Origin of the sequence: Paranoxybacillus vitaminiphilus (assembly GCF_003259935.1) — a bacterium.
Taxonomy (GTDB): domain Bacteria; phylum Bacillota; class Bacilli; order Bacillales; family Anoxybacillaceae; genus Paranoxybacillus; species Paranoxybacillus vitaminiphilus.
The window spans coordinates 1-57,671 of the sequence record NZ_QLMH01000010.1 but is presented as its reverse complement, the minus strand read 5'-3'; the positions used below and the strand labels follow the sequence as shown (position 1 = coordinate 57,671).

Here is a 57,671-nt window from a genome sequence, read left to right as displayed (position 1 = left end):
TTGAACGACTCCGTACCTACCCCTGCACATTTAGAAATTGAAGTCTTCTCACTAATTGAAAAAGGGCTGATCTAAAAGCAAAGTGTCAGACCCCGCAACTACAATATATGGTACATAATACGTTATATAGTGCGTGAGGCCGGACACTTATAAATCAGCCCTTTTTCTGTCTGTTTTACCTATTTTCCGTTGTTGATGCTGTTTAATGATATCTTGGTTCATTTACAAAGTGGAAGAATGTAGATGATTGTTCATTGCCGCTTCTTCATTAATTCTTTCTTCTTTTCTATAACGAATTTCCCTTCATTAATAATGTAGTATTTGCTCAGAAGTATATAGAACTTTCATAGCGGATTTGGGGGATAAGATTAATTCGAAAATTAATATCACGCGATCATGAACAACTTTTTTTACAGGAAGAAACCTCGTTTGCAGTTATTGACCATCTGCGCCATTTTGTGTCACTTTCCGAATGTGGTCATCTTCAAATCCAGTTGCTCTTGCTTTGTTCACCTTATCATCAACGAGTTTCTTTTGATTTACTTCATTGGATGGAGTTTGCTTTTTGTTTGCCAACGAAAAAATCCTCCTTCATATATCAATCCATTTGATGTTGCGCTCGTTTAATAAACATTTCAGGGGTTTCAATGAGCCCGCAAGCAGCACATTGAACGCGGTAGGATGGGCCACGGTATGGCATATGAAACGAATCCAGATTTCCGTCTGTATATTCCTGCTCAATTGCGCCTGTTTGAGGGTTGATTTTAACAGCTTTCGGTGTTTGCTCGATAATGTTAAAGCGAGTGCGATTTGTTTTACAATTTGGACATAACATAGGCTCCATGAAAACACCTCCGTTTATATTGTTTAGATAGAAAGCGGTGATTATACATAAAGGCAAATGAAAATTCCCCGGAAAATCCGGGGAATTTTCATTTTTATAGGTTCTTGAAAAATTTATTCCAGTGATTAGCTTGAACAATCGCTCTTTCATCTTGCAACACTTCATCAGGAGCGTTGCCTTCACCGATAATATATCCTATGTATTCAAGACCAACAAAGTTGAAAATATATTGAAATTGTTGAATGAGCGGCAATCCTTTCATATCAGGGTTGTCCCCGCCGCAAATGACAACGAACCCTTTTTTCATGCCCATCTCTTTTTTAAAATCAAATCGTTTGTCTCTTAAACTTTGTGACCAGCGATCAATAAAGTTTTTCATATATCCGCTCATGCCGTACCAATAAAGCGGTGTAGCAAAAATAAGAATGTCGTGTTCGAGTACGGATTGAATAATTTGATCGTAACCATCATCGACGGGGCTAAATCCTTCTACTGTATGGCGTTTATCGATAATTGGTTTAATGACATAATCCCTTAGATGGATATGAGCATGTGAAATATTTTCTAGCATTATAGACGTTAATCGTTCTGTATTTCCGTTTTCTCTTGAACTCCCGTTAATGACAAGAATTTTACTCATCTTTTCATTCCCCTTTTATTCATTATTAAGTTACTACGTAATTATAACACTAAACGATTGCAGTAAATAGATAACTAAATGTTAGCGAACTATTGAGTCATTTTTATAAAAATGAACGATAAAACAAAAAGTATAAATTTTTTCGGATGCTTCTGTTTTATTCACTTATTTGCTATAGAACTGGCAATAAAACTAGGGAAAACCAGTAATTGAAGTATATATTTGACATGATAAAATTCCTATTTTTATAATCAATGTAATAAATGAAAGATGATTTTTTATAAAAAATAAAAAATTGTACTATTTTTCTGAAAAGTGTGTTAATATAAAAGTAAAGGGGATTTATATGGCAGAGAAGCAGTTAAAAGAAAGAATTATAGAAACCGCGCTAAATCTTTTTGAAAAATACGGTTATCACGGTGTCACCGTTGATCGCATTGTTACGGAATGCAATACTTCAAAAGGGGGATTTTACCACAATTTCAAATCGAAAGACGAGCTCCTTTATCATATCCACGATGTGTTTATTAGTTACGTATTGAATAAAGCACAAGAAGCATATGCAAAATATCAAACTCCGACAAAGCGGCTGTGCGCCATTATACAATCGTTTGTAAAAGTATTTGATTTATACAAACCCCACATTACAGTCTTTTACCAAGAAAGCACCTATCTTAAACCAGAATATTCCGAAAAAATTAATGAAAAGCGCGAACAATATAAACAAGTCATTTTTCAAGTTATTCGTGATGGAATTGAAGCAGGAGAATTTAGGTCTGAACTTCCTGTAGAAATTACCGGTATGTCGATTATCGGGATGGTCAACTGGACATATAAATGGTATAAGCCAAATGGTTCAATGACGATTGAAGAAATAGCAAAAATTTTTACGGATTTAATTTTGCATTCCTTACTTACGGAGAGTGCTAAGCAAAAAGAGGAGATTGCGGCATTCTTTTTAAGAAATTTCTCTCATTCTTAAAAAAATGGCTCTTTCATTTATTATGATTTATTGAGATATCAGACCAACTAGTCGGTCTGATATCAAAAAGGACCGACTAGTTGGTATAAATATCATTTTTCACTCAAACAAAGGGGGAGAAAAACATGAATTTTGAATTAACAAAAGAACAGCAAATGATTAAGGAAATGGTAAGAGATTTTGCTGAAAAAGAAATTAAACCGTATGCAGCAGAATGGGATCGCACCGCAAAGTTTCCAATCGAAACGTTTAAAAAGATGGGGGAGCTAGGTCTGCTTGGGATACCATTTCCTGAAGAGTATGGCGGATCAGGCGGCGACACCATCTCATATGCCGTTGCTGTAGAGGAAATCGGTCGTGCCTGTGGAGGAACAGGGCTTAGCTATGCAGCTGCTGTCTCATTGGGGGCGAGTCCCATTTATTATTTTGGGACTGAAGAACAAAAACAAAAATGGCTTGTCCCAATGGCGAAAGGGGAAACGCTAGGAGCATTTGGTCTTACTGAGCCTAACGCAGGTTCTGATGCAGGCGGCACGCGGACAAGAGCCGTGCTCGATGGGGATGAGTATGTCATTAACGGGGAAAAATGTTGGATTACAAATGCAGGCTATGCAAGACAAGTGATTGTAACTGCGGTAACAGGAAAAGACGAGAACGGGAAAAATATTATCTCTGCCATTATCGTTCCAACGGATACTCCAGGTTTCAAAATCCATTGCAATTATGACAAAATGGGGGTTCGTGCCTCGAACACATGCGAACTTGTTCTTGAAGATGTACGTGTACCAAAAGAAAACTTATTAGGCGATCCGAAAAAAGGCTTTAAGCAGTTTTTATATACGCTTGACGGCGGACGTATTTCCATTGCTGCTCTAGCAGTCGGCATTGCCCAAGCTGCGTTTGAAAAAGCATTGCAGTATGCAAAGGAACGAACACAATTCGGTCAATCGATTTCCAAGTTCCAGGCCATTCAATTTAAATTGGCGGATATGGCGATGCAAATTGAATTGGCAAGAAACATGGTTTACAAAGCGGCATGGTTAAAAGACAACAACAAACCGTTTACAAAAGAAGCCGCTTTTGCGAAATTGTTTGCTTCTGAAATGGGATTTCAAATTTGCAATCAAGCGATTCAAATTCATGGCGGCTATGGATATATGAAGGAATATGAAGTGGAAAGACATCTTCGCGATATGAAGCTGATGGAAATCGGTGAAGGAACTTCCGAGGTGCAGCGAATCGTCATTGCCCGTCAACTAGGATGCTAAATTTCGTTGTTAAAGCATAGTTTTTTAGTATAGATTCGTAGAATTGTACTAAAAAAGGAGGAAAAACTATGGCTGATTTACTAAACATTACTGTTGGAAAATTGTTGGAGGAAAAAGCGAAATTGCATCCTGATCATGAAGCGGTCGTCTATGCCGACCGCGGGCTTCGTCTGTCGTACAAGCAGTTTGATGATTATTGTCGGGTGGTTGCCCGCGGATTGATGAAGCTTGGAATCAAGGCTGGCGAACATATTGCTGTTTGGGCAACGAATAAGCCGGAGTGGCTTGCTTGCCAGTTTGCAACGGGAAAAATGGGAGCAGTGCTTGTTACCGTCAATACAAATTACCGCACTGCCGAATTAGAATATTTGCTGAAGCAATCTGATTCGACGACGCTCATTCTCATGGAACAATACCGCGACTCCTCTTATATTGATATGATTTATGAAATCGCTCCGGAATTAAAGACATGCGAACCAGGAAAACTTCAGGCAAAACGTTTACCTTATCTGCGCAATGTCATTGTTTTAGGTGAAAACCGCTATCCAGGAACATATTCATGGAATGACCTTATTAAAATGGCAGAAGAAGTGTCGGACGAAGAATTGGATCAGCGCATGAACTCATTGGACCCGCATGATGTCATTAATATGCAGTACACTTCCGGCACGACAGGGTTTCCGAAAGGAGTCATGTTAACACATTACAACATCGTAAACAATGCCCGCAATATCGCGGAATGCATGAAGTTAACAAAAGAAGATCGTCTATGTATTCCGGTACCGTTCTTTCATTGTTTCGGTTGCGTCCTCGGTACGCTTGCCTGCGTCTCTGTCGGAGCGACAATGGTTCCGATTGAAGAGTTCAATGCGAAACGAGTGCTGCAGACGGTACAAGATGAGAAATGTACCGCATTACATGGAGTACCGACGATGTTTATTGCTGAGCTGAACGATCCGGATTTTGATAAATATGATTTATCTTCGCTTCGTACCGGCATCATGGCCGGCTCCAATTGCCCAATCGAAGTAATGAAAGCGGTCATGGAAAAAATGGGAGCAAAAGAGATTACAATCGCGTATGGACAAACGGAGTCTTCTCCGGTTATTACGCAAACGCGAACGGACGATCCAATTGAACTGCGTGTTGAAACGGTCGGGCGCGCTCTCCCAAATGTAGAAGTAAAAATTGTCGAACCGGGAACGAATAAAGAAGTTCCACGCGGTGTACAAGGTGAATTATGCACGCGCGGCTATCATGTCATGAAAGGTTACTATAATAATCCAGATGCAACACGTGAAGCGATTGATAAAGACGGATGGCTGCATACAGGAGATTTGGCGGTGATGGACGAAAACGGCTATTGCCGCATTACGGGCCGGTTAAAGGATATGATCATTCGCGGCGGAGAAAACATTTATCCGCGCGAAATTGAAGAATTTTTATACAAACATCCGAAAATTTTAGATGTGCAAGTAGTCGGAGTACCTGATGAAAAGTACGGTGAAGAAGTGATGGCATGGATTATTTTAAAAGAAGGTGAAACGGCTACGGCTGAAGAAATTCGTGAATTTTGCAAAGGGAAAATCTCGCGCCATAAAATTCCGCGCTATATTCAATTTACAAAATCTTATCCGATGACAGCGTCAGGTAAAATCCAAAAATTTAAGCTTCGTGAACAAGCGAAAGAAGTGATTGAACAATTGAAACAAAATCCAGTGTAAAGGCATGGAGGTGATTCGGATGTTTTCAAAAGTGTTAATTGCTAACCGCGGTGAAATTGCTGTAAGGGTGATTCGCACATGCAAAAAATTAGGCATTCAAACAGTCGCAGTATATTCAGAAGCGGATGCAGAGTCGCTGCACGTTCAATTGGCAGATGAAGCTTATTTAATCGGAAAGCCGCGCGTCAATGAAAGCTATTTGAACATTGAAAAAATGATAGAAGTGGCGAAAGAAACAAAAGCAGAAGCGATTCATCCCGGGTACGGCTTGTTATCAGAAAATCCTGCTTTTGCCCGCCGTTGTGAAGAAGAAGGCATCATCTTTATTGGTCCAAAAGGGGATGTAATCGCGCGAATGGGAAGCAAAATTGAATCGCGGAAAACAATGGAAGAAGCGGGAGTTCCTGTTGTACCGGGAATCTCTTTTCCTCTGGCTGATGTGGAAGAAGCAGCAAAAACGGCGCTGGAAATTGGTTACCCGATTATGCTAAAAGCGTCTGCCGGCGGTGGAGGCATCGGCATGCAAGTCGTCCGTAACGAAGAAGAATTGAGAAAGGCGTTTGAAGGGAATCAAAAGCGCGCCGCCTCTTTCTTCGGTGATGGTGCGATGTATATGGAAAAATATATTGAAAATCCAAGGCATATTGAAATTCAAATTCTCGCCGACCAACACGGAAATTACTTGTATTTATGGGAGAGAGAATGCTCGATTCAACGCCGTCACCAGAAAGTCATTGAAGAAGCTCCATCTCCGTTTTTGGATGAACAAACCCGCCGAAAAATGGGGGAAACCGCTGTGAAGGCGGCAAAGCATATTGGCTATACAAACGCGGGTACGATCGAATTTCTTGTTGATGAGCAAAAAAATTTCTATTTTCTTGAAATGAACACAAGACTTCAAGTGGAGCACCCCGTCACAGAGGAAATTACCGGTCTGGATTTAGTTGAAGAGCAATTGCGGGTTGCCGCAGGAAAAACGCTGCCTTATACACAAGAACAAATAAAACAAGATGGTCATGCAATTGAGGTGCGTATTTATGCCGAAGATCCAAAAACATTTTTCCCGTCTCCTGGAAAAATTACTGTTTTTGAAACGCCAAACGGCGAACATATCCGCAATGAAACAGCGGTTACGAGCGGCTCAACCGTAACGCCGTTTTATGACCCGATGATTGCCAAGTTAATCGTGAAAGGGCAAAGCCGCCAAGAAGCGATTGAACGTATGCTGCAGGCGCTTGAAAACTATAAAGTAGAAGGAATTAAGACGAATATTCCAATGCTGAAAGAAGTTCTTTCACATCCTCAATTTCAAAAAGGAAATACAACAACAAATTTTGTAAATATATATCTAAATAAAACAACAGTTAAATGATAGAAACAGGAAATGGAGGAATTGATGATGAGTCAAGTAGTTGCAACAATGGCAGGTAATGTATGGAAAATTGTCGTGAGTATTGGTGAACAAGTTACAGAAGGTCAGGATGTGGTCATTTTAGAATCGATGAAGATGGAAATTCCGATTGCCGCAGAGACGTCCGGTACAGTGAAAGAAATTAAGGTACAAGAAGGCGACTTTGTCAACGAGGGCGATGTATTAATTGAGCTTGAGTAAAGGTGGGATGAAGATGAGCAAATGGCCCAAGCAAGTCACGATTAAAGAAGTGGGCCCCCGTGACGGATTGCAAAATGAAAAGGCTTTTATTTCTACGAAAGACAAAATTGCTTGGATTAATCAACTGTCAAAAACGGGATTAACTTATATTGAAATTACTTCTTTTGTTCATCCGAAATGGATTCCGCAGTTAGCCGACGCGGCTGAGGTGGCAGCAAACATTGAGAAAATACAAGGAGTCACTTATGCCGCTCTTGTACCGAATTTAAAAGGTTTAGAAAGGGCGCTGGCGGCTGGCGTAGACGAAGTCTCCGTTTTTATGTCTGCAAGCGAAACGCATAATCGAAAAAACATTAATAAATCCATTGCTGAAACATTTCCTGTTTTGCAGGAAGTCGTGATTCAAGCAAAGAAAGTCGGAAAAACGGTGCGGGGCTATGTCTCGACCGTTTTCGGCTGCCCATACGAAGGTTCGATCGATGTGGAGCAGACAATCAAAGTAGCTGACAAACTATTTGAAATGGGAATTGATGAACTTTCATTAGGCGATACGATTGGCGTGGCAAATCCGCGTCAAGTACAAGAGGTGCTCGAACAATTTCTGAAGAGATTTCCAAAAGAAAAGCTGGCCATGCATTTTCATAACACTCGCGGTACAGCATTGGCGAACGTTCTTGCCTCGCTTGAGATGGGAATCACGACGTTCGACAGCGCGCTTGGGGGATTAGGAGGATGTCCGTATGCCCCGGGCGCTTCGGGCAACTTAGCGACCGATGATTTGTTATATATGCTCGACGGGATGGGCATTGCCACAGGAGTTCAAATGGAGCTGTTAGTAAAAGCAGCGCTTTTTATCCAAGAAAAAATAGGCCGAAAACTAAACAGTCATTATTTGCAGACATTAAATGAATCGGAATGCCAACTTAGCTGAGGAGGAATTTATACATGTCCACATCGGTACTCTATTCCGCGTTAGATAATGGTGTCGCCATTCTTACATTAAACCGTCCTGAAGCGGCCAATGCACTGTCCTTAACAATGCTTAATGAGATAAGGGAGATACAACAGCAGTTAAAATTTAATCGAAATGTACGTTGTGTCATTGTCACAGGAGCTGGAGAAAAAGCATTTTGCGCTGGAGCCGATTTAAAAGAGCGGGCGCAAATGAATGAAACAGAAGTGCGGCAAACCGTATCGCTTATACGGGAAACGATTCATGCATTTGAACAACTGCCGCAGCCGGTTATTTGCGCCATGAATGGAGCCGCATTCGGCGGTGGTTTAGAATTGGCTCTTGCTTGTGACATTCGTATTGCTGCTGATACAGCAAAAATGGGGTTAACAGAAACATCGCTTGGCATTATTCCGGGCGCCGGTGGAACGCAGCGTCTGCCGCGGCTTATCGGAACAGGACGGGCAAAAGAGTTAATCTATACTGCAAAACGGATTACTGCGGCGGAAGCGGAACGGATTGGATTAGTGGAATATGTTGTTCCACTGCCGCAACTGCTGGAAAACGCCCACGAGATTGCCAATCAGATTGTGGAAAACGCCCCGATTGCCGTCGCTCAAGCGAAATTAGCAATTAACCGGGGCTTGGAAGTGGACTTATATTCTGGATTAAAACTTGAACAAATGGCCTATGAAATTACCATCCCTACAAAAGATCGTCTTGAAGGCTTGCAGGCGTTCAAGGAAAAAAGAAAGCCAGTGTATAAAGGGGAATAGGAGGGACTTCAGCGTGAGTACAAACGACGTAATCAAACAAACATTGACAGAAAAATTGGAAGAGCAAATCAAGAAAATCAAACAAGGCGGAGCGGCGAAATATCATCAAAAAAATGCGGAACAAGGGAAATTGTTTGTTCGCGACCGTTTAAAACTATTATTTGACGATGGACTTGAGTTCGAGGATGCGTTTTTTGCGAACTGTTTAGCTGATGGTTTGCCTGCAGACGGAGTTGTCACAGGAGTCGGCAAAATGAACGGACAAACCGTTTGTGTGATGGCAAATGATTCAACGGTAAAAGCAGGTTCTTGGGGAGCAAGAACGGTTGAAAAAATTATCCGCATTCAAGAGACGGCGGAAAAACTGCGTTGTCCGATTCTTTATTTAGTGGACTCTGCCGGTGCAAGAATTACCGATCAAATTGAGATGTTCCCTGGCCGCCGCGGTGCAGGCCGCATCTTCTATAATCAAGTAAAACTTTCCGGAAAAGTGCCGCAAATTTGTCTGTTATTCGGTCCATCGGCAGCAGGCGGCGCCTATATTCCGGCATTTTGCGACATCGTTATCATGGTCGAAGGGAACGCATCGATGTACCTTGGTTCCCCAAGGATGGCGGAAATGGTCATTGGCGAAAAAGTAACGCTTGAAGAAATGGGCGGTGCGCGCATGCATTGTACCGTTTCCGGCTGCGGCGATGTTCTTGTTAAGACAGAAGAAGAAGCGATTGCTTTTGCGCGAAAATATTTATCGTACTTCCCAGCTAACTATAGTGAAAAACCGCCGGTAGCAGAACCAAAATTGCCGAAATCTTTCGAAAAAACAATTGAAGAGATTATTCCGCTAAATCAAAATGCGCCGTTTAATATGTATGATCTGATTGAGCGATTGATCGACGAAGATTCTTTCTGTGAAATTAAGAAGCTGTTTGCCCCTGAACTCATTACCGGCCTTGCCCGTTTAAATGGACAGCCGATTGGCATTATTGCCAACCAGCCGCGTATGAAAGGCGGAGTGCTGTTTCATGATTCGGCAGATAAAGCGGCAAAGTTTATCACTCTTTGCGATGCGTTCAATATTCCGCTTTTGTTCTTAGCGGATATTCCAGGCTTTATGATTGGGACAAAAGTTGAGCGCGCGGGAATCATCCGTCACGGGGCAAAAATGATCTCTGCTATGTCAGAAGCAACTGTTCCAAAAATTTCCGTGATTGTCCGCAAAGCATATGGTGCCGGTCTTTACGCGATGGCCGGTCCAGCATTTGAACCTGATTGCTGTTTAGCGTTTCCACATGCACAAATTGCTGTCATGGGTCCGGAAGCAGCAGTGAATGCAGTGTATGCCAATAAAATTGCTGAGCTGCCGGAAGAGGAGAGAGCGGCATTTATTGAACAAAAGCGGGAAGAGTACCGAAAAGACATCGATATTTACCGGCTCGCTTCAGAAATGGTCATTGACGGTATTATTGCCCCAAATGCGCTTCGTGATGAACTAATTAAACGGTTTAGTGCATACATGTCTAAATATACGACATTTTCTGAACGGAAACACGGTGTATATCCTGTTTAATGCAAAAACTTCAAGAAACTTACAATAAACCTTTAAACCTTTTCCATACTGATACAATGAATCTAAAGTAGATGAGTGATCAGTATGGAAAAGCAACATTTATCAAGGTGATCTTAAGTCTTAATGATCATCATATGGGGGAGTAGGAATGGCTTTAGAAAAGGTGGAAGGAAAGTTATTGTGGGAGCCTTCGCCACAATTGCAAGAAAAGTCCAATGTGAAACAATTCATGACATGGTTGGAAGAAACGCGGGGACTATCCTTTCAAACATACCACCAATTATGGGAATGGTCTGTATCAGATCTGGAAGGATTTTGGGCGTCACTATGGGATTTCTTTCATATCCAAGCGAAAACACCTTATGATGAGGTTCTAGAGGAAAGAAAAATGCCGGGGGCGCGGTGGTTTTCAGGAGCAACCTTAAACTATGCCGAGCATATATTCCGGCACGACCTTTCAGAAGAGATTGCCGTTATATATGAAACGGAGATACGCCCTCAAGGGAATGTAACCTGGGATGAGCTGAGAAAGAATACGGCTGCCGTTGCCGAATATTTAAAGTCGTTGGGGGTCAAACGCGGCGATCGTATCGTAGCGTATGCTTCCAACATTCACGAAACATTGACGGCATTTTTGGCGTGTGCAAGCATTGGCGCCATTTGGTCAAGCTGCGCACCGGAATTCGGAATCATGAGTGTTGTTGACCGTTTTAAACAAATTGAACCGAAAGTATTGTTTGCTGTTGATGGATACCGCTACGGCGGCAAGGATTATGAGCGGCTAGAGTTAGTGAAAATGATCCAAGAAGAGCTTCCGTCATTACAGAAAACGATTATTATTCCTTACTTACATGAACACCCTAATGTAGATGAATTAAAAAATGCTGCATTGTGGAATGATCTTATAACGAAATATAAGGGAGCTACATTAACATTTGAGCCTGTTCCTTTTGATCATCCTCTTTGGATTTTATATTCATCTGGAACAACTGGCAAGCCAAAAGCGATTGTTCATAGCCAAGGCGGTATTTTACTTGAACATTTAAAGCTTCTGAGCCTCCAAATGGATTTAAAAAAAGGCGACCGCTTTTTCTGGTATACAACGACTGGATGGATGATGTGGAATGTTGTTGTTAGCGGGTTGTTAACGGGATCAACGATTTTATTATATGACGGAAATCCAGGACATCCAAATTATAATGTATTATGGAAATTTGCAGAGTCAACGAAAATGACCGTGTTCGGAACGAGTGCAAGTTTTTTAACGGCGTGTATGAAAGCGGAAGTAAAACCGAAAGAACATTTCGACCTCTCTCATTTAAAAAGTATCGGTTCAACGGGTTCGCCGCTTCCTCCGAGTGGGTTTGAATGGGTGTATGAAAATGTAAAAGAAGACGTATGGCTGTTTTCTACGAGCGGTGGAACCGACTTATGTACAGCATTTGTTGGCGGAACACCGTTATTGCCTGTTCATGCAGGTGAATTACAGGCATGTGCGCTGGGAGCTTCTGTTAAAGCGTATAATGATCAAGGAGAAGAAATCATTGATGAGATCGGTGAACTCGTCATTACAGAACCAATGCCATCGATGCCCATCTATTTTTGGAACGATGAAAATGGAAGACGGTACAAAGAGAGTTATTTTGATGTATATCCTGGAATTTGGCGGCATGGTGACTTTATTAAAATGACGTCAAGAGGAAGCTGTATTATATATGGACGTTCAGATGCGACGATTAATCGCGGCGGAATTAGAATGGGAACGAGCGAAATATACAATGCCCTTGAAAGCATTCCAGAAGTGGTCGATAGTTTAGTAGTGGACCTCCCTATAACAAGTGAACAATCATATATGCCGTTATTCGTCGTTTTAAAAGAAGGTGCACAACTTTCTGATGAATTAAAAACACGTATAAAACAAGCGATCCGTGAAAACTGTTCACCGCGTTATGTTCCAAATGACATTTTTCGCGTTGAAGAACTGCCAAAAACGCTGAACGGCAAGAAGTTGGAAATACCAATTAAGAAAATATTAATGGGAACGCCTGTCGATAAAGCGGTAAACCTAGGTTCATTATTAAATCCGAAGGCGTTACAATACTTTGTAGAGTTTAAGAAGAATATGGACGGCAGTTGAAGTTGCTGAAAGGTATACAATCGGAGGCGTGCAAGCGACAACCGATCGATGAACATGTAAAATGAAACGCATATTCATTGGTTAAGAAAGCGGTGTTTTTCAACATCGCTTTCTTTTATTGTCTTAATTCGTTCATAAAAAGACGAATTTTAACTCAAATTAATCATAACGTTCCATTAAGGAGGAGTGTAGGAATGAATAGTAAAATGAAAAATAATCATGAAAACTTAAAGGTTGCCGGAAAGCATTATGATCCATCTGACTATAAGAGCCATTCTGTTTTATCGTCTGGTCTCGCGGTGACCCATGAACAAGTAAGCGATGCTTATGTTGAAGGGACAGTAGATGCAGTCATCGACAATCCGGAAATATCGAAAGAAGACAATAAGAATAAATAACGACATTTTTCTCTTGAATAAATAGTAAAAAAGGTATATGATAATACTTGCCCGCTGCGTTGTGCGTTAATGAATGAAGTTTCAACCGTTGACTGTAAATAGGGAGTTCTATATCGGAATAGGAATGTCATGCCTCTTTTTAGACATGGATGAGGACGACAGGAATATTCCTGCGAACACCCACTTGGTGGAGTGTGGTTCGAAAACTCCATTCGAAAACGGCAATCGCGGCATATCGAATCATAAAATAAAAAAGCCGGATTCTTGAATAAAATCCGGCTTTTTTATTTTTACAAGTTGAAGTAAATTACCAATAATTTATTTGTTTAATTTTCGCAAAATTGTTCATGATAGAAATATACATAATTAGGGGGTGATAACGATGAAATCATTTACAGTTGATTTTCATAGCGAAGATCAAATGGAAAGCATAACCGTTCAGAAGTTAAATGAGGATGATTATCATAAGGCAACTGAAGGCGGAACGAGGCATTTGTTTGATTTGGACACAAACATTGGCTTTTTTATATTTTTTGATGCGGAAGATGTGAATGGTGCCGAATCCTATCTTGTTCTTCATTATGAAGATGACAACGAAGATCCAAGCGGATGCTATTCTTTTGAGCTAAAAGATTTTTACGAATTCGCTGCACTTTATTTAAACGACTTGGAATTTAGCGAGGAAGCAGATGAGGAAGAAGAGGAATACGGTCCAATTCATCACTTAGCTCACCTTATGTATCACATTGTCGAAGAAGGAAAAGCGGTAGAGGTGTAATGGGCAAATGGTAAAACGGGTCTGACCCATATAAGTGTCTGATCTCGCACGCAATCCATAATATATCGTGTTTTATATTGATTATATTATAGCTGTGAGGTCTGACACTTTGCTTTTGAGCCAGACTAGTCAGTTTGTGTACGATAATAGGGACGGATTCTTCATCCAATGTGCTTCTTCTGTTCTTTTTGACTGCTATGCCTCCTTCTCGGTGACATGTTAAATCAATTATTACTTCATTGAATAGAATACATCTTCCGTTTCAACGCGAGTAATTCTCCCAGCCTCATACCACACACGGCTTCCGGATATGGTTTGATTTCCTGTTTCACTCGTTTGAACAGTTCAAAAAACGCTTGATTGTCGTGAACGTTCGCTGCCGTCGCGTAAGGCTGTAAAATCTACCTGTTACGCTCACACGAATAAGCAAACACTCGCCTTGCTTACTTTTGTTTCACCGTGGTTTCGGTATAGCGTCTATTTTCTTCTTGGAGCGGTCGAAGCATTGTTCTTTCCTTCCATTCTCCTTCATCCTGCCTTCATAATAAAACAGCTTGTCGACAAAGTCGACAAGCTGGAAGGAAGAAATTTTATATTTCTTCCCTGCTCCTATTCTCCAAGTTTCTAGCAATCTCTTTTAGAATTTGGTTTTTCTCTTTTAGTGTTTTTATTAAACTTACTGCGAACCACACAAAAAAGACCATCAGAACAAGATAAATAATAAACGGAATAAAAGCAAATAACGCAAAAAAGCTTTCAGCAGTATCCATGTTAGACCTCCAAAGTATTTTTGGATAATTATACCACAAAAGGTGAATAACAATGACTCAAATTTATAGTTTTTTAGAATCTTTGACAGCCAATAATGTATAGGCGTGGCATACAAGAAACAAAAATTGTATGACGTATGAGACTATCTAAATGGAAGGAAAATCGGTGGTAACACGTATGCATGGAATGAAAAAGAAGCGATCAAGAAGGTTTTAAAATGGCATCCCGGAAGCCAATCTTGTTGGATATAAGATTAAATATCGGGTGGTGAGCACGTATCAAATGTTAGGTGGCACTTTCATTTTAAAGGAATTCTCCATGCACAAGGGCTATTTTTTTTATCTAGCACCACAGGTAAAATAACTATAGGTGTGCCAATAGAAAATTAGGCTAGTTTTCATAAACATTTTTTAAGCCGCAAGCAAAAAATTTAGTTTTTTAGCGGAATTTCACAAGTTTTTCAGGTAAAATAATAATATCATACTACGCTTCAAAAGGAGAGAGAGATGATGATTCATCATACTTGGCTGGAACGTCCAACGATTAAAAAAGTAAAATGTGTTCATACAAATGCGGAAAAGTACATAGTGAATCATGTTTTAACACCTGGAAAAACATACGAAGTGAAAAACGAAACAGAAGATTTTTATTTCATTATCGATAATACAGGAAAAGTAGGCGGATTTTACAAAGATTATTTTGAAGCAGTCGAGGCGGAGTAATATCCGCCTTCTTTTTTCGTGTGATAGGAGGAGAACGCTTGGGAATACTACTATAGGGTGATTGAACATGATGTGCAAATCAGCTGAAGAATTGCAACGATTTGTAGATGAAGCGAAAGACTATGCGAAATTCGGGAAAGTAGCCGGTTACATCCCTGCGCTTGGAAAAGCGGATCCAAATGATTTATCTGTTGCTATTTATTATCCGGATGGTACTGTCGTTTGCGCCGGTGACAGCAAACGAAAAGTCACGCTGCAAAGCATTTCGAAAATTATCAGTTTAGCCCTTGTTTTAATGGAATATGGTGAAAAAGTTGTTTTCCAAAAAGTGGGGATGGAACCGACGGGAGACCCATTCAATTCAATTGCTAAGCTTGAAGAAACCGCACCGGTAAAACCATTAAATCCGATGATTAACGCTGGTGCATTGGCAGTAACTCATATGATTGACGGCCATTCAACAATTGAACGTTTAAATAAATTATTAACGTTTATACGTCGCCTAGCAGGAAATCCGACCATTAGCTATTCAAAAGAAGTAGCTCAGTCGGAGTTTGAAACAGCCTTTTTAAATCGGTCATTGTGTTATTTTTTAAAACAACACGGAATTATTGACGAAGATGTTGAAGAATTGATGGATTTGTATACAAAACAATGTGCAATTGAAATGACATGTTTAGATTTAGCAAGAATCGGGCTTGTTTTTGCGATGGATGGGTTAGACCCGCTGACAGGCGATCGAATGATGCCGCTTCACATCGCCAGGATTTGTAAAACGTTTATGGTCACTTGCGGAATGTATAATGCATCTGGAGAATTTGCGATCAAGATTGGTATACCGGCTAAAAGCGGTGTTTCTGGCGGAATTTTAGGGGCTGTTCCCGGACGGTTTGGTATCGGCATTTTTGGACCGGCATTAGATGAAAAAGGGAATAGTGTTACAGGCATTAAACTTCTGGAGTTATTATCAAAAACATATTCCCTAAGCATATTTTAAAGTAATGAATGAGAGCTTCTTTTCTACATCATTTCCTTTCATTTTTTGGATATCATTAACAAGGATACACGGTTGGAAAACAAGAGAAAGCCAACGTTAATGAAGCGAAAAAAATGAACGGCGTCTGGACCATAAACCGAAGAAGCATGACTCAGCCGTCTCGCTCGAACCGTTGGCTTGCGGACAAAACGATCATTTAGTAAGGAGTTTTTCTTAGTACACAACATGTATTCATAATGTTGTGACAGAAAACGCTCGGCAATCAAGATGGTTGCCGAGCGTATTTGTGCGCTTGTTTTAAGGCCTCGTCTTTCGACAGTGTTCATGTAAACAGACGAAGCAAACATTTAGACGATATCGGTCAGCTACGATTTAAATTTCTGTTTTCCAGATGTGTCAATGGAAATTTTTACTTTAATATTTTTTAAAATTTCGTCTGTTAATGGAATCTTGCCGTTTTCGGCAAACTTCTTCCAATCTTCTGGCTTTTTGCGATACATTGCTTCAGAGAGGTTAAAGATATCAATATCGTATTTTATCCCTAACTTGTAGAGGCTTCTTATTTCATCTTCCACTGTTTTTTCTGCTAAGCGGATTAATTCTTTTTCTGTTAATTTTTCCTGTAGCTCAATCACACTTCCTTTACTGGATACCTCAATGTGAAACACTGGAATATTATCTTTCATTTTGTAGAAAATTTTTGACTTTGGATTAAGAACGGAGATAGATGCAACTACTTTGTTTCCTTTTTTTACGTAAATGGGAGTTCTGCTTATATCTTTTTCAAACCACCTAATTCCTAGCAACTTAGAGCGATCGATACATTTTTGAAGTTCATAACGGTCAACGAAGCAAATTCCTTGTAAATTTAACATCGGTTTTTCTTTTTTATCTTCCTCCCAATTACGCTTAGTAATGCTGAGATAAGGGAGCCGTACAGTTTTTGAATCTTCATTCATATCAGCGATAAAGCGATTTAAGCGAATCGACCGAATAAATGAACTTTGGTTAAAAATTTCTTCCGGATGTGTTAATAAAGAATAGTATGGAGTTGTATGCAAAAATGGCGTTGTTCCAAAAAGTTTTTTTAATGGCTCATCTGTCGCATAAACCCATATGGAAGGCTTAATTTCGTTATATCGGGCTATAACATCTAAGACGTCTTGAATAACCACCTTCTTAAGCGCTCTTTTTGTAAACACTACACTTTTCACATGTCCCCATGATACCATTCGTTGAATAGAAGAATACAACTGGTCGGTTGCCATATTAAACGTTTCGCCTATGGCTCTTCCAATGGCAACGGTGGCTTTTTCTTGGGTACCTCCCGTCTCGACTTTTGCTAATCCGGTGAAGCTCATGAGCTGCACATAAACGATAAACTGATCATCCTTATAATCAACACCTATGGCATCAATATAAGCAAGATGATCAATATTTTGTGCTCCCCAGCACCCTGTCAACAAGAATATAGAGATGATAAAGGGAAAGACGGTTTTCAACTTCAATTCGTTTCCCCCTTTGGTGTATCGTCCTGCGGTTTTACCAACCCTGCTCTCTTTCTAAATATTTTCCAGCCATTCGGGATTAACGGTTTGAAAATATCCATGGTTGGAGGAGAGAGCGGAGTAAGATAAGGAATTCCAAATATGGTTAAATTGGCTATATATGTTAAAAGTAAAAATAAAGAAGCGATAAACCCAAATAACCCTAGTACAGTAGAAGCGGCTAAGACAATAAAACGAAGCAATGTCACGACTCCCGACAAGTTTTGATTGACTAATGTAAACGTCGCAATCACGGAAATGGCCGCAACAACAAGGCTTCCCGGTGTGGATAAGCCAGCGTTGACAGCCGATTGCCCAATAATCAATCCGCCGACAACCGATAACGTTTGCCCGATCGCTAGCGGCAAACGCATGCCCGCTTCTTTAAAGATTTCGAACAACCCCACCATGATAAACATTTCTAGTGGAACAGGCAGCGGTACTCCCTGCCTTGAAAGTACAATGGTTGCTAAGAGAGTGAATGGTACTTGATCTTCATGAAACGATAATAAGGAAACCCAAAATCCGGGTAAATAAATAGACACGGAAATTCCCATTAAGCGAAGGAGTCTCTGAAAAATGACGAAGACAGGTGATGTAACATTATCTTCGGACGTATTTAGTAAAAACAATAAGTTTCCTGGACCGATAATGACGGTAGGAGCACCGTCTATTAACAGGATAAATCTTCCGTTTAATAAACAATTCGCTGCAAAATCTGGGCGTCCTGTGTATTGAAATAATGGAAAGAGTGAGAACTGTCTGTCGCCAATAAGCTCTTCTAACTGATTGGTACTCGTCATGGAATCAATATTTATATTTAAAATTCTTTTTTTAACTTCATTAATCATGTCGCGATTTGCGATGTCATCGATGTACATTAAGCCCACTTTTGTTTGACTTCTCGTTCCGACGATAAATTGTTCATAAAAGAGCTTATGAGATTTAATCCGCTTGCGGATGAGCGCTACGTTTTTCGAAATTTCCTCAATAAAACCGTCTTTTGGACCGCGGATGGACACTTCCGTGTTCGGCTCTTCCGGATTGCGGTTCGGCGGATTGGCAAGCGTTAGGGAGTATAAAACATCCGCTTCTTGAAAGTAGACTAATAAATCGCCGTTAAAGAGAAGATAGTTCAGATCATCAATCAGCACTTCTTTTCCGAGCAGTTCCATAGGCATCAGTTTGTTCGTTTCTATTTCCTCAACCGACTGGCAAGGATAGTCGCGGCACATTTCGCGAAACATTGGGAAGATGACCTGTTTCATCAGCTGGGTGTCACACAGCTCCTCACAATAGACGAACACTAAAGTAAGTGTACCGTTTGCCGTTTTTGCCGGTTGAATCGTCGAGGTAAGGATTGCGACATCTTTACAATAAGAAAAATGATCGCGCAACGTTTGCTCGGAAATGATGAGCGTTTCCTGTCCGCTATGATCATTTTTATTATTTCTGATTTGTGGTGCTCTTGAAGGAATTGGCATGGTTAAGCTCTCCTCTTTTTTAAATATGAAATGAATGACAATACCCCAATGAACAAAGAGAGAGATAAAATGAATAGTAGCGAAAGCGGTAGAACAAACCTATATAGCAAATCTAAAAATTGGTCGTCGCTGATTGGAATCAATGATAATAAAAAAATGGTGATATAAATCACAATCAGAATCCATAATCGTGCTTGTTTATCCGTTACATGAAACAGTTCTGGTATAAGCGCAGTAACTAAGGAAATGCGGATAAACGCTCCAGACATCCACTGATAAATAGAAAGAAAATCAAGATATTCAATGTACGTTCCTAATTTGATTAATTGCCATTGCTCAAAGGCCGGGTAACGTAAATCCGTTGCATGTTTCGGTCCAAATTCAATAATTGCACCAATCGTTGGACCAATGGTTAAGCTTGCGGCAAGAAAGCTAATGATGAAAAGTGCTTTAAACGAAAAACGTGCTTGAAGATGATGTTGCATGAATAAAATAATAAAAATTTCAACATATCCGGCAGCGGCGTAGATTATCCCTTTTAAAACGGGAGTAAAGCCATTCTCCATCATTGGCTTTAACAATGAATAATCTTTATGCGGTGTAGTTGCGATCATCACTAAAATCCCAAAAATAACGACAAACGGTAAAATAATGACCGCTGTCTTTGCGATCGATGGTATACCATAATAGGCGTTATAAAAGCATATCGCTATAATGGTTAGCAATACGGCCCAATCGGGTGTATATGTTAAGTAGGTAGTAGTAGTAAACGTAACTGTGTCATTAAGCGTAACATAGCCTATAACAAGTAATAATAGACTTCCAAGAATAGCGACAAAATAGGCAATGGCACTGTTAAATTCAGTTTTTAACCATAAGAATAAATTCGTTTGCTTGGATTGCTTCATGACAAAGTACAAAAGCGGAAGCCATAATGGCAATGCAACAAGGGTGATGATTGCCGAAATCCATGCATCACGACTGGCTGCTTGTAACAGCAACGGGATCACAATGACATGATTCATTAGCCCGATTGATAACATAAATACGCAAGCCAGTTGTACGGCACTTAACGAATGATAATTCACAGCAGACACCTTTCTTTGGGTGAATTACTAACTATGCTGCTATTTTTTCCAAAAACAGCAACGCCTATTCTTTTTCACAACATACATGGAATAATATTCAAAAATAGTAATGTGTATTTGACGATCATTTGATACAATGAAACAAAATGGAATGATATAGAAAAAGGGTGGGAACGATGAGAATTTATTTCTATTTATTAGAAAAATATCGACCTGCTGTTTGCTTTTAAGACGGGGGAGCATCTAAATAACCCCGCCTTGTCTTAATTCCCTGTGAAGACGGAGGGTTATTTGAATGAGAAATACATTTTTCGGCGCTTTCTGTTTATCTCTGGCAGCCAGCATTTGGGGCGGAATGTATGTTGTCAGCAAATATGTACTAGACTTCGTTCCTCCCATTACATTAGTGTGGCTTCGTTATGTGATTGCCTTTATTGTTTTGTTTGCGATTTTGAGAATCAATCATCTTAAACATGAAGCGCACACGACTTTTCGGAAAAAGGATTGGCTTTTGTTAGGGTGGATTGGTTTTATCGGTTATTTTGTCTCCATATCGTTGCAGTTCATCGGAACCAAATTGTCCGATGCGCATACGGGAGCATTAATTACATCAGCTACACCGGCATTTATTGTTTTATTCGCGAAACTTGTGTTAAAAGAAACTTTGACAATAAGAAAAATAACAGCTCTCCTGCTAGCAACCATTGGAGTAGTTATTGTCATTGGCTTCGATGGAAATGCAGGAAAATCTTTTTGGGGGAATATTGCTTTATTAGGGGCAGCGGTTACATGGGCATTATTGTCTGTATATGTGAAAGCCGCCTCCTCCCGCTTTTCTATATTAACCATTACGACGTACGCGATTTTTTTTGCTATCTTATTCACCACACCTTTTATGATTTGGGAACTTCAATCAACTGACATGATGCTTAATCACTCTTACGTCATCCTAGGAATCCTTTATCTCGGTATTGTTTCCACTGCCGGTGCATTTTTCCTTTGGAATAAAGGGATGGAAATGATCGACGCTGGAATTGGTTCGTTATTTTTCTTTTTTCAGCCGCTTGTTGGTTCCTTTTTGGGATGGCTATTATTAAACGAACATTTAAATGAAAGCTTTTTTATTGGCGGACTGCTTATTTTAGCTGGAGCGTTGATAGTTATAATAAATAAGGAACAATAACAGTGCCTAAAAACGAAGGCAAAAAGTCTGTCTGCCTTGCCTTCTGCTTTTAGAGGAAATTAGGCATTGTTAAGGAATGCTTCGATTAATTGAGCCGCATTTTAAAGAAACATTTACATAATTACAGAAAAAATCATCACATAAGAGTAGAGAGGGATACAGAAATGGAATTAGCACATAAAATGCCCAACCGGGTCAAGGGGCTCATGATGGTCATCAGCGGGGCTGCACTTTGGGGATTGTCGGGCACGGCTGCTCAAGTACTCTTTCAAGAAAAACACATTACCGCTGAATGGCTTGTTGTTGTCAGAATGATGATTTCAGGTATCGGTTTGTTGATCGTGAGCGCATGGAAAGGATTAAAACCGCAATCCATATGGGCGGATAAAAAACATCGAATTCATTTACTTGTTTTTGGCATCGTTGGCATGCTTGGTGTTCAGTATACGTATTTTGCTTCCATCGCTGCGGGAAATGCTGCGACTGCAACTTTATTACAATATTTAGCGCCCGTTTATATTGTTCTTTATACGATGCTTAAAGAACAGACAAAGCCGTCCAAAGAAGTTTGGCTGGCTGTTTTATTGGCACTGCTCGGCACGTTTTTATTAATTACGAACGGTTCAATAGCAGGGCTGAAAGTCTCGCTTGTCTCGATTGTATGGGGGATATTATCAGGTATTGCTTTAGCGTTTTATACCCTCTCATCGGCCTGGCTTTTAAAAAAGTGGCATTCAATGGTTGTGGTTGGATGGGGGATGCTGATTGGCGGTGCCAGTATGACTTTTATTGCCTTCCCGTCTACTGTTTCAACCATTGTATGGGGAATAGATACATGGCTGTTAATTTTATTTGTCGTCTTTTTTGGTACACTATTGGCTTTCTGGTTATTTGTTGAGAGCATTCGTCATTTATCGCCGACTGAATCGAGCCTGCTATCGAGTGTTGAACCGTTATCTGCCGTGCTCGCTTCGATTGTATTTCTGAATGTTTCGTTTGGCATATTTCAAGCAATCGGGGGAATATGTATCATCATTACAGTATTTATTTTATCAGTCAAAAAGAAAAAAAGCGTCTCGTTTAACGATAGTTATAATGTTTAAACCTAGTCCAAAAATGCTGTATAGTAGCTTTCTTTATGTTATGATATATGTAGTAGTACACAATTCCTATTTTATACATCTGTTGCAATAGGAATCATCTGTATAACTGCTATATGAGTTAGGGGAAAACAAGGGGGGAATTATGATGTTGCGGATAAATGCATTAAAAAATTACAGTTATGTTACTTCATCCTATGTCGATATTGAAACGGCGGAACGCTTAAAAGAAAAGATTGAATTTTTAAAAATTACATCCGATCGTAGAGAAACGGTAAAAAAGTTAAAATACATTTATTTAGATGACAAAGATGAGATTCTTGATTCGTTTTTGCAACGTATATTACCACATGAAATGCTTGGTAATCGCATATTAAAACACGCATCGACCGAAGAGATAAAACAGTCTTGTCATCACTATTTGATGAGTTTGTTTGAAGACGAGCTAGACCTTTATTACGTATTCAAACGCCGGATGGCAGCTGAGCTTTTTGCGAGGTACGGAATTTCCCCTGAATGGATTTTAGCGTCTTTTAGCGTTTGGAATCAGACGTTTATTCCTTTTATTTACAAAAAACTTGCAAAAAAACCAAAAGTGTTTTTAGATACTCTTTTAGCTTATGAAAGCATGATGAAATTAGATCAGGAGATTATTACGGAAACATATATTGAACTTGAAACAAAAACATTAATTACGAATTTAGCGGAAATTATTTCATATAACGCCAATATTGACGAAATTAAAACACTGCTGCATTTTCAACATCGTCAGCAAGAAGCAACCTCCTCCATCAGTGCCGCCATGCATCAATTGAGCGCCGGAATACAAGAACTGGCATCTTCGATTGTGGAAATGTCTGAAACATCGAAAGGAGAGCTTACAAAATTATTTGACCATATTCATAAGCTTGAAAATGTCATTCATTTTTTGAAAGAGGTTGACGAGCAGCAAAAGCAAGTGAATACATATGTACAGCAACTAACGGAACGAGTAAAAAGCACGGAAAAAATTATGAAATTTATTCAAGAGATTGCTGATCAGACGAACTTGCTTGCATTAAACGCCTCCATTGAAGCAGCACGCGCCGGGGAACATGGAAAAGGATTCACCATTGTAGCTGAGGAAGTAAGGAAGCTCGCCGATCATACAAAAACCTCTGTTATGTCCATCCAACAAGATATGAGTGAACTAACTTCCATCACGAAACAAATGACGGAAACGGTGAACTCCTCTACAACTAAACTTCATCAAGGGGTAGAAGACGCTCAGTATGTATCGGAGCATTTATCATCTTTGACAGAAGCATTCCATCATTTGGGGGAACGTTTAGAAGAGTTCTCAACGGTCATTGAAGAACAAGCCGCAACGGCCGATGATATTTCGATGCAAAATCAGACGATCGCCGAATTAACTTCCGAGGGGGTAACCATTGCGGAAAATACGGGAAGAGAGATATACGAATTAAGCAAAATGATTGATCAGCATCGAAACTCCTCTATATCACAAAATATAAAAATCAGCCAGGAGGATATTGTTCAGCTGGCAATTACTGACCATTTATTATGGCGCTGGCGGGTATACAACTTAATCCTCGGTTTTGAAAAAATGTCTGAGGAACAAGTTGCTTCCTACCGGGATTGCCGTTTAGGCAAATGGTATTATAGTATAGGAAAAACATTTTTTGGAAACGATCCGGCATATATTGCACTTGAAGAGCCGCACAAGCAACTGCATGAGACGGCGATGAAAGCCGTGCAGGCAGTCAACTCTGGAAACAAAGAGAAAGCAGAAGAATTGCTCGAACAGATGAAACATATATCGGAGGAAGTCATACATTATCTTAATCAATTAAGAGATAAAATCATTAATCAAAAGAACCATTACAAACAAAGTGTATGGAAATAATGGTGATTATCGTATTGATTGCAAGAGGCTGTCTCATAAGGGGCTGACCTCACACGTGTTTCACAATATATCGTTCATTTATCCGACATGATGTCCTATATATTATATTGTGTTCCGGGGCTGACCCTGGGCTTTTGAGACAGCCTATCATGATTACACAATATATCGTTTATTTACCCATGTGTCTTATATATTGTGTTGCAGGGACTGACATTGGTCAGCCTTATTTTTTTGCAACTTCATCATCTCATCAAAATTCCTTCATATTTTTCACACATGTTGTTGGTAATGTAATAGTGGGAAAATTATAACGGAGGGAGTCAGTCATGAAGAAATTCATGTATGCAGCACTTATTGGTGTCAGCAGTATCGGGATTCTCACAGCTTGCGGGGGACAGGATGAGGCTCAATCAACGGACAGAAAAGGGGAAATAACCGCAGCGAAAGAAGCAAACGACAGCACGGCAGTTCAGCACGAGGAACCAAATGAAAACACAGTATGTGCGTTCTGTAATATGAAAGTATATACGAAAGAAGAAGAGATGGGGAAGTTTACTGCTAAATTAGTGAAAGCGGATGGGGAAACATTGTTTTTTGATGATATCGGCTGTATGTTAAACTATGAACGTGATATGGAAGTAAAAAACAATAAGAAATATGTACGCGATTACAAAACGTACGATTGGGTGGAAATGAACGAGGCAACGGTTGTTAAAGCCGATATTCAAACACCGATGAAGTATGGTTTTGCTTTCTTCAAAGATAAAACGGAAGCAGAATCTTATGTAAAGGAAAACACGAATCTTCATGCCGCTCTATCTAATTGGGAGCAAGTCGAAAAAATGGCGTTAGAGCGTTACAACATGAAAAAAATGAAACAAGACGCGGATGGTAACGATGGCCACACTCATGGAAATAATCATATGAATTAAAAAAGGACAGCCCCGTAAGTGTTTGATGTCACGTACATTTCACAATATCTCGTTCATTATATTGTGTTATGAAATCTGACACTTTGCTTTAGGGGCTGCCTCTCTTTTCTATTGGAGAAAAGGTTCCTTTCCGAAGAAAAGTTGATATTATAAGCCTCTCCCACCTGCACTCTGTTTAGAGGTGGAAGATGAATCGGTGAACATGTTAAAAAATACACGTTCCAGCGATTTATTTTGTTGTCGTAAGTCGGCAACCGAATCGCAAACGAACATGTTACCGCGATGAATAAATGCTGCTTGATCGGCGATTTCCTCAATAATGGATAAAATGTGCGTTGAAAATAAAATGGTCGTTCCATTTCGTTTCTGCTCCATCATCATTTCTTTAAATCGGTATACCCAATAAGGATCAAGTCCGTTTGTCGGTTCATCTAAAATGAGAATAGGAGCGTTCGGCAGCAGTGCATGTGCTAAAGCAAGCCGTTGCTGCATCCCTTTTGAATAATATTTCATTTTTTTATGACGCTCTTCATACAATCCGACCGCTTTCAACAGTTCATCCACTTTTTCTTTTTCGATGTTTCGCAATTCAGCAAAAAATAACAGTACTTCATATCCTGTCAGCATATTTGAAAAGAGAAGATGGTCAGGCATAAATGAGAACTGCTTTTTGTATTCGTTGTCTTTGCCAACTTTACAGCCATTCAAAATAACTTCCCCGGACGTTGGTTTCATTATGCCAGTTATCATTTTAATAATCGTGCTTTTTCCTGTGCCGTTTTCACCGCAAAGGGCGAAGCATTTCCCTTTTTTTACGGTAAATGAAATGTTTTCGATTCGGTTATATTTGTTAAATATTTTCGTTAATTCATGAACATGGATCATAATTATTAAACCCCTTTTTTCATCAATAGATAGGCGATAAAGAGCGGGACAATCATCCATATAATCGTTGCCGCAATAAACATGATTTGTCCGTAAACTCCTTCTGCCCATATCGTAAAGTCATAAAGACTAGGACCGAAAATCGTACCGCTTTTTAAGGAAATAATGGTCCAAACACGCACTAATTCTACCGGATTCAAAAAGACAGATGTACTGATAATCGGTAAAACCATTGTTTTATGGACAAAAGAAGTAATCGCGATGACAATAAATTCATAAAACAACACACTTAATGCCCAAGAAAGTAAACTTAATCCTAAAGCTTGAAAACGGGTTGTTGACATCATTCCGATGACAAGTGAAACGGATAGAAACATCAGCATTAATAATAGACTAAAAGCGAAAAATAAAAATAAATGTGTTGAAGCTTGTCGAAACAATGCGGCGACAATGATTCCTATCGTTCCGTATCCTAAAGAAATGACGGATAGAAGTGCTAGTAAAATGCCAATATATTTTCCAAATATAATGGAAAAAGGGGAGATGGGAGCGCTTAACAATAGCATAAATCTCCCATCTTCGCGCTCACCGGCTAAAAACATACTTCCTGTTAATAAGGTTAGAAGGGGAATTAAAAAGAGTGACAAATTTAACAAACTGGCCGTCATCCGATTAAAACCGGAAAATCCGCTTTGGTCATTCGTGCTGCCAAAATAAACGGTAATGCACGCTAATGATGTAAACAAAAGGGCAAAACTCACAATCCATTTGCTGCGCATTATTATTTTTAGTTCCTGTTTCGCAATCGTCCATGCTTTCATCATTCAAAACCCCATTTATGGTTTAAAAGCTGATTAAAATCGAAAACTTCTCCTTTGCCTTATTCAGCGACAAACTTTTCTGCATCTTCTTTCTTCGCAAAGCTTACAACTCCATAAGCCATTGGTGTCCAAAATTCTTTATGATAAGCATAATAGGCATCTTCTAATTTTATCCATTTACCCGAGTTCACATCTCTCACATATTTAGCGGCAATGGACTCTTTCTCTTCGCCGTGCTTATGCATATATTCCATCATGCAGCCAATGTCATCAAACTTATAAATTTCGCCATCTTTCATAATCATTTCTGTCGCATAATTTTTTTCGGTGATACTCATGTTGCATACAACGCAAACATCAATATCAGGATTGATTTCTTCTGGTTCGATTGATACTTCGCGACTGCAAGCAGTTAAAAACAATAGCGAAATCATCCATATCGCTTTCTTCATTTTGTTGTCACCTTTCCTATGCGGAGTATGAAGAAACTGGTTATACAAAGAAGAACGCTTATCATTACGACATAAACATTTTTATTTCCATCATTGTTGTTTGCAACTTTTTGCCCTGAAAATGGAGTAATCTTTGGAAAACGGTCGATGTTGTCTGATTTGCGAATAGATGGCAATATTTTTTCAGTCGCACTCCATAGCTTCATCGCCGGGCTTTCAAAAAAGAAAGGCAAATAAGTCACTTCTCTTTTTACATTTTTATAAATTGTATAAGGTTCATATGGTATCTCCCCAATCCCGTCATTTGTTAAATCATAAGAAGAATAATCATCCCAGTAGTTGCCGTATTGTCCGTCATCTAATTTCACGCTATTTTGTCCGGGCTGAAATTGTACTAAGTTGCCAACAACATTGTTAGCACTTATGACAGAATGTTGGTTTTTTCCCGTCATTTGTATTCCGATGTAGTTGCCTGCTATGAGGTTATTTTTTATTGAAACATTTTCTGTCTCCTCTAATGCGAATCCGGTATGGTTGCTTATAAATTCATTGTTTGTAACATCAACCGAACTTGAATGATAAATAAGCGCTCCATAGCCGCGGTAGTCAAGATGTTTCTTCACTTCATTATTTTTGAATTGTAAACCGCTGCTTTCCATTACCATCAATCCGGTCATATTACTGCTTAAATGGTTTTGAGCAACGGCCGCCGCTTGTGAAAACATAAAGTGCATTCCGTAGCGGGATTGGGTAATGGAATTTTTCGAAATGTGCTGCTTCTTAGAATGATCAAAGTAAATTCCGTCTTGAATATTTTGAATAGTATTATCTTTAATTGCGATATCTTCTGTATAAAATAAATGGATTCCGTTCCCGCGCCGAGAAAAATGAATGGGGAAACTGCTAATTTGATTGTTGTGAATCTGATGGCCTTTGCCTTTCTCAACATAAATTCCGTATTTAACGTTTTTAATCCGATTCATTTCAATCACACTGTTTGTTGTATGATCCAAAAAAACCCCGGCATTATTTTCTATATTGCCGCTATGTTGAATCGTAAGACCTTTAATCGTGACATTTGGAGCTGTCACTGTAATAACGTTTTTTTGTTTGCCTCCGTCGACAACCGCTCCGTTTTCTCCAATCACCGTTAATGTTTTTGTAATGGTCAAATTTTCTTTATATATTCCTGGGGAAACGAGAATCGTTGATCCATCTTTCGCTTTGTTGATCGTTTGTTGGATGGACATTCCTTTTTCGACTTTGTATGTTTCAGCATATGTCGGAGTATTGAGCAAAAATAGGCATGTTCCTAATGCGATTACACAAGTTGAGAACCACATGTTTTTCATTGCATTTCATCCTTTTTCCGTTTCATGATGTATTAGTGTAAGCAAGAAATGTGAGAAAATCGTGAAATAAATTTTATAGAATTTTGAAAGCGACTTTATGTATATTCATTAAAATTACAAAACACGATTGAAATTTTTGTAAAATTCGATATAATTATAACTGTATCAAATAAAATAATACAGTTAATACAGATCATACAGGTATTCATATCCATAAAAAGGAGGGAAACGATGCTTGACTTAGACGTTCGCAGCCGTAAGCCGATTTATGAGCAGTTGGTGGAAAAGCTGAAAGAGTTAATTATTCATGAAGTATTGAAAGCGGATGAACAGCTTCCATCTGTCCGCGCGCTCGCAAAAGAATTAACCATCAATCCAAACACGATTCAAAAGGCATATCGTGAGCTTGAGCATCAAGGTTATATTTACTCCGTTCCGGGGAAGGGGAGCTTTGTTGCCCCGCAGGCGATAACGATGAACAAAGAAAAGGTGGAAAAAATGAAAAATGACTTAATTAAACTCATTTCCGAGGCGCTCTATTTAGGAATGAAAAAAGAGGACATTTTGTCATTGATTGAAATCGCGGAACAGTCTGTTAAAGGGGGGACAAGTGATGATCAAAATCAGTAATGTCCGCAAAGAGTTTGAAGATTTAGAGGTGATAAAAGGGCTTAACCTTCATATACAAAAAGGTTCGATTTACGGATTACTTGGTTCAAACGGTGCCGGAAAAACGACGCTTTTAAAACTGATTGCGGGAATTTATAAACAAGATGCCGGTGACATTCTCATCAACGATGAGCCGGTTTTTGAAAATGTCAACGTGAAGAAAAAACTCATTTTTATGCCGGATGCTTTATATTTTTTTCCGCACACTTCAATCCAACAAATGGCACACTTTTATAAACATATATATCCGTCCTGGAATGAAGAACGATTTCAAAAGCTAAAAGAAGTATTCCAAATCGACGTTCATAAAAAAATCCATCGTCTATCGAAAGGGATGCAGAGGCAGGTGGCGTTTTGGCTCGCATTTTCGGCGATGCCCGATGTATTTGTTTTAGACGAGCCGCTCGATGGGTTAGATGCGGTGATGCGGCAAAAGGTGAAAAACTTGCTTGTGCAAGATGTGGCGGAAAGGGAAATGACGGTTGTTATTTCTTCTCATAATCTAAGGGAAGTTGAAGATCTTTGCGATTCGATTGGGATTATGCATAAAGGTGAACTCATCATTGAAAAAGCATTGGATGATTTGAAATCGGACGTTCATAAAATTCAAGTTGCGTTTAAAGGAAATGTCCCTTTGCGCTTTTTGGAAGGATTAAACGTTTTATATAAAGAACAGCGTGGAAGCGTTCTTTTAAGCATCGTCCGCGGAAAGGAAGAACATGTTGTATCACATGTGAAAAAATTCGAACCTGCCATCTTTGATCTGCTGCCGCTTACATTGGAAGAAATCTTTATTTATGAAATGGGGGATGTCGGTTATGCCATCGAAAACATTATCGTTTAATCGCGGAATCTTCGTGCAAAATATGAGAAATGTCGGCTGGATTGGGCTTGTCCATCTTCTTGTTTTATGTTTTGCCTTGCCTTTGCAAATTTTAATGGTTTACACAAACGAGCGCCGGCCGTATTATGAGACTTATTGGAAAAATGTCTTTTCCATTTCACAAGAATTTCAAGTGTTGATTATGTTTACGATTCCTGTTTTATTAGCGATTTTTATTTTTCGCTATTTGCATGTCAAACTCTCTGCTGATTATATTCATAGTTTGCCGTTTCGGCGTCCATCCTTGTTTTATTATCACTTATGTTTTTCACTGCTCGTATTATTCCTCCCGATTGTCATAACGGCAGCGATTCTGTTATTCTTGCAAAGCGCTTTGGACCTTGACTACTTTTTATCTGTTTATAAAATTGCCCGCTGGATCGGGACGACATTTTTAATCGAATTGCTTGTTTTCTTTGCCAGTGTGTTTATCGGAATGGTTACGGGAATGTCAGTTCTGCAGGGAGTTTTGTTTTATATTATGCTCATATTTCCGGCCGGCATTACCGTATTAGTAGTAATGAATGTAAAATATTTCTTATACGGCTTTTCCGCGGAATATTATTTAAATCAAAATATTGAAAGAATTGTCCCGCTGTTTCGTGCGTTTGAACTGGCACATCGGCCGTTAACGTGGACAGAAATTGCTGCTTATCTTGTCCTCATTGTCGTATTTTTTGCGTTATCTTTATGGGGGTATAAAAAGCGTAATATCGAAGCAGCCGGCCAAGCCATTGCCTTTCGCTCGCTTCGCCCGATTTTTAAATACGGAGCGGCGTTTTGCTTTATGCTTGTTGGCGGGTTATATTTTGGCGAAACACAAAATCATTTCGCGTGGGTTTTGTTTGGTTATACGACAGCCTCAGCGCTCGGTTATTTTGTAGCGGAAATGATCTTAGAAAAAACGTGGCGCGTCTTTCATAAATGGAAAGGATATCTATATTTTGTGATTAGTATGCTGGTCATTGGTATTTTTTTAAAGATTGACATGATAGGATATGAAAAGCGCCTTCCTTCGCTAGCTGAAATTGAACGAATTTATTTTAGCGAAGAGATTTACTATCTTGCTGAGGAAAAAATGGTTGTTACATACAACGAGCGTTCTGGATATGCTTTTCCTAAACCGTTTTTTGCGACAAAGGAAAATATGAAAAACATTTATTTGCTTCATCAGCAAATCATTAAAGATAAAGAGTTAGTGAAGGAGACAACATTTAATAGTCGTCCGGTTGTATTTGGCTATGAGTTAAAGGACGGCAGCAAAATGGTCCGCTCATATGTCATTCCGTTTGAAAAATATAAATCTTTCTATAAACCGATTATTGAATCAAAAGAATATAAGCAAATTCACTATCCATTGCTAAAGAAACAAGATGTATCAGGCCTTGATAAAATTACGATTCAACCGCACAGCGGATGGACGGCAACGACGTATATCACAAATAAAGAGCAGATGAAAGAGTTCGTTGCCATCTTGAGATCAGAATTAGAGAGTGAAACAGCGGAGCAAATATTTGATGAACGTTATCCGTGGGGAGATATCGAATTAGTTTGGGACAATAACGAACGAATGAACGTTACTTGGAAAAAATCGTACGCTCGCCTCGATGAATGGCTGAAGGAAAATGGGTTTGCCAAAGCAAGAGAGACGGCTGATGATTTCACGCATGCCGTTATTATAAAAAACACGGAAGGCAATCGATATGGAGAAATCAATTTCGAACAAGCCGCTCAACATCAAGACGCATTGCGTATTCACAATTCCCAGCAGCTTGAGGAATGTTTACAGCAAGTTGGTTCTAACGATGAAATACCGGAGTATATCATTGGGTTTTATTATAAGGGAACTTCTAACATAAAAATTGAACCAATCGATAAACAGTACGCACCTGAGTTTATTCGTAAACATTTTGCAAAATAAGCATCTTTAATAGCAAAAGGGATGTCTCACAACTTGAGATATCCCTTTTTGCATAAGGAATAGCATTAGAAATTCATGAAAATTCACTATAAATGGAAAAAATAATCTAATAATCATTTGAATATATAATTGACAATGAAAAGAAAAAACATATACAATAATATTAAAATGAATATTTGAATGTTGAAGGTGATAGGATGGCAAAAGAAACGGTAAAACAAGGGGATACATGTGAAATCTTTTGTTTTGATGAGCAAAAAGTCAATGCATTAAAACAGCGCATTGACGAGGTGGATGGGGTCGAACTGCTGTTTAAAGCGTTATCGGATGCGACACGCTTAAAAATTGCTTATGCATTGACGCTGGAAGAGGAACTATGCGTCTGTGATGTAGCGAACATTATCGGTTCGACAACGGCCACCGCTTCCCACCACTTACGTTTTCTGCGCAACATGGGGCTAGCCAAATACCGCAAAGAAGGAAAATTAGTGTTTTATTCGCTGAAGGACGACCATGTTCGTCAGTTAGTATCGATCGCTTTGTTGCATGCAAGGGAGATGGACTAAAATGGAGGCAAAAAAACAAGTATACCGTCTTCAAGGATTATCTTGCACGAATTGCGCGGCACAATTTGAAAGAAACGTAAAAGAGATTGAAACGGTTGTCGATGCCCAAATTAATTTTGGTGCTTCGAAAATAACGGTTTTTGGCGAAGCGACGATTGAGCAGCTTGAGAAAGCGGGAGCATTTGACGGAATAAAAGTGATACCAGTCAAGCAGCGTGCAGAGGAACAACAAATACCATTTTGGAAGAAACGTACAAACATCACAACCGCTATCTCTGCTTTATTTGTTTTGTTAGGTTATAGTGCACAGTTTACCGCTGGTGAAAACAGCGTTTTGTCGATAGGCTTGTTCGCTCTTTCCATCATGATCGGTGGTTATGAATTATTTAAAGCCGGGATTTTAAATCTTATCCGTCTCCGATTTGATATGAAAACGTTAATGACCGTAGCGATTATCGGCGCTGCTCTTATTGGTGAATGGGGCGAAGGAGCGGTTGTCGTCTTCCTGTTCGCGTTAAGTGAAGCGCTTGAGAGATATTCAATGGATAAAGCGCGGCAATCGATTCGTAGCTTGATGGATATTGCCCCGAAAAAAGCGATCATTCGTAAAGCGGGTAAAGAGTATGAAGTGGATGTCGAGGATATTCAAATAGATGATATTATGATTATCAAGCCGGGACAAAAAATCGCTATGGACGGAATTGTTGTGAAAGGGCAATCTTCTGTGAATCAGGCTGCGATTACCGGGGAGTCCATCCCTGTTCATAAACAAGCGGGAGACGAAGTGTTTGCCGGAACATTGAATGAAGAAGGTTCATTAGAAGTGCGCGTTACGAAACGGGTGGAGGATACAACGATTGCCAAAATCATTCACCTTGTCGAAGAAGCTCAAGGCGAACGGGCACCGTCGCAGCAATTTGTCGACCGCTTTGCGAAATATTATACCCCGGCTATTATGCTCATTGCGTTATGTTTGGCTGTATTGCCGCCGTTATTATGGAACGGTGATTGGTCAGAATGGATTTATCGCGGATTAGCGGTCTTAGTTGTAGGCTGTCCATGCGCCCTTGTCATTAGCACTCCGGTTGCCATCGTAACAGCTATTGGCCATGCCGCACGCAAAGGAGTTTTAATTAAGGGCGGCATTCATTTAGAGGAAACAGGGCGTTTAAAAGCGATTGCTTTCGATAAAACCGGGACGTTAACGAAAGGAACGCCAGAAGTAACGAATATGGAGTTAATTCAAAAAGATATAGACGAAGTAGAACTGTTGGGAATCGCCGCCGCGATTGAAAGACATTCGCAACATCCGCTTGCTTCCGCGATTCTTCGTGAAGCGGAAAGAAAAGCGGTTGATATCGAAAAATGGCAAGCAGTCGATTTCTGTTCTATTACAGGAAAAGGTGCGAAAGCAAATGTAAACGGCAATGTTTACTATATCGGCAGCCCAGCGTTATTTGCCGAGTTTCTCACTTTACCAGTTCATGTACAAGAACGAATTTCCTGTTTACAAGCTGAGGGGAAAACCGTGATGCTGCTTGGCACAAATAAGGAATTGCTCGGCCTCTTCGTTGTCGCTGATCAAATACGTGAAAGTGCCAAAGCGGTTATTCAAGCGCTGCACAAACTTGGGATTCATAAAACGATCATGCTGACAGGGGATAACGATAAAACAGCAACAGCCATTGGCAATGAGCTGAAGTTGTCAGAAGTAAAGGCGGATTTGCTGCCGCAAGATAAACTAACGACGATTAAAAAGGTGCGCGAAGAGTTTGGCAGCGTTGCGATGGTAGGTGACGGCGTAAACGATGCACCGGCATTGGCGGCTGCAACAGTAGGCATCGCCATGGGGGGTGCAGGCACGGATGCCGCTTTAGAGACGGCTGATATCGCCTTAATGGCAGATGATCTAACCAAATTGCCGTACACGATTCGCTTAAGCCGAAAAACGTTGCGAATTATTAAAGAAAATATTGCATTCGCCTTAGGGCTTAAAATGTTAGCGCTCATTTTAATCGTCCCGGGCTGGCTCACATTATGGCTTGCCATTTTTGCCGATATGGGAGCAACGCTCATTGTCATTATCAATTCGTTGCGCTTAATGAAAGTAAAAGAATAAAGCGCAACTTCATCAGTGGAGGGCTTCATTCCCCACTGATGTTAGTTGAACTTATCTAAAGCTGTTCCTCAACGCGAGGAGCAGCTTTTTTATATAGTAAGGCAATTATTTTTATTTATAAAATAAAACTATGTTCTAAATCATCAATAAAAATCAATCCAAAAAAGGGTTTCATAGATCTAGTACCGAAAATATATCATTATCCATTTTTTATGTACATAGCATTTTTAATAAGTACTTTTCATGAGAAGAGGGTTATGAAACAATGAAATTTATGAGTGGAATTTTTATGATTGCTTTATTCACGTTTTTATGTGCCTGCAGCACAATGACCAATAAAACTGAAGACCTTCGTACACAAACAACAGTCGACAAAACGACGAAAGAATCTTCACGAAACGAACCCGAAGAAAACAAAGAACGAGAAAAGGAACAATTACAACGAGAAGAACCGAGTGTTAAGGAAACAAGTATCACATTGAGCGCTGCGGGTGACGTAACGCTAGGTCGTGATGGAAATTACGAATATACAAACTCCTTTGATCATGAAGCAGAAAAAAACGGTATTCACTTTTTTACGAAAAATATAGAGCCGATTTTTAAAAGTGATGATTTTACAACAGCTAACCTAGAAACAACTTTAACAGCATCCACACAAAAAGCGGTGAAAAAATTTCGTTTTCGAGGCGACCCGGCATATGCAAAAATTTTGACATTAGCAGGAATTGAAGCAGTCAATTTGGCTAATAACCATACACATGACTATTTACAAAAAGGGTATGAAGACACGATTGCAAGCCTTAAAAGAGAGAATATCGGTTATTTTGGTTACGAACATAAACTGTTAACGACTATAAAAGGAGTGAAAATCGGCGCGCTCGGTTACGAAGGATGGAATGATGATGATATGATTCGCACGCAAATTTCCAATGATATTCGCTTATTGAGGGAGGAAGGGGCGAATATCGTTCTCGTTCATTTTCATTGGGGCGAGGAAAGAAGCTACGTTCCTAATGAGGCGCAAAAGTCATTAGGCCGTTTTACGATCGATAGCGGAGCGGATTTAGTTGTCGGCCATCATCCCCATGTCATTCAAGGGATCGAAGAATATAAAGGGAAGTTTATTGTTTACAGCTTGGGGAACTTTATGTTTGGCGGAAATAAAAATCCAAGTGATAAAGATACTTTTATCTTCCAGCAAACTTTTTATTTTCAAAACGGTCAACTAACCAATCAAAAAGAGATTCATATTATTCCATTTCGCATTTCCTCTGTTACAACAAGAAACAACTATCAGCCAACTCCGTTAGCAGGAGAAGATGCGCAAAGAGTAAAAACAAAAATTGTCAATTTGTCAGCAAAAATTAACAAACCTACATGGGTCGCTTATGAAATGAAACATTAACATAGGGACAGCCGGTTCGTTTTGGCTGTGTTTTTTTAGCTTTTTTGAGCATGGAGCATGCACTGCATTGTTATATTTACAAGAATATTATTATGTCAACTTATGCTAAATGTACGAATTCCTCAATTGGAAAGCCGCATATAGGCCTATTCTTATTTTTTATCAAGAGACAAGTTCTTTTTATTTAGGACATACATATTAAGTAGAAACAATGCCGCATAAATTAGGGAGAGAAAAAATGATGAAAAAAGCCATGGCGATTATTGCAGGGAGTATTTTGTTAGGACTCGGAATTAATGTATTTTTAGTTCCGTATGAGTTGCTGGATGGGGGAATGATTGGCATTAGTTTAATCATTAAATACATATGGAATGTAAAAGTCGGGCTGACGATTATTTTGCTGAGCATCCCGCTTTATGTCATTGCATGGATTTATTATCGGCCGTATTTTTATAACAGTTTGCACGGTATGTTATTTTCGTCGTTTATGATCGATGTCCTCTCTCCATTAAGGGGAAGTCTCAAACTCCCTATTCTTTTCAGCTCCATCATCGGCGGAGTACTCGTTGGGGCAGGAATTGGTCTTATGCTGCGCCATGAAACGAGCACAGGCGGAACGGATTTATTAGCACAGTTCATCTCTAAACTCACAAACTATAATGTCGGCATTCTCATTTTTATTATCGACGGCATTGTCCTTTTTTGCGGAAGCTGGATTGTCGGACTTGATATTTTTCTATATTCGCTAGTAGTAGTCACTGTCGTTGGAGTGGTAACAACCATATTTACTTCCATCAATCGAAAAGCAGGAGGAATCTTCACTTTCTGACAAGTATCATGTTTGCCGTTAAAATACGTAAGGTTAGCGGTAAATAACAAAGAAAGAATGAAAAAACAGCGCGATTAATCGCGCTGTTTTTTCATAAGATTGCAAATGTAAAAATTATAAAATGGTAATGTATTAATATGCGTATTAACGATGTGGTTTATATAAGGAACATCGCTTTAAAGGATAATGAAATGGTTTTAAAATAACATAGTTATGATGCAGATATACGAAAACGCTTTCGGTTGAAAAGTTATAAAAATACAGAAAAATTTATAGAAAATATATTGTCAAAGATGAAGTGTTTCAATATAATAGAGTCATGTAAAAAAAATAGACGCAAGAATGTGAGGTTACGTAACATGACGAAAGCAACTCTTTCTCAAGTAAACAATGATACGGCGATTCTTGAACAAATTAAAGAAACGATCAAACAAAAAAATGTTGAGCTTCTTCATTTGCAATTTGTTGACATCGAAGGGATTTTAAAGCATGTGACAGTGACAGCCGAGCAGTTAGAAGACGTAGTTGAAGGGAAAATCATGTTCGACGGTTCTTCAATCAAAGGATTTTCTCCAATAAATAAATCAGACCTCTACCTTCTTCCTGATTTAAATACGTTTGCTGTGTTGCCTTGGACAGTGGAAGATGGATATGCTGAAGCTCGTTTCCTTTGCTCTGTTACCAATCCTGATGGAACATTATTTGAAGGCGACCCGCGTAACGTGCTAAAAAAGACGGTTAAACGTGCAGCCGAAAAAGGGTTTACAATCTCTGTCGGTCCAGAGTTAGAGTTCTTCTTATTTAAAGCAGACGAAAACGGTAACCCAACAACAGAATTACATGATAGCGGCGGGTACTTCGAGCCGTCTCCAAAAGATCTTGGTGAGCGTGTTCGTTTAGAAATTTACCGTGCATTAAAAGCAATGGGCTTTACGATTGAAGCTTCTCACCATGAAGTAGCGGAAGGGCAGCATGAAATCAATTTCAAATACGCCGATGCATTGCGTTCTGCAGATAATGCAACAACGTATAAATGGGTAGTCAAAACGATTGCAAGCCAATTTGGTTTACGTGCAACATTTATGCCGAAGCCGGTGTTTGGAATTAACGGTTCTGGTATGCACGTTAACATGTCTTTCTTTAAAGGAAGTGAAAATGCGTTCTTTGATCCGGCCGATGAAAACCAACTTTCTGAAACAGCTTACCAATTTATCGCCGGATTAATTGAAAACGTCAAAAGCTTTGCGGCTATCACTAATCCATTAGTGAACTCGTACAAACGTCTTGTGCCGGGATATGAAGCGCCTTGTTATATCGCTTGGTCCGCTTCAAACCGTTCAGCGTTAATTCGTATTCCAGCGAAAAAAGGTTTAGCAACTCGCGTAGAGCTTCGCTGTCCAGACCCATCGGCAAACCCGTACTTAGCATTTGCCGTCATTGCGGTAGCAGGTCTTGATGGTATTGAAAGAGAATTACAGGCACCGGCGCCAATTGACGAAGATATTTTCCACATGACAGAAGAGCGTCGTCAAGAGCTCGGAATCGAAAATTTACCTGGCAGCTTAGGAGCAGCGATTCAAGAATTGGAAAACGGTACAATCGGCCGTGAAACCCTAGGTGAACATGTATTCAGTGAATATGTAGCGATGAAAAAAGCCGAGTGGGACAGCTATCGCACAGCTGTACACACATGGGAAATCAAAAACTATCAGGCTAAGTTTTAAATGCGAAGTACATTTATACAAAAAACGAGTCACTCATTGAGCGGCTCGTTTTTTTTTGCTTTCATGCAGTTTGTAAGATGATGCACATCAATTTTATAATCAAGTTTATACTTGAGGTGAAGCACACTTAGTAAATGCTTTATCAGTGCCGATGATGTATGATGAAACTAAATGAGATAACGCTATAGCATGAAAGGATGGTTCTGTGAAAGTGAATGTGGTGAAAATAATCGCCGCTCTCGCAATTTTTTCAAGTGGATTATGGATGGCAGGGCTTGGACTTGCGATAAAAGATCAATTTTTTTATGAAGCATCATCACCAGTGAAAAAAATTTCGTTAGAAAACGTTGCTGAAGAAAAAGAGGATGGCTTCCATATCGTAGCCCTTGGAGATTCGTTAACCCGGGGAACGGGGGATGAAAGCGGAAAAGGGTATGTCGGTTATGTAGCAGATGAGCTGCAAACAAAGACAAAACAAACGATCCGCGTGAAAAACTTAGCCATTAAAGGACAACGTTCCGCTGGTTTAGTTTCTCAGCTTCAACAAATCGAAGTACAACGACAAATCAAGCAGGCCGATATTATTCTAATGACGATTGGTGGAAATGACTTGTTTCAAAGCGGAGAAGCACTAAGTAACTTTTCGCTTGAACGAATGAATCAAGCAAAAGCTGATTATTTGCGAAATCTCCATACCATTTTCAAAACGATTCGCCACTTAAATCCGGATGCGGTTGTGTTTTACATAAGCCTTTATAATCCGTTTAACGACCTTACGGATGCAAAAACAACCTCGGCTGTGGTGCGTGAATGGAATTTTCAGTCAGCAGAAGCTGCCGCAAACTATCCGAATATCATTGCGGTTCCAACCTTTGATTTGTTTGAACTGAATGTAAATGACTATTTGTATAGCGATAAATTCCACCCGAACAAAGAAGGATACAAGCTGATTGGTGAACGTGTGGCATCATTGATTACGTTCACGGAAGGGGATGAGAAAAATGACTAACGGAAATGCGACTCTTGTCGTGAAAGACTTAAGAAAAAAGATTGGAAAAAAAGAAATCATTAAAGGCCTTTCGTTTGAGTTGAAAAAAGGTGAAGTATTCGGCTTTTTAGGCCCAAACGGAGCAGGAAAAACGACAACCATCCGCATGCTTGTCGGACTTGTCAAGCCGACTTCGGGACAAATCCTGCTATGCGGTTATGATTTGCACCGGGAATTTTCCAAAGCGGTTCGGCAAATTGGCTGTATCGTAGAAAATCCTGAATTATACCCGTATTTGACCGGATGGGAAAATCTCGAACATTTTGTGCGGATGGTCCCCGATATTCCTAAAAATCGTATCAAAGAGGTCGTAGAATTAGTCGGACTGCAAAACCGTATTCATGATCGCGTCAGCACTTATTCATTAGGAATGCGTCAGCGTCTTGGGATCGCGCAGGCGCTGTTAGGTAAGCCGAAAATCCTGATTTTAGATGAGCCAACCAACGGATTAGACCCTGTCGGTATTCGCGAGATGCGGGAATTCATACGCTTTTTAGCAGAAAAAGAAGGCCTCACTGTACTTGTTTCCTCTCATTTGTTAAGTGAAATTCAGCTTATGTGTGACCGTGTAGCGATTATGGCAAAAGGGGAAATTATCCGAATTGATACAGTGGAATATCTCCTTGCAGAACAGGAACGCGTTATTTGGAAAGTGGAGCCGCTCGAAAAAGCAAAAGCTCTTTTAGAGGAAGAAACGGTGATCATAGGGGAAGAAGACGGTACGTTGATCACGCACTACGATGCGGAAAAAGTTTCATTATGGAACGAAAAGTTAGTGAAAGCAGGAATCAAAGTGAGTGAAATCCATACAAAACTTCCAACGCTTGAAGATTTATTTATCGAGCTGACGGAGGGCGAGACGATTGATTAATTTAGTTTATAACGAAATGATAAAAATTGTTCGCAAAAAACGTTTGTTGATTATTGCAGCGATTATTGCCGTTCTCGTTGCTCTTTTTACATACGCTCAATTGAAACGTGTTCAATCCATACAAGAGCAATTAGGAACAACCGATTGGCGTGCGCAGCTCCAGCAGCAAATCATTGATACGCAAAACCGGCTAAATTCGAGCGGTTTATCGGAAGAATGGCGAAAGTTTTTACAAATCCGCCTGCAGCAGCAACAATATTATCTCGATCATGATATTAATCCATCTGCCCCGGGAGCACCGACGTTTATGCGAATGTTTGCCGAAAATTCGATTGACCTTTTCATCCCGCTCATGGTGATGGTCATTGCCGCAGATTTAGTTTCCTCGGAGGCAAGTGGCGGGACGATTAAATTATTATTAACTAGACCTGTAAAAAGATGGAAAATATTATTGAGTAAATATATCGCTATGATTTTATCGGTTTCATTTATTTTATTGTCTTTAGGAGCGCTCTCTTATCTTATTTCTGGAGTTGTATTTGGATTCAGCGGGTGGACATTGCCGCTATTGACCGGCTTCTCTGTACATGGAGAAGAATTAGATACAGCAAACGTCCACTTAATTTCGCAATGGAAATATTTATTAATGGAATTCGGACTTGTTTGGTTCGTATCGCTCGTTGTCGGAACATTGACGTTTATGCTTTCCGTTCTGATGAGAAGCACAGCTGCTGTTATGGGGATTATGTTAGCGGCACTCATTTCCGGAGCGATTTTGTCCACTATGGTATCATCTTGGGAATCAGCAAAATACCTGTTTATGGTGAACTTACGGCTAACCGATTATGTGAGTGGCATGGCGCCGCCAATCAATGGCATGACACTTGGATTTTCCATGACCGTTCTTGCCGTTTGGGGACTGGCTGCTCTTATCATCTCATTTATCGTCTTTACGAAACGCGATGTGTATTAATGAGGGGAAGAAACGAATTCTTCCTCTATTTTTTTAAGTGTATGTTAATGAATATTGTTCATTTTCATCTATCAAAAAAAGAGAGTTGCGTTTTACGTCCACTCTCTTCCATTCATTGTAAGATGATGATCTGTTTGAATTTCAGGATTTTGGTTTAATAGTTGACGAATAAACTCATCTTTATTCCTCGGAGAGATAGTAATTCATTTCAATTTTATCCATAGATAAAGCAGGTGCTGTAAATGGATTTTTCGTTGTCCTTACACTGTTTATTTCTTTGATATTTATTGTCTTCTGAAAAGGTCCATATTTAACTTTAATAATGGAATCTTCTATTTTGTATCCCGTTCCAAACCAAATCCATCATACAGAAAAGCTTAGTTAAACAAGGAATTTTGATGGATTTGTAGAATATTTTATACAGTAAACAAATCGTAAAGGTACTGAATTTGAAAAGGATTCAAGTATTTATTATATTCTGCAACATTTTTCATAAAACCTTCATTTGCTAGAATTGGTATCCAAAATAATTTATAGGAGGAAAAAATATGAAAAAACCGATTGATTTAGGGAATGGGGTTTCATTAATTGATGTTTATGATTTAGGAGTCGCCCAACGAACAGGTACATACGTATTTCATGAAGAAGAATTAACGATTATCGAAACGAGTGCAAGTCCGTCGATTCCGTATTTACTAAAAGGATTAGAAGCATTAGGGCTTGAGGCAAAAAACATCAAAAACATTATTGTCACCCATATTCATCTTGACCATGCGGGCGGGGTCGGTCTTTTACTTGAGCAATGTCCGAATGCCAACGTCTTCGTCCATCCAAAAGGGAAACGGCATTTAGCCGATCCGTCAAGGCTAATTCAAGGTGCGAAAGCTGTTTACCGTGAGAAATTTGATGAATTGTTCAATCCGATCTTGCCTGTTCCAGAAGAACGTTTATTTGCCATGGAAGATGGCGATACATTACAGATTGGCGAAAACCGCACGTTGACATTCCTTCATACACCGGGGCATGCCAACCACCATTTTTCCATTTATGATTCCCGTAGTAACGGCGTTTTCACCGGCGATACCGTTGGGGTATTTTACCCGCAATTGCTTGAGTATGGACTAGAATTTTATTTACCTTCGACCTCACCGAATCAATTTAATCCGGAAGCGATGTTCCATTCTGCTGCACGTCTCGAGAACTTAAATATTGACCGCGTTTACTTTGGACATTTCGGTATGTCGGAAAATCCGCATGCTGTCTTTGAACAGCTGAAACAGTGGCTGCCGAAGTTTGTCGAAGTGGGAGAAAGAATGGTGAATGAACAGCCAAACTCCTCTTTTGAAGAAAAGACAAATGCGGTCTTTAACGGGCTTTTTGCCATGGTTTGCGCCTTTTTGGACGAACAGCGTATACCGCGCGAAGCAGACGTTTATGAAATTATCCGCTTAGATTTAAACGTTTGTGCGATGGGAATTGTCGATTATTTACAAAAAAGATAGCATCACGAACAAGCCGTACAGGAGCGGGGATGTCTGTTTTCAAACGATTTCCCGCTTCTTGATTTTTCGAATCAAAAGCAAAAATCTGTAAAAAACAATCATAAACAGTTAAAATAAAATGAACAGTAACTTTTGTTTGGGGGTTTTACATGTTTGGGGTGCTATCGTATTTAAAACCATATACGAAATGGATGATATTGGCATGGGGGCTTATGCTCATTGAGTTAGCCGTTGAGCTATGGCATCCGTTGCTGATGGCAAAAATCATTGACGACGGAATACTGCAGCACGATTTTTCTGTCGTGTGGAAGTGGGGTGCCGTCATGATGGGCACGTCCCTTATTGCTTTTATGGCTGGAATTGCCAATTCTTTTGCAGCTGCCCACGTTGGTCAAAATTACGGATTTGCGTTGAGAAACCGTTTATTCGAAAAAGTTCAGTCGTTTTCGTTTGCCAATTTCAATCAATTCCCGACTTCTTCTTTAATTACACGGATGACAAACGATGTCACGCAAATCCAAAACACCGTATTTATGAGTTTGCGTATTATGCTGCGGGCGCCGCTGTTAGTGTTGTTCGGTACGGTGATGGCGCTCTATGTTCATTTCAAGCTCGCGCTTATTTTCGTTTTCACGGTTCCGATTTTATTATTGTTTCTTATATGGATGATGAATAAAGGGATGGCATTATTTAAAATGGTGCAGCAAAAACTCGATGAAGTCAATGAAGTCATGCGGGAAAATTTAGCGGGAATGAAACTCATTAAAGCATTGATGAGAGGGGAACATGAACAGCGGCGCTTTATAAAAGCGAATGAAGATTTGATGAACCGCACCGTTCAATCATTGCAAGTCATGGAACTCTCAATGCCTGTGCTGTTATTCGTTATGAACGCTGGGATTATCGTCATTCTTTCGTTTGGGAATATGAGCATCCAAATCGGCAGCGCAAAAGCGGGAGAGGTGGTAGCAATTGTCAACTATGCTACACGCATTACCTCGGCTTTATCGATTTTTACGTTGATTCTCATCGTTTTTTCACGGGCGAAAGCATCGGCACAGCGTATTTCAGAAGTTCTGGCAGTAAACAGCGATCTGTCGGATCGTGAAGAAATCAATCATAAAACAACAGTCAAAGAAGGTAAAGTCGTATTTGAAAATGTTTACTTCCAATATCCAAATACTCATGCACCTGTTTTAAAAAATATTTCGTTTATTGCCCATCCGGGGGAAACAATTGCCATTTTAGGAGCGACCGGATCGGGAAAATCTTCTTTATTGCAACTAATTCCGCGGTTGTATGATGTGAATAAAGGCCGGGTTTTGCTTGACGGCATTGATGTTCGCGACATGAATCAAGAAATGCTGCGGAAAGAAATCGGCTTTGTTCCGCAAGAAGTTTTATTGTTTTCCGGAACGGTAAAAGAAAATATTGCTTTTGGAAAAGAAGACGCTTCGATGGAAGAAATAATGGAAGCAGCAAAACATGCGCAAATTCATGAAACGATTATGAAACTGCCAAACGGATATGATACGATCGTTGGCCAAAAAGGGGTCAACCTCTCCGGCGGGCAAAAACAGCGGCTTTCCATCGCAAGAGCGCTTATACGAAAGCCAAAAATTTTACTGCTGGATGACAGTACAAGTGCACTCGATTTAAAAACAGAAGCGGAGTTATTCAAAGCTTTGAAATCATATACATGTACAACGTTCATTGTCACCCAAAAGGTAAGCACGGCAATGAAGGCGGATACGATTTTACTTCTCGATGACGGGGGTTTATTAGCAAAAGGGAATCATGAGTGTTTATGGAAAAGCTGTGCTCTTTATCAAAAAATTGTGCAATCACAGCTTGGCAGTGAGGAGATATACATATGTTGAAGCCGCAGCATCATTGGAAAAAAACAGCGGAACAAAAAACAAACAATTGGTTTCGAACATTAAAGAGAGTAGCAACGCTCCTTTCAAAGCAGAAAGGAATGTTAGTACTTGTTTTTCTTATGGTTATTTTCAGCTCTTTTTTAAGTCTGTTTGGCCCGTATTTCATCGGGAAAATCATTGATGAACATATTGTCACAAAAAAGCAAGACGGGCTCATTCAGTCGTTAATCATACTGGGTGGAGTGTATCTTTTTCTTTCTCTGTCTCTTTTTCTGCAAAACTATTGGATGATTGCAATTGCCCAAAAGACGGTTTATTCGTTGCGAAAACAGCTTTTTGAGAAGCTTCATAAACTCCCAATCCGCTTTTTCGAAAAGCGGCAGCATGGAGAGCTCATGAGCCGAATTACAAACGATATCGAAAATGTGAGCCAAACATTAAATAGTTCGATGATTCAATTGTTCTCAAGCACTCTTACGCTTGTTGGCGCGGTTTTTGTCATGGTTTCGCTTAGTCCGCTGCTGACGGTTTTGACGTTAACGATCGTTCCAATGATGTACTTCGGCATGAAGTGGATTACAAACCGTACGCGGATGTTATTTAAAGAACAGCAGCGCAATTTAGGAGAGCTCAACGGTTTTATTGAAGAATCCATTTCTGGTCAAAAAATCATCAAAATGTTTTCGCAAGAAAGAAAGATCATTTCTGAATTTCAACGAAAAAATGAAAAACTGAAACAATCCGGTTTTTGGGCGCAGACGTATTCCGGTTTTATTCCAAAGCTGATGAACGTATTAAATAACATTAGCTTTGCCATCATTGCCGGGATAGGAGGAGTGTTCGCGTTAAAAGGTCTCATTTCGATTGGGGTCATCGTTATTTTTGCGGAATATTCACGGCAGTTTACTCGGCCTCTTAACGACCTTGCCAACCAATTTAATATGCTGCTGTCGGCGATGGCCGGGGCGGAACGAGTTTTTGAAATCATCGATATGGAAGAGGAAGAAGACGAAAAAGAGGCCGTTCATTTACCAAACGTAAAAGGAGAAGTGGAGTTTCATCACGTCTCGTTTTCATATGAAAAAAGTCGGGAGACGATTCAAGATATTCATTTTCGCGTTTCTCCTGGTGAAACGGTGGCATTAGTCGGTCCGACAGGGGCAGGGAAAACAACGATTATAAATCTTCTTTCCCGCTTTTATGACCCGGATAGCGGACAGGTGTTCATTGACGGCTACGATATCAAACATATTAAAAGAGCAAGTCTTAGACAGCATATGGCGTTCGTTTTACAAGATACGTTTCTTTTTCAAGGAACAATTCGGGAAAATATTCGTTACGGCAGGCTTGATGCCAGTGACAAAGAAGTGGAAGAAGCAGCCAAACTAGCAAATGCCCATTCGTTTATTATGAAGCTTCCAAACGGCTACGATACCGTTTTAAACGAAGAAGGAAGCGGCATCAGCCAAGGACAAAAACAGCTTTTGGCGATTGCAAGAGCGATTTTAGCCAACCCGTCTATCTTAATTTTAGACGAAGCAACAAGCAGCATTGATACGATAACAGAGCTGAAAATACAAGAAGCGCTGCACCGGCTCATGCAAGGGAGAACAAGCTTTGTTATCGCCCATCGTTTAAATACGATTCGAAATGCTGATCAAATCCTTGTGCTTCATGAGGGGCGCATTGTTGAAAAAGGCACCCATCATTCCCTATTAAAAGCAAAAGGTTTTTATTATGAATTGTATCATGCCGGTACGGATCCATATAACATTTCGGTAGGAAGATAAATCGTTTTCTGTAAACAGCGAATAGGGAATCCGCTGTTGCCATTCGTTTTCAAACGTGATGAAAAGCATTTGCATGTGACGATGCTTTATTCGGCAATGAAGGAGCCTATATTCTTGATTACGATACATATATTAAGTATGAAGGTGAAGTAGGAAATGAGGGGAAAACGATGAAATATAAAACAATTATTGACAAATTAAGCAATCGAACACCGACTTTGTTAGGACATGATCAGTTCAGTAAATGCTCAGTACTTTTACCGTTAATCGAAAAAGACGATGAGCTTCACGTCTTGTTTGAAGTCAGAGCGTTTCATTTAAACAGGCAGCCTGGAGAAATTTGCTTTCCCGGTGGAAAAATGGATCCAAATGACAAAAACGCCCAAGAAGCAGCCATTCGGGAGACAGTCGAAGAATTAGGGATCGAAAAAACGAACATCACTGACGTTTTTCCGTTAGACTACATCGTGTCTCCTTTTGACACGATCATTTATCCGTTTGTTGCGACGATTCGTCATCCTCACAAAATGAAACCAAATAAAGAGGAGGTCGCTGAAATATTTACTGTTCCGCTGTCTTTCTTTCAACAAACGGAGCCGGAAGTTTATTACGTCCACTTTAAAGCAGAACCTGAACCAAATTTTCCATTTGATAAGATTCCGAACGGAGAAAATTATCATTGGCGCCCCCGGAAAATGGATGAGCACTTTTATTATTATAAAAATAAAGTTATTTGGGGATTAACGGCAAGGATTATTTACCATTTTATTGAATTGATTCAGAAAGATTGAAAGAGTTAATCGAAACATATTGAATTCAAATCTAAACAACATCAACTGAAAACAGGAGGAGAGGCCTTTATGAAAAAACAAAGTGTTATTTTTAAGTTCAGCGGACGGAGCTTCCGAGAGTGAAATTAAAATTACTGCCAAAGAAAAACTCCGCGTTCTTCTGTATGCAGGCGAGCCAATAAATGAACCTGTTGTCGCATACGGACCGTTTGTCATGAATACAAAAGAGGAGATTCGAAAGGCCATTATTGATTATCAAACAGGGAAGTTCGATGAATGACTATTAAAAGATGGTGATCATGTTTGGATAAACGATACAGAAATATGGCCATTCCGTCTGGCAGAAGATTATGTTTATGCATTTTTATTAAAAACAAACGATAAAAAAGTCTTAATCGCTCTTGATGAACTGAATAACTGGAAACCTGCTCAACAATTGCAAAGTGTTGATCTTGCCATTTTGCCTATCGGGATTTTTGAATATCATCCATTTACAGGGGAAAGATTAATCACTTCAGAGCATCCTGTATTAAAAGAAGAAGCCACTTTTGTTGAAACATTAGAAATTATTAAAGCACTTAATCCTAAGAAAACGATATTAATACACATTGAGGAAATGAATGGGCTAAGTTTTGATGAGCTGAAAGAGATGGAAAAACAGTTAAACGAAGAAGGTCTAAATATTGAGATGGCATATGATACGCTTGTTGTGGATGTATAATGTTACAAAGTGTTAATATATGTAAGTATTAGACGTTTAAAAAGACTGCAGCCGCTCGAAGCAGCAAGCAGTTTTATTAACAAATTTGTTCGGATTTCAGTCCGAATGTTCACGGGCAGCGGAAACTATTGTGATTAGATTAGAGGTGTGGGAATGTATTTGGAAGCCGAAGTATACGGAATGCTCAATTGGGGATTTGCGATCGTAATGACGATTGAACTCGTTGTTCTAATCGTCCTTTGGTTTCATTATAAATTCAACAGAAGAGCTTTCAGCTGGTTCATCGGACACATGGTTTTCTTTGCTTTTGCAGGGTACAAGCTTTTAGAAGCCATAAATACCTTTGAACATCAACATCCGATGGGATCGGAAAACGCATCATTGAGTATGGGAATTTCCGGAATTTTATGGGCCATTAGTGTAGCCTGCTTATTGATTGGCCTTGCCCGACTTCTTTCCCATCAAGCTGCAAACAGACAGTAGGGAGAGTATTTAGGCGATGAAATGAGAAATGTAATTAACTAATAATAGGAGAGATGAGTATGACAGCCGCTTTCATTAAAGAACTGCAGACGGATCAAGAAATTTTACAGGCATTTCCCGTGATGAGGCATTTAAGAACACATCTTGAGGAACATTCATATCTTGCATTAGTTCATGAGGCCCGGGAAAAAGAGGGATATCGATTATTCGCCTTTTATGATCATAACAAAATCGTTGCCGTTGTCGGTTTTATGCCGATGATCACTTTGTACAACGGGCGGTTTATTTGGGTTTGCGACTTAGTGACAGAACCAAGCGAACGTTCAAAAGGATACGGTGAAAAACTCTTATCATACGTACATCAGTGGTCTAAAGAAAATGGTTATAAGATCGTTTCATTATCATCCGGATTACAGCGTGTTGACGCGCATCGTTTTTACGAAGAAAAAATGCATTACGATAAAGTGAGCTATGTATTTCTTAAACGACTGTCATAAAAGCGGGGATACTTTTGCTCTGCAAAATATCGCACATCTTAACATTTCCGTTGATGGTAGTTCATTTTATGATTCTTTATTTTTGGATATTTGACTGGAAGAAGTTGGTTGAAGAATTGGGTTTGCCATCCTTGGTTTAGCTCCGATGGTTTTAGGCGTTTTCTTTTATTTATTATATCCGGATAAATAAAAAGCTGAATCTAAAATCATTTTTTATTTATTAGAAAAATATTGTTTAACTCTGCTTTCATAACTGTTATATTGAGTTTACTTGTCATAGCTGTTGAAGCAATTACCAATTCAATACCATAAAAATAGCGAAAACGGGGCTTTTGTTGTCAAGAATTATTGTAAATGTTAACATTTTAGACAAATCTTCTCGACAACTTTTTGAATTTGTTCTACTGCGGCTTTATATAACAAAATAGAATAGCATATAATATTTTACGAAAGGATTCCTTTTTTAAGTACATGGGAGGGAACAGATATGAAAGCTGCAGTAGTTGAGCAATTTAAGGATCCATTAAAAATAAAAGAAGTGGAGAAGCCAACCATCTCATATGGCGAAGTATTAGTCCGCATTAAAGCATGCGGTGTTTGCCATACTGACTTGCATGCCGCGCACGGCGATTGGCCGGTCAAACCAAAACTTCCTTTAATCCCTGGACATGAAGGGGTTGGAATTGTTGAAGAAGTAGGTCCGGGTGTAACCCATTTAAAAGTGGGCGATCGAGTTGGTATTCCTTGGCTGTATTCTGCCTGCGGCCATTGTGAATATTGTTTAAGCGGACAAGAGACATTATGTGAACAGCAGCAAAATGCAGGTTACTCAGTCGATGGGGGATATGCAGAATACTGCAGAGCTGCTGCGGACTATGTTGTTAAAATTCCTGATAACTTATCGTTTGAAGAAGCGGCGCCTATTTTCTGCGCCGGAGTTACAACATATAAAGCTTTAAAAGTAACAGGGGCAAAACCAGGAGAATGGGTAGCGATTTATGGTATCGGCGGCCTTGGACACGTTGCCGTGCAATATGCGAAAGCGATGGGGCTTAATGTCGTTGCGGTTGATTTAGGTGACGAGAAGCTTGAACTTGCAAAAGAGCTTGGTGCCGACCTTGTTGTGAACCCTATGAAAGAAGATGCAGCACAATTTATGAAAGATAAAGTTGGCGGGGTACACGCAGCGGTTGTAACAGCTGTATCGAAACCAGCTTTTCAATCTGCATACAAATCGATTCGCCGAGGCGGAGCGTGCGTTCTTGTCGGCTTGCCGCCGGAAGAAATGCCGATTCCGATTTTTGATACCGTATTAAACGGAATTAAAATTATCGGTTCCATTGTCGGTACACGAAAAGATTTACAAGAAGCGCTTCAATTCGCAGCAGAAGGTAAAGTAAAAACGATTATTGAAGTGCAGCCTCTTGAAAAAATTAATGAAGTATTTGACAGAATGTTAAAAGGTCAAATCAACGGCCGTGTCGTTTTAACATTAGAAGATAAATAAAAGATTGAATACCATTTTTCCGCATCAACAGTGAATAGCGATGTTATGAGACTGTCTCGTATGAGATAGTCTCTTTTTATTTGTGTTCCTATATACAAGGGCAATGGAACAGAACTTTCATCGTTTTTCACAATCAGATGATACAAAGAAATGTAGGATTTGCTAAAGAAATATAGAAAAAGTTAATTTATTAGACGTTCATTTTCATTAAAACATAAGCGATGTATAGTCATGTTTCTTGTCAATGTTGTATTTTTTCCTTAAAAAGTTCTGAAAAGGAAGGGTGTTTCATTTGCAGGAAATTCATAATACTGCACTATTGGCGATATTGTTGTTCATTTTTGTGCCGATTTTCGTTTCGTATAAACAAACATTAAAATTAGAAAAAGACATCCTTTGGTCGTCATTAAGAGGGTTTGTCCAGTTATTATTGTTAGGTTATTTTATTTCCTATATTTTTTCTTTTGAGCGATAGTACGTTATTTTAGGTTATGTGTTGATCATGGTAGTCGCTGCTTCTATGAGCGTCTCTAAAAGAGGAATCGAGTTCAAACGGACATTTTGGTTCGTGTTTTTAGGGATAACGGTATCTGTAAGCTCATCCATATGTTTGTGGCTTATATTTCATGTTATCCCGTTTCAAGCGCAATATATTATACCGGTTGCGGGGATGTTTTCCGGAACGGCAATGGTCGCTTCTGGAGTGGTATTAGAGTCGATGAAAAAACAAGAAGGCAAGGATGAAAAAGAAATAAAAAGAAATGCGATCAAAATCGCGATGATCCCAACTATTGATACATTAAAAACAATGGGACTTGTACAAATTCCTGGCACGATGACGGGAATGATATTAGCTGGTGCAGAACCTATAGCGGCTGTTAAATATCAAATATTTATTGTTTTTACACTCCTTGTCGTTGCGTCAATCTCATCGATGATTGTTTGTATATTGAATTATCGAGCCTTTTATAAAGCAAATTTTATCGAGCAAACTTATCAAAACAAGCTATCAATTTAATCACAATTATTCTTGACTTTTCATTTTTTATTGGTTATGATAATATAAATACCATTTAGTTCGTTATATCATGGATCCGCTATAAGTCGTACCTCATTTGAAGTGTAGGCGATCTTATAAGGCCTGCAGTTCATGAGTGTGCGGCTTTTTAATTTTGAATAATGAAGTAATGGAACAATGGTAAATATTTTTCATTTTTAGGAGGAACTTACATGAATACTGGTAAAGTAAAATGGTTTAATTCAGAAAAAGGATTTGGATTTATTGAAGTGGATGGAGGCAATGATGTATTTGTTCATTTTTCGGCAATACAAGGCGAAGGATTTAAAACGTTAGAAGAGGGACAAACAGTGACTTTAGATATTGTCGAAGGCAGCCGCGGTCCTCAAGCAATCAACGTACGAAAAAGCTAAAACAGAGTAATTGCTGAACACAAAAGGTGATGCTGCTTTGGTGGCATCACCTTTTCTGTTGAACAGGAAGTATTGAAAAGCTGAAATCACACTGGCGCGGTCTCGGAACTGCAAGGATGGAAGAGAGGAAGGGCTTTCATTGTTTTAAGTTTTTCAATACTTTTTTCAAACTCCGCAAGTCCTCATCAATGAACCTCTCTCCCCCTACACTTTGCTTAGAGGTGGGAAACTTCTCGGTGAACATGTTAAAGAAATGGGATTTAGTTTGCAAGAAATCAAAAGCATTCTCGCTCACCCTAACTTTGATCAAAATGAAGCGATGCACATTTACTGTGATCGTCATGAGAATGAATAATGGTCGTAAAAATCGATAGCAAAAGCAAACTACTCATAGAAGGCTGTTTTTTATTTTTAAAACCTACTTGACAAATAGGATTAGTTAATATTAATGTAGAAGTTGATAAAATTATTCAAAAAATTCGAATATCCAGATGCTGATCAGACAAACTGAAGGCACTGAGTCGTTACATGCTAACGAATCAGTGCTTTTTTTAATGAAAGGAGGAAACATGAATTATATCGCTTTTGAGAAGCGTGGGCTTTAGATGACACATCTCAAAATACTTTGTACGTTTAGATGTTATTTATGAATTCCTTCTAGTTCATTCATTACAAAAAAATAAAATGACATTGGAGGTGTTGAAAACATGAAAAAGTTGATTGTTTTTGTAATCATTGGATTTGTTGCTCAACTGATTGATGGATCGCTTGGGATGGCTTATGGGGTGACTTCGACGACATTGTTACTTACCTTTGGCATTGCACCAGCAGTAGCTTCGGCCTCTGTTCATTTAGCAGAAGTCGTGACAACAGCAGCTTCCGGTGTATCTCATTTGAAGTTTGGAAATGTTGACCGTCAGATGATGTTAAGACTCATTCTTCCCGGTTCCATCGGGGCGTTTTTTGGAGCATGTTTTTTAAGCAATCTTCCTGGCGACCTTATTAAGCCATATGTTTCACTTTTTCTTTTAGTGCTTGGTTTTTATATCATGTATCGCTTTCTCTTCCTTCGTTCACCACAAGAACAGACAAACCATAAAAAGCTGCCAAACAAACAGCTCATTCCATTAGGTTTACTAGCAGGCTTTCTTGATTCGACCGGCGGAGGAGGATGGGGACCTATTACGACCCCGATTCTTCTTGCAAAAAGAGGAATTGAAACACGTAAAGTGATTGGTACAGTAGATACTGCCGAGTTCGCTGTTGCTGTTTCTGCTACGCTTGGATTCTTTATTTCATTAGGCTGGGAAGAAGTCAACTGGTTTTGGGTCGGAACGCTGATGCTGGGAGGATTAGTGGCCGCACCGATTGCCGCATGGATCGTTAAAATTATGCCATCCCATTTACTTGGTGTTCTCGTTGGGGGACTCATTATTTTAACTAATGTGCGTACATTGTTACATTCTTGGGGGATTTCTGAAGATTTGCATACATCCGTATATGTAGCAATCTTATTCGGATGGAGTGTCTCTTTATGGTGGGCGATTCGAAATCACCGAAAAACACAATTATCTAATGAGATATCCTCGTAATAGACTCATTCTGAATTCTACACTAGAAAAGAAAATGATTAATGCTACAAAGGGCAATGCACTCTTCATGTTAGAGGCTTGCCCTTTTTTAACGTGATTTCGAAAGAAGTATCCCGCTTCAAATTTACGTTAGCTAATTAAATAGTAAGTTAAATTAAAAATCGAATATTTAAACCCTTTGATACGCAATATAAGCAAGAATCTTATCGTTTGCTTACGAAGGGAGATAATGGTACATTTCAAGATAGTTAACCGAAAAATTTGTTTAGGAGTTGATTATATGAAAGTGCTAACGATTGTCTCACATCCTAGAAGAAAGTCTCTTACTTTTGCAATTGCCGAACGTTTTGTCCAAGGACTAAAAGATGCTGGCCATGAAGTTGAAGTTTTGGATTTGTATGGTGAGGAATTTAATCCGCTTGTTTACGAACAAGATGAACCTGATTGGGATAACCCTAATAAAACGTATTCTCCGCGTGTTCATGCAGAAATGGAAAGATTGAGAAGAAACGATGGATTAGCCTTCATCTTCCCGCTATGGTGGTATTCATTACCGGCGATGGTAAAAGGATATATAGACCGGACATGGAACTATGGTTTTGCTTATGGAGAAGCACGTCTTCCGCACAAAAAGGTATTGTGGATTCCTCTTGTTGGAGAGACAGAAGAAAGCCTTAAAAAAAGAAATTTCGATACGATGATTTCTCATTATTTGAATGTTGGTTTAGCTGGCTATACAGGCATTTCTCAGTCTGAAGTGGCCTTTCTGTATAATACATTAGCAGAAGATATCGAAAATGAAGATGAAGTCAAAAAGCATTACGCAAGTCTCTTTAATCGAGCGTATGAGCTGGGGAATACATATAGTCATTCATTAACGGAAAAATAGTGTGTCAACCAGATAAGAGTTTTCCGGCTTATTACATTGAACTCATAGTCCAATACAGTCCAATTGTATAGGGCCTTTCAGTAAAGTGAGCATCCCCGCAAAAAGCTCGTTTCTTGACGCGGCTGTGGAACTGTCGGTAACAAAATAACAGATGAGGATATAGCACCATTTGTTAGATTTAGAAAGGTGTCTCCCATTGGTAGAGGCATTGCGATTTTCGTAATGTCTCTTTTTTTATTTTTCGAGCAGATGGCAGCAAGATGACTGCCAATCTAAAAACCATGTTAAATTTGATTATCGGTATTTTCGTTTTCTGAAAAAAGCGGGACTTTCCCATCATTCATGTTTTTTGGAACAATCTTCAGGATAAAATAATAAGTCGAATTATGAGTAAATTTGTGAAACATGTTTTATCTGATTTTTATAAATTAAAATAATTATAATTTAATATTGACTTTAATAATAAAATATTTATAATTAATTATAAAAAAGGAGCTAGTCTTAGAGAATGGTGGATTTCCTTTTTTACACATTGAGTGATGGGAATGAAAACAGCTGAAGAGCTGTATAAATTAATAGAGGTAAAATTACCTACAGTTAGTCTCGCCACGATTTATAATAATTTAAAACTTTTTCTAAAACATGGAATAGTTAAAGATCTTCCTTACGAGAATGGATTAACAAAATATGAGTGGAATTCAGAAAAAGAACATTACCATGTTACATGTACAATTTGTGGTAAAATGAAGGACTTTTATTATCCTGTTATAAAAGAGGTTGAATTTTTGGCTGAATCCATATCTAAATATAAAGTTCACAAACATCATTTGCAATTTTTTGGTATATGTAATGACTGTGCTGAACAAGAGGTGAAACGTTATGAAAAAACATAAAATGGGCTTATTAGTAATGGCTTACGGAACCCCTTACAAAGATGAGGACTTAATTCCTTACTATACTCATATTAGGAACGGCAAAGCACCATCAGAAGAAATGGTAGCGGAGCTAAAAGAAAAGTATGACTATATTGGCGGTGTTTCTCCTTTAGCGGAAATAACATTAAAGCAGGCGAATCTTCTGGAAAAGCATCTAAATGAGATTCAAGATATTTTTGAATTTGAAGTTTATTTAGGATTAAAACATATTCATCCATTTATCGAAGACGCGGTAGAAAAAATGAAGGAAAACGGAATAAACGAAGCGGTAAGTATTGTTTTAGCGCCTCATTATTCTACTTATAGTATAGAAATTTATAATAAGAGAGCAATGGGGCATTCGCAAAAAATAAACGGTCCTATGATTTACCCAATAAACAGCTGGTACGATGAGCCGAGTTTTATTGAATACTGGACGATGAAAATAAACGACATTCTTAGCCAAATGACAGTAAGTGAAAAAGAAAAGACAATGATTATTTTTTCTGCCCACAGCCTTCCGGAAAAAATACTTCAGTATCATGATCCATATCCATCGCAGCTGCAGCATTCTGCTGATTTAATTGCTGGAGAATTGGGGTTTGCTCAATATACGATAGCTTGGCAGAGCAAGGGAAATACACCTGAATCATGGTTAGAGCCGGATGTATTAGATTTGACAGCAGAATTGCATAAAAGTGGATTTACATCTTTTATATATGCGCCAATTGGTTTTGTATCTGACCATTTAGAGGTGCTTTATGATAATGATTATGAATGTTTCGCCTTAACTAAGCAATTAAATGCAAAATATTATAGACCTCCTATGCCAAATACACATCCTTTGTTTATTAGCTCTCTTGCAAACAGTGTTCTCAATGAAATATGTAAACAGAAAAAGGTGGCAATATAAATGAAACAAACAGTATGCTTTAGATGTCACAAACCGGTTCGTCGTCTGAAACATTCTATAATATGTAATTGTGGAACGAAAATACTGCTTTCTGATTAGTAAGAGAATTTAGTGCCTGTGCACAGCCTGAAATTTGTCGGAACTGAAAATTCGACATTTTCAAGAATAGGGGAATGACCTATGACCTTGAAAGGAGACAGTTATTTTGATAACATCAGCCGCACCAGTTTATAGTCACAACTGGTTGCTGCCAATACTAAAGTTTAGTTTTAACCATCCAATACAAGCTTTTTAAGTAGTAACTTTAAATACGGAAAATGATCGGCGCGGAACAATTGGGAGGTTATAACAATTGAATCTAGAACTTTGAAACCGGTTTTCCTTATACCTGCTACGCAATTCATGAACCTCTCCCACCTACACGTTGTTTAGAGGTGGGAGATGAATCGGTGAACATGTTAAATAAACCTTTGTTCAGTGAAATAAATTCCTTGATTTTGCTTTTTAGAGAGGAATAGGGGAAAGGAAGAAATGAGGAATAGCAAGGCTTCAAGTACAGGATTGTTTTTAGGTATAAAAACGAAAACTCCTTATAATTAGGGAGGTTCTGACCAAATCCCTAATTATAAGGAAACCTTAATGTTGGACAAGTCTATCAGATTATGCGACGCTACTGTTTAACAATATATCTTTTTGTAACTCCCTCTAAAACTTTTTGCCATTTTTTGAAGTATGTTCGCTGATGTATCTAAATGTCGGGCTGTATTTACTTGTTCCTCAACAGCCGCACTTAACTCTTGGGTGCCAGCGGAAATTTGTTGGGCAGAACTTGCGA

53 protein-coding genes, 1 other RNA gene and 2 pseudogenes are annotated in these 57,671 nt (G+C 39.2%); 44 read left to right on the top strand and 12 right to left on the bottom strand.

Annotation, left to right across the window (positions count from 1 at the left end; translation table 11 throughout):
• Positions 1-435: 435 nt before the first annotated feature.
• From B0I26_RS18315 to B0I26_RS11955, 3 genes are all read right to left on the bottom strand, one after another.
• Positions 436-576, bottom strand: coding sequence for a hypothetical protein (locus tag B0I26_RS18315; protein ID WP_181502869.1), 141 nt, complete (start codon positions 574-576; stop codon positions 436-438).
• 22 nt (positions 577-598) lie between these two features.
• Complete coding sequence (locus tag B0I26_RS11960) at positions 599-844, bottom strand: DNA alkylation repair protein (protein ID WP_111645665.1); 246 nt, start codon at positions 842-844, stop codon at positions 599-601.
• Positions 845-938: 94 nt separating this feature from the next.
• Positions 939-1,475 carry a flavodoxin family protein gene (locus B0I26_RS11955; protein WP_181502887.1) on the bottom strand — a complete coding sequence of 179 codons (537 nt, stop codon included), beginning with the start codon at positions 1,473-1,475 and terminating at the stop codon, positions 939-941.
• A gap of 355 nt (positions 1,476-1,830) precedes the next feature.
• On the opposite strand from B0I26_RS11955, the gene B0I26_RS11950 reads away from it, so the two are divergent.
• The 12 genes from B0I26_RS11950 to B0I26_RS11895 all read left to right on the top strand — a co-directional run bounded on the left by B0I26_RS11950 (position 1,831) and on the right by B0I26_RS11895 (position 13,678).
• Complete coding sequence (locus B0I26_RS11950) at positions 1,831-2,466, top strand: TetR/AcrR family transcriptional regulator (protein ID WP_111645663.1); 636 nt, start codon at positions 1,831-1,833, stop codon at positions 2,464-2,466.
• Between the two features lie 125 nt (positions 2,467-2,591).
• Positions 2,592-3,734: an acyl-CoA dehydrogenase gene (locus B0I26_RS11945; protein ID WP_111645662.1), complete on the top strand. Its 1,143-nt coding sequence runs from the start codon at positions 2,592-2,594 to the stop codon at positions 3,732-3,734.
• Positions 3,735-3,802: 68 nt separating this feature from the next.
• On the top strand, positions 3,803-5,458 hold the full coding sequence (locus tag B0I26_RS11940; protein ID WP_111645661.1) for an AMP-binding protein: 1,656 nt from the start codon (positions 3,803-3,805) through the stop codon (positions 5,456-5,458).
• A 19-nt stretch (positions 5,459-5,477) separates the two neighbouring features.
• Positions 5,478-6,830, top strand: a complete 1,353-nt coding sequence (gene accC / locus B0I26_RS11935; RefSeq protein WP_111645660.1) for an acetyl-CoA carboxylase biotin carboxylase subunit — start codon at positions 5,478-5,480, stop codon at positions 6,828-6,830.
• A gap of 27 nt (positions 6,831-6,857) precedes the next feature.
• Positions 6,858-7,070 carry an acetyl-CoA carboxylase biotin carboxyl carrier protein subunit gene (locus tag B0I26_RS18630; RefSeq protein ID WP_111645659.1) on the top strand — a complete coding sequence of 71 codons (213 nt, stop codon included), beginning with the start codon at positions 6,858-6,860 and terminating at the stop codon, positions 7,068-7,070.
• A 13-nt stretch (positions 7,071-7,083) separates the two neighbouring features.
• A complete protein-coding gene (locus B0I26_RS11925; protein ID WP_111645658.1) occupies positions 7,084-8,001 on the top strand; it encodes a hydroxymethylglutaryl-CoA lyase in 918 nt (305 codons plus the stop codon).
• A gap of 14 nt (positions 8,002-8,015) precedes the next feature.
• Positions 8,016-8,798: an enoyl-CoA hydratase gene (locus B0I26_RS11920; protein ID WP_111645657.1), complete on the top strand. Its 783-nt coding sequence runs from the start codon at positions 8,016-8,018 to the stop codon at positions 8,796-8,798.
• Between the two features lie 31 nt (positions 8,799-8,829).
• Positions 8,830-10,365 (top strand): acyl-CoA carboxylase subunit beta, encoded by a 1,536-nt coding sequence (locus tag B0I26_RS11915; protein ID WP_409991432.1) that lies wholly within the window; start codon positions 8,830-8,832, stop codon positions 10,363-10,365.
• 148 nt (positions 10,366-10,513) lie between these two features.
• Entirely contained in the window at positions 10,514-12,502 is a 1,989-nt protein-coding gene (locus tag B0I26_RS11910; protein ID WP_111645655.1) for an acetoacetate--CoA ligase, read from the top strand.
• 194 nt (positions 12,503-12,696) lie between these two features.
• Positions 12,697-12,900 carry a YozQ family protein gene (locus B0I26_RS11905; RefSeq protein WP_245934775.1) on the top strand — a complete coding sequence of 68 codons (204 nt, stop codon included), beginning with the start codon at positions 12,697-12,699 and terminating at the stop codon, positions 12,898-12,900.
• A 48-nt stretch (positions 12,901-12,948) separates the two neighbouring features.
• Positions 12,949-13,138, top strand: a non-coding RNA gene (ssrS, locus tag B0I26_RS11900) — 6S RNA.
• A 144-nt stretch (positions 13,139-13,282) separates the two neighbouring features.
• Positions 13,283-13,678: a cytosolic protein gene (locus B0I26_RS11895; protein WP_111645654.1), complete on the top strand. Its 396-nt coding sequence runs from the start codon at positions 13,283-13,285 to the stop codon at positions 13,676-13,678.
• A gap of 590 nt (positions 13,679-14,268) precedes the next feature.
• Here the strand turns inward: B0I26_RS11895 and B0I26_RS11890 are convergent.
• Positions 14,269-14,448: a hypothetical protein gene (locus B0I26_RS11890; RefSeq protein WP_111645653.1), complete on the bottom strand. Its 180-nt coding sequence runs from the start codon at positions 14,446-14,448 to the stop codon at positions 14,269-14,271.
• A gap of 510 nt (positions 14,449-14,958) precedes the next feature.
• Between B0I26_RS11890 and B0I26_RS11885 the strand changes: the two genes are divergently transcribed.
• Positions 14,959-15,171 carry a DUF6501 family protein gene (locus B0I26_RS11885; protein WP_111645652.1) on the top strand — a complete coding sequence of 71 codons (213 nt, stop codon included), beginning with the start codon at positions 14,959-14,961 and terminating at the stop codon, positions 15,169-15,171.
• A 67-nt stretch (positions 15,172-15,238) separates the two neighbouring features.
• A complete protein-coding gene (gene glsA / locus B0I26_RS11880; protein ID WP_111645651.1) occupies positions 15,239-16,168 on the top strand; it encodes a glutaminase A in 930 nt (309 codons plus the stop codon).
• Between the two features lie 365 nt (positions 16,169-16,533).
• Here the strand turns inward: glsA and B0I26_RS11875 are convergent, their stop codons facing one another.
• Genes B0I26_RS11875 through B0I26_RS11865 form a run of 3 tightly spaced genes read right to left on the bottom strand, consistent with a single transcriptional unit; the run spans position 16,534 to position 20,287 of the window.
• Entirely contained in the window at positions 16,534-17,676 is a 1,143-nt protein-coding gene (locus B0I26_RS11875; protein ID WP_111645650.1) for a Ger(x)C family spore germination protein, read from the bottom strand.
• Positions 17,673-19,199, bottom strand: a complete 1,527-nt coding sequence (locus tag B0I26_RS11870; RefSeq protein WP_111645649.1) for a spore germination protein — start codon at positions 19,197-19,199, stop codon at positions 17,673-17,675. Before B0I26_RS11870 ends, B0I26_RS11875 begins: the two co-directional genes overlap by 4 nt.
• A 2-nt stretch (positions 19,200-19,201) precedes the next feature.
• On the bottom strand, positions 19,202-20,287 hold the full coding sequence (locus tag B0I26_RS11865) for an endospore germination permease (RefSeq protein ID WP_111645648.1): 1,086 nt from the start codon (positions 20,285-20,287) through the stop codon (positions 19,202-19,204).
• A gap of 295 nt (positions 20,288-20,582) precedes the next feature.
• On the opposite strand from B0I26_RS11865, the gene B0I26_RS11860 reads away from it, so the two are divergent.
• The 4 genes from B0I26_RS11860 to B0I26_RS11845 all read left to right on the top strand — a co-directional run bounded on the left by B0I26_RS11860 (position 20,583) and on the right by B0I26_RS11845 (position 25,408).
• Entirely contained in the window at positions 20,583-21,470 is an 888-nt protein-coding gene (locus tag B0I26_RS11860) for a DMT family transporter (protein WP_111645647.1), read from the top strand.
• Positions 21,471-21,634: 164 nt separating this feature from the next.
• On the top strand, positions 21,635-22,573 hold the full coding sequence (locus B0I26_RS11855) for a DMT family transporter (RefSeq protein WP_245934774.1): 939 nt from the start codon (positions 21,635-21,637) through the stop codon (positions 22,571-22,573).
• Positions 22,574-22,715: 142 nt separating this feature from the next.
• The gene (locus B0I26_RS11850; RefSeq protein ID WP_111645646.1) at positions 22,716-24,476 is read left to right on the top strand and encodes a methyl-accepting chemotaxis protein; all 1,761 of its coding nucleotides are present in this window, start codon (positions 22,716-22,718) and stop codon (positions 24,474-24,476) included.
• Positions 24,477-24,802: 326 nt separating this feature from the next.
• Positions 24,803-25,408 (top strand): nitrous oxide reductase accessory protein NosL, encoded by a 606-nt coding sequence (locus tag B0I26_RS11845; RefSeq protein ID WP_111645645.1) that lies wholly within the window; start codon positions 24,803-24,805, stop codon positions 25,406-25,408.
• A 147-nt stretch (positions 25,409-25,555) separates the two neighbouring features.
• On the opposite strand, the gene B0I26_RS11840 is transcribed toward B0I26_RS11845, so the two are convergent.
• The 4 genes from B0I26_RS11840 to nosD are packed head-to-tail and all read right to left on the bottom strand — an operon-like array spanning position 25,556 to position 28,918.
• Complete coding sequence (locus B0I26_RS11840) at positions 25,556-26,293, bottom strand: ABC transporter ATP-binding protein (RefSeq protein ID WP_111645644.1); 738 nt, start codon at positions 26,291-26,293, stop codon at positions 25,556-25,558.
• 5 nt (positions 26,294-26,298) lie between these two features.
• A complete protein-coding gene (locus B0I26_RS11835) occupies positions 26,299-27,117 on the bottom strand; it encodes an ABC transporter permease (protein ID WP_245934773.1) in 819 nt (272 codons plus the stop codon).
• A 56-nt stretch (positions 27,118-27,173) separates the two neighbouring features.
• On the bottom strand, positions 27,174-27,566 hold the full coding sequence (locus B0I26_RS11830; RefSeq protein ID WP_111645642.1) for a nitrous oxide reductase accessory protein NosL: 393 nt from the start codon (positions 27,564-27,566) through the stop codon (positions 27,174-27,176).
• On the bottom strand, positions 27,563-28,918 hold the full coding sequence (gene nosD / locus B0I26_RS11825; protein ID WP_111645641.1) for a nitrous oxide reductase family maturation protein NosD: 1,356 nt from the start codon (positions 28,916-28,918) through the stop codon (positions 27,563-27,565). The genes B0I26_RS11830 and nosD overlap by 4 nt, the downstream gene beginning before the upstream one ends.
• Before the next feature lie 231 nt (positions 28,919-29,149).
• On the opposite strand from nosD, the gene B0I26_RS11820 reads away from it, so the two are divergent.
• The 11 genes from B0I26_RS11820 (at position 29,150) to B0I26_RS11770 (ending at position 41,926) form a co-directional block, all read left to right on the top strand.
• Positions 29,150-29,548 carry a GntR family transcriptional regulator gene (locus B0I26_RS11820; protein WP_111645640.1) on the top strand — a complete coding sequence of 133 codons (399 nt, stop codon included), beginning with the start codon at positions 29,150-29,152 and terminating at the stop codon, positions 29,546-29,548.
• Positions 29,532-30,431 (top strand): ABC transporter ATP-binding protein, encoded by a 900-nt coding sequence (locus tag B0I26_RS11815; RefSeq protein WP_111645639.1) that lies wholly within the window; start codon positions 29,532-29,534, stop codon positions 30,429-30,431. Before B0I26_RS11820 ends, B0I26_RS11815 begins: the two co-directional genes overlap by 17 nt.
• Positions 30,406-32,391: a DUF6449 domain-containing protein gene (locus B0I26_RS11810; RefSeq protein ID WP_111645638.1), complete on the top strand. Its 1,986-nt coding sequence runs from the start codon at positions 30,406-30,408 to the stop codon at positions 32,389-32,391. Before B0I26_RS11815 ends, B0I26_RS11810 begins: the two co-directional genes overlap by 26 nt.
• A gap of 197 nt (positions 32,392-32,588) precedes the next feature.
• On the top strand, positions 32,589-32,957 hold the full coding sequence (locus B0I26_RS11805; protein ID WP_111645637.1) for an ArsR/SmtB family transcription factor: 369 nt from the start codon (positions 32,589-32,591) through the stop codon (positions 32,955-32,957).
• A 1-nt stretch (position 32,958) separates the two neighbouring features.
• Complete coding sequence (locus B0I26_RS11800) at positions 32,959-35,076, top strand: heavy metal translocating P-type ATPase (RefSeq protein ID WP_111645636.1); 2,118 nt, start codon at positions 32,959-32,961, stop codon at positions 35,074-35,076.
• Between the two features lie 265 nt (positions 35,077-35,341).
• Positions 35,342-36,481 (top strand): CapA family protein, encoded by a 1,140-nt coding sequence (locus B0I26_RS11795; protein ID WP_245934772.1) that lies wholly within the window; start codon positions 35,342-35,344, stop codon positions 36,479-36,481.
• 238 nt (positions 36,482-36,719) lie between these two features.
• Positions 36,720-37,310 (top strand): YitT family protein, encoded by a 591-nt coding sequence (locus B0I26_RS11790; protein ID WP_111645635.1) that lies wholly within the window; start codon positions 36,720-36,722, stop codon positions 37,308-37,310.
• Positions 37,311-37,669: 359 nt separating this feature from the next.
• The gene (gene glnA / locus B0I26_RS11785) at positions 37,670-39,034 is read left to right on the top strand and encodes a type I glutamate--ammonia ligase (protein WP_111645634.1); all 1,365 of its coding nucleotides are present in this window, start codon (positions 37,670-37,672) and stop codon (positions 39,032-39,034) included.
• A 205-nt stretch (positions 39,035-39,239) separates the two neighbouring features.
• Positions 39,240-40,043, top strand: coding sequence for an SGNH/GDSL hydrolase family protein (locus tag B0I26_RS11780; protein WP_111645633.1), 804 nt, complete (start codon positions 39,240-39,242; stop codon positions 40,041-40,043).
• Entirely contained in the window at positions 40,036-40,953 is a 918-nt protein-coding gene (locus B0I26_RS11775) for an ABC transporter ATP-binding protein (RefSeq protein WP_111645632.1), read from the top strand. Before B0I26_RS11780 ends, B0I26_RS11775 begins: the two co-directional genes overlap by 8 nt.
• Positions 40,946-41,926: an ABC transporter permease gene (locus tag B0I26_RS11770; RefSeq protein WP_111645631.1), complete on the top strand. Its 981-nt coding sequence runs from the start codon at positions 40,946-40,948 to the stop codon at positions 41,924-41,926. Before B0I26_RS11775 ends, B0I26_RS11770 begins: the two co-directional genes overlap by 8 nt.
• Positions 41,927-42,106: 180 nt before the next feature.
• Here the strand turns inward: B0I26_RS11770 and B0I26_RS19005 are convergent, their stop codons facing one another.
• Complete coding sequence (locus B0I26_RS19005; RefSeq protein WP_409991431.1) at positions 42,107-42,214, bottom strand: PH domain-containing protein; 108 nt, start codon at positions 42,212-42,214, stop codon at positions 42,107-42,109.
• Between the two features lie 260 nt (positions 42,215-42,474).
• Here B0I26_RS19005 and B0I26_RS11760 point away from each other — a divergent pair, with 260 nt between their 5' ends.
• From B0I26_RS11760 to hemH, 15 genes and pseudogenes are all read left to right on the top strand, one after another.
• A complete protein-coding gene (locus B0I26_RS11760) occupies positions 42,475-43,428 on the top strand; it encodes an MBL fold metallo-hydrolase (RefSeq protein ID WP_111645630.1) in 954 nt (317 codons plus the stop codon).
• 149 nt (positions 43,429-43,577) lie between these two features.
• Positions 43,578-45,308 (top strand): ABC transporter ATP-binding protein, encoded by a 1,731-nt coding sequence (locus B0I26_RS11755; RefSeq protein ID WP_111645629.1) that lies wholly within the window; start codon positions 43,578-43,580, stop codon positions 45,306-45,308.
• Positions 45,302-47,098: an ABC transporter ATP-binding protein gene (locus B0I26_RS11750; RefSeq protein WP_111645628.1), complete on the top strand. Its 1,797-nt coding sequence runs from the start codon at positions 45,302-45,304 to the stop codon at positions 47,096-47,098. The genes B0I26_RS11755 and B0I26_RS11750 overlap by 7 nt, the downstream gene beginning before the upstream one ends.
• Before the next feature lie 170 nt (positions 47,099-47,268).
• Positions 47,269-47,889: an NUDIX hydrolase gene (locus B0I26_RS11745; RefSeq protein WP_111645627.1), complete on the top strand. Its 621-nt coding sequence runs from the start codon at positions 47,269-47,271 to the stop codon at positions 47,887-47,889.
• 79 nt (positions 47,890-47,968) lie between these two features.
• A pseudogene (locus B0I26_RS11740) lies at positions 47,969-48,169 on the top strand (pirin-like C-terminal cupin domain-containing protein); the annotation flags it as partial.
• Positions 48,170-48,325: 156 nt separating this feature from the next.
• Entirely contained in the window at positions 48,326-48,610 is a 285-nt protein-coding gene (locus B0I26_RS11735; protein WP_111645626.1) for an MBL fold metallo-hydrolase, read from the top strand.
• Positions 48,611-48,763: 153 nt separating this feature from the next.
• Complete coding sequence (locus B0I26_RS11730; RefSeq protein ID WP_111645625.1) at positions 48,764-49,093, top strand: hypothetical protein; 330 nt, start codon at positions 48,764-48,766, stop codon at positions 49,091-49,093.
• A gap of 59 nt (positions 49,094-49,152) precedes the next feature.
• A complete protein-coding gene (locus B0I26_RS11725; RefSeq protein ID WP_409991430.1) occupies positions 49,153-49,590 on the top strand; it encodes a GNAT family N-acetyltransferase in 438 nt (145 codons plus the stop codon).
• Positions 49,591-50,077: 487 nt separating this feature from the next.
• Positions 50,078-51,097 carry an alcohol dehydrogenase AdhP gene (adhP, locus tag B0I26_RS11720; protein ID WP_111645623.1) on the top strand — a complete coding sequence of 340 codons (1,020 nt, stop codon included), beginning with the start codon at positions 50,078-50,080 and terminating at the stop codon, positions 51,095-51,097.
• A gap of 283 nt (positions 51,098-51,380) precedes the next feature.
• A pseudogene (locus B0I26_RS11715) lies at positions 51,381-52,115 on the top strand (ABC transporter permease).
• A gap of 212 nt (positions 52,116-52,327) precedes the next feature.
• Positions 52,328-52,528 carry a cold-shock protein gene (locus B0I26_RS11710; protein WP_111645622.1) on the top strand — a complete coding sequence of 67 codons (201 nt, stop codon included), beginning with the start codon at positions 52,328-52,330 and terminating at the stop codon, positions 52,526-52,528.
• Positions 52,529-53,235: 707 nt separating this feature from the next.
• On the top strand, positions 53,236-54,120 hold the full coding sequence (locus B0I26_RS11705) for a sulfite exporter TauE/SafE family protein (RefSeq protein WP_111645621.1): 885 nt from the start codon (positions 53,236-53,238) through the stop codon (positions 54,118-54,120).
• Between the two features lie 280 nt (positions 54,121-54,400).
• Positions 54,401-55,009, top strand: coding sequence for an NAD(P)H oxidoreductase (locus B0I26_RS11700; protein ID WP_111645620.1), 609 nt, complete (start codon positions 54,401-54,403; stop codon positions 55,007-55,009).
• A 545-nt stretch (positions 55,010-55,554) separates the two neighbouring features.
• Entirely contained in the window at positions 55,555-55,902 is a 348-nt protein-coding gene (locus tag B0I26_RS11695; protein ID WP_181502865.1) for a Fur family transcriptional regulator, read from the top strand.
• Positions 55,889-56,836 (top strand): ferrochelatase, encoded by a 948-nt coding sequence (gene hemH, locus B0I26_RS11690; protein WP_111645618.1) that lies wholly within the window; start codon positions 55,889-55,891, stop codon positions 56,834-56,836. Before B0I26_RS11695 ends, hemH begins: the two co-directional genes overlap by 14 nt.
• The last annotated feature ends 835 nt before the right edge of the window (positions 56,837-57,671 follow it).

Excerpts from the sequence above, each read along its gene's own strand:
- B0I26_RS11885 (WP_111645652.1), top strand. The coding sequence starts at position 14,959 with ATGATTCATCATACTTGGCTGGAACGTCCAACGATTAAAAAAGTAAAA.
- B0I26_RS11890 (WP_111645653.1), bottom strand. The coding sequence starts at position 14,448 with ATGGATACTGCTGAAAGCTTTTTTGCGTTATTTGCTTTTATTCCGTTT.
- glsA (WP_111645651.1), top strand. The coding sequence starts at position 15,239 with ATGATGTGCAAATCAGCTGAAGAATTGCAACGATTTGTAGATGAAGCG.
- B0I26_RS11815 (WP_111645639.1), top strand. The coding sequence starts at position 29,532 with ATGATCAAAATCAGTAATGTCCGCAAAGAGTTTGAAGATTTAGAGGTG.
- B0I26_RS11905 (WP_245934775.1), top strand. The coding sequence starts at position 12,697 with ATGAATAGTAAAATGAAAAATAATCATGAAAACTTAAAGGTTGCCGGA.
- B0I26_RS11860 (WP_111645647.1), top strand. The coding sequence starts at position 20,583 with ATGAGAAATACATTTTTCGGCGCTTTCTGTTTATCTCTGGCAGCCAGC.
- B0I26_RS11895 (WP_111645654.1), top strand. The coding sequence starts at position 13,283 with ATGAAATCATTTACAGTTGATTTTCATAGCGAAGATCAAATGGAAAGC.
- B0I26_RS11945 (WP_111645662.1), top strand. The coding sequence starts at position 2,592 with ATGAATTTTGAATTAACAAAAGAACAGCAAATGATTAAGGAAATGGTA.
- B0I26_RS11760 (WP_111645630.1), top strand. The coding sequence starts at position 42,475 with ATGAAAAAACCGATTGATTTAGGGAATGGGGTTTCATTAATTGATGTT.
- glnA (WP_111645634.1), top strand. The coding sequence starts at position 37,670 with ATGACGAAAGCAACTCTTTCTCAAGTAAACAATGATACGGCGATTCTT.
- B0I26_RS11920 (WP_111645657.1), top strand. The coding sequence starts at position 8,016 with ATGTCCACATCGGTACTCTATTCCGCGTTAGATAATGGTGTCGCCATT.
- B0I26_RS11750 (WP_111645628.1), top strand. The coding sequence starts at position 45,302 with ATGTTGAAGCCGCAGCATCATTGGAAAAAAACAGCGGAACAAAAAACA.
- B0I26_RS11805 (WP_111645637.1), top strand. The coding sequence starts at position 32,589 with ATGGCAAAAGAAACGGTAAAACAAGGGGATACATGTGAAATCTTTTGT.
- B0I26_RS11855 (WP_245934774.1), top strand. The coding sequence starts at position 21,635 with ATGGAATTAGCACATAAAATGCCCAACCGGGTCAAGGGGCTCATGATG.
- B0I26_RS11775 (WP_111645632.1), top strand. The coding sequence starts at position 40,036 with ATGACTAACGGAAATGCGACTCTTGTCGTGAAAGACTTAAGAAAAAAG.
- B0I26_RS11755 (WP_111645629.1), top strand. The coding sequence starts at position 43,578 with ATGTTTGGGGTGCTATCGTATTTAAAACCATATACGAAATGGATGATA.
- hemH (WP_111645618.1), top strand. The coding sequence starts at position 55,889 with ATGAAAAAACATAAAATGGGCTTATTAGTAATGGCTTACGGAACCCCT.
- B0I26_RS11870 (WP_111645649.1), bottom strand. The coding sequence starts at position 19,199 with ATGCCAATTCCTTCAAGAGCACCACAAATCAGAAATAATAAAAATGAT.
- B0I26_RS11795 (WP_245934772.1), top strand. The coding sequence starts at position 35,342 with ATGAAATTTATGAGTGGAATTTTTATGATTGCTTTATTCACGTTTTTA.
- B0I26_RS11830 (WP_111645642.1), bottom strand. The coding sequence starts at position 27,566 with ATGAAGAAAGCGATATGGATGATTTCGCTATTGTTTTTAACTGCTTGC.
- B0I26_RS11810 (WP_111645638.1), top strand. The coding sequence starts at position 30,406 with ATGCCATCGAAAACATTATCGTTTAATCGCGGAATCTTCGTGCAAAAT.
- B0I26_RS11705 (WP_111645621.1), top strand. The coding sequence starts at position 53,236 with ATGAAAAAGTTGATTGTTTTTGTAATCATTGGATTTGTTGCTCAACTG.
- B0I26_RS11835 (WP_245934773.1), bottom strand. The coding sequence starts at position 27,117 with ATGATGAAAGCATGGACGATTGCGAAACAGGAACTAAAAATAATAATG.
- B0I26_RS11710 (WP_111645622.1), top strand. The coding sequence starts at position 52,328 with ATGAATACTGGTAAAGTAAAATGGTTTAATTCAGAAAAAGGATTTGGA.
- B0I26_RS11695 (WP_181502865.1), top strand. The coding sequence starts at position 55,555 with ATGAAAACAGCTGAAGAGCTGTATAAATTAATAGAGGTAAAATTACCT.
- B0I26_RS11960 (WP_111645665.1), bottom strand. The coding sequence starts at position 844 with ATGGAGCCTATGTTATGTCCAAATTGTAAAACAAATCGCACTCGCTTT.
- nosD (WP_111645641.1), bottom strand. The coding sequence starts at position 28,918 with ATGAAAAACATGTGGTTCTCAACTTGTGTAATCGCATTAGGAACATGC.
- B0I26_RS11850 (WP_111645646.1), top strand. The coding sequence starts at position 22,716 with ATGATGTTGCGGATAAATGCATTAAAAAATTACAGTTATGTTACTTCA.
- adhP (WP_111645623.1), top strand. The coding sequence starts at position 50,078 with ATGAAAGCTGCAGTAGTTGAGCAATTTAAGGATCCATTAAAAATAAAA.
- B0I26_RS18630 (WP_111645659.1), top strand. The coding sequence starts at position 6,858 with ATGAGTCAAGTAGTTGCAACAATGGCAGGTAATGTATGGAAAATTGTC.
- B0I26_RS11800 (WP_111645636.1), top strand. The coding sequence starts at position 32,959 with ATGGAGGCAAAAAAACAAGTATACCGTCTTCAAGGATTATCTTGCACG.
- B0I26_RS11925 (WP_111645658.1), top strand. The coding sequence starts at position 7,084 with ATGAGCAAATGGCCCAAGCAAGTCACGATTAAAGAAGTGGGCCCCCGT.
- B0I26_RS11790 (WP_111645635.1), top strand. The coding sequence starts at position 36,720 with ATGATGAAAAAAGCCATGGCGATTATTGCAGGGAGTATTTTGTTAGGA.
- B0I26_RS11845 (WP_111645645.1), top strand. The coding sequence starts at position 24,803 with ATGAAGAAATTCATGTATGCAGCACTTATTGGTGTCAGCAGTATCGGG.
- B0I26_RS11730 (WP_111645625.1), top strand. The coding sequence starts at position 48,764 with ATGTATTTGGAAGCCGAAGTATACGGAATGCTCAATTGGGGATTTGCG.
- B0I26_RS11940 (WP_111645661.1), top strand. The coding sequence starts at position 3,803 with ATGGCTGATTTACTAAACATTACTGTTGGAAAATTGTTGGAGGAAAAA.
- B0I26_RS11910 (WP_111645655.1), top strand. The coding sequence starts at position 10,514 with ATGGCTTTAGAAAAGGTGGAAGGAAAGTTATTGTGGGAGCCTTCGCCA.
- B0I26_RS11745 (WP_111645627.1), top strand. The coding sequence starts at position 47,269 with ATGAAATATAAAACAATTATTGACAAATTAAGCAATCGAACACCGACT.
- B0I26_RS11725 (WP_409991430.1), top strand. The coding sequence starts at position 49,153 with ATGACAGCCGCTTTCATTAAAGAACTGCAGACGGATCAAGAAATTTTA.
- B0I26_RS11820 (WP_111645640.1), top strand. The coding sequence starts at position 29,150 with ATGCTTGACTTAGACGTTCGCAGCCGTAAGCCGATTTATGAGCAGTTG.
- accC (WP_111645660.1), top strand. The coding sequence starts at position 5,478 with ATGTTTTCAAAAGTGTTAATTGCTAACCGCGGTGAAATTGCTGTAAGG.
- B0I26_RS11840 (WP_111645644.1), bottom strand. The coding sequence starts at position 26,293 with ATGATCCATGTTCATGAATTAACGAAAATATTTAACAAATATAACCGA.
- B0I26_RS11950 (WP_111645663.1), top strand. The coding sequence starts at position 1,831 with ATGGCAGAGAAGCAGTTAAAAGAAAGAATTATAGAAACCGCGCTAAAT.
- B0I26_RS11700 (WP_111645620.1), top strand. The coding sequence starts at position 54,401 with ATGAAAGTGCTAACGATTGTCTCACATCCTAGAAGAAAGTCTCTTACT.